Genomic DNA, 57406 nt, shown 5'->3' on the forward strand with positions numbered 1-57406 from the left:
AGGTGGCCGGCGAGATCTCGGTGAACGACGACGGCAACGGCTACGACTTCGAGGCCAAGGCCGGCGGAAAGGTCGTGCAGGGCCTCGCGGCCGCCGACGCGGGCGACCCGGGCGGGCTGCGGACCGCCGTGCAGGGCGCGGGCGAGCTCTTCAACAACGCCACGGAGAAGCCGCACGCGGAGTCGGGGACGTCGACGCCCTCCACGCCGTCCGAGCCCACGGCCGCACCGTCCACGCCGACGTCCGACACCCCGTCCACACCGACATCCGCGCCGGCGTCCGCACCGGAACCGGCCGCCGTCTCCGCGGGAGCGTCGGAGGCCGATCAGGTCCGCGCCACGTTCGGCTGACGCACCAACGAACCACGTACGCATCCACAAGGGGGAGTCCCACACCATGAGCAACGGACCCGGAAACCGCGACCGCCTCGACGCGCTCGGTGAGCGCGACTATCCCATCGAGGACAAGAACCTCACCGAAGAGCAGAACGAGCACCTCACCGCGTCCCTCCGCAAGGTCCGCGACATGCCCAACGCTCCGAAGCCGCTTCAGGACCTGGCCCGCCAACTCCTCTCCGGCCGCATGGAGTTGAAGGACGTACTCGACAGCCCGGCCGGGCACCGTGCGCTCGGTGAAGGGCTCGCGCCGCTGCGGGAGCAGTGGAAGAACATGTCGCCGCAGGAGCGGCAGAAGGTGCGCGAGTACGACCCGGACGAGGACCCGAGGGGCGGCGGCGCGACCCGCGACAGCCGGATCCGGTAGAGCTGACAGAGCTGGTGCTGATGGAGCTGGTGGAGAGCAGAGGGGGAACGTGACGGACTCCGCGGCCTGGGAGCGGCACCGAGCCCGCCGCAATCACGTGAACCGGCGGCTGCGGGGCTGGCTCGTCGGGGGAGCCATCGCCGCCGTGGGCTGCAAGCTGGCGTTCTCCGGCATCGGCTATTTCGACGGCCACCTCACGGTCACGGCCCGCCCGGGCTACGTCGCCGTGGAGTCCTGCCGGAGTACGGGCGACGGCTTCACCTGCACGGGAACCTTCAAGGACGACAAGACCGGCGAGAAGACCGAGGGCGCCGTCCTGCACCGCGGCACCACCGCGGTGCGGGGAGCCTGGCTTCCCGCCTTCCGGACGGACGACGACACGTACACGGGCTCGTCCACCGGTGAACTCACCGCCGGAAAGCTCGCCCGCGCCCTCGCCTGGCTCGGCGGCGCGGCCCTGCTCTTCGCCGTGGGCGGCTTCTTCCTGCTGACCGGATACATGCCCCGCGGACGGTGGAACGAGCCGAGGTACCGTTTCGGCCGCATCACCTTCGGCGAGGCCTGGCAACTCCTGAGCGAGCGCCGCCCCGCCCTCCCGGTGCTCGGCGTGCTCCTCGCCCTCTGCCCGGTGCTGATCGGCGCGGGATTCGTGGTGGCGGCTTCCTAGCCCCGACACCACCTGCCTGTTCGGGCCCGCAGCCACTTCCGGTCGGCTGCGGGCCCACGCGCGTACCCCAACGCCTTACAGCACGTACCCCAGAAGCAGTGACACCAGCGCGCCCACGGCGCCGATCGCCCCGACCGCGATGACGACCGGCCGCGTCGCCCCGCGTGCGGACGCGCGCCAGGCATCGTTGTACGACACCTGGCAGCGCCTGCCCGGGAAGTAGCCGGTGGCCGCGCAGAAGATGCCGAGCGCGGCAGCGATGAGCAGGGCGAACGAGCCGGCGAAGTCGAACCCGGCGTGCTTGGCGTCGGATACGACGTAGTCGAAGTCCCGCGACGTCGACACGGCCTCACCGGCCTGCGTCACCGAGACCGACTCGTCGGCGTCGTAGCGCAGCTTGGTGTCCAGGACCGCGTTGATGTCCTTCGTCCTGCCGTCGTCCGACGTGAACACCCCGAAGCAGTCATAACTGCGCCGGGTCCGATAGTGCCCGTGCGAGCGGTAGTGCTCGTACTTCGCGGTGCACTTCTCGACCTTCAGCTCCCCGTGGACGCCGCGCACCCCGGCGGCGTACAGGCCCTCCCACGCGAAGTAGCCGCTGAAGAGCAGCGCGACGACGATGATGCCCGCGCCGATCAGCCGGCCCAGAACGGGGACCTTGGGGCCGGCGGGAGCCTGCGGCGGAGGCGGCTGCTGCGGGAACTGCTGCTGCGGCCCGGGCGGCGGCCCTTGGGGCGGTGAACCCCAGGGCTGCGGCGGCTGTTGGTAAGGGGGCGGCGGTGGATACGAGCCCGGGGGCGGCGGCGTGTTCTGCGGGTAAGGGGGCTGTCCCTGCGGCGCTTGCTGGTACGGGTTCGGGTACGGCGACGGCTGCTGCGGTGGCTGCGGCTGCTGGTAGGGGTTCGGCTGATAGTTGGTCATAGCGGGCCTCGGGCTGTTCGGGGACGCGGGCGGCGGGCCGCAGCACGTTAGCTCAGGGACATGGCGTGTGTGTGAGCACGTGGTGAGGATTGCGCGGGCTGTGAATCACTGGTACGGGACAGCACTAGAGTGACTGGGTCTCCAACGCGACACAGTATTCAGGGGGAATACATGGCAGGCGCAGGTTTCGAGGTCGATCCGGCCGTGCTCAAGGACCAGGGGGGCGTCTTCACCGACCTGGGCGCCGACTTCAAGTCCGCGACCGAGCAGCTCAAAACGTCACTCGAAGCGGCCGAGTCCGACTGGGGCGAGGACGTCATCGGCACCTTCGCCGACATCTACGAACCGGTGCGGGACGGCATGCTCGACTCGATGGAGCACCTCGCCTCCGAGCTCGACAAGATCGGCAACAACCTCGCGGTCATGGGCGCGCAGTACGAGCTGACCGAGGACGACCAGGCCCAGAGCATCGTGGCCTACGGGGCTCAGCGGCCCGGCATCACGTACTGACGCGCGTACGCACGCACCTGTTGCACCCATTCACGGGGTGTTCGCACCTGTTCACGGGCGACGGCCTGCCGCTGTCATCTTTCGCGGTCACCGTCGCCGTTCATTCACGCAGGCGTACGCGCACACGGAGGCGTACGCACACCGGGGGAGTAATTCACCATGGCCTTGATGCTGCCGTCCGAGGTCGAGTGGGTCCTGGACCTGCTCGGCTACAGCTGGCCGGACGCCAACGAGGACAAGATCCACGAAGCGGCCCAGGCGTGGCGGGAGTTCGCGCAGGCGGTCCGCCAGGCGCAGGGCACCGGGACCGGCGCGGCGCAGACCGTGTTCGGCGCCAACTCCGGTGAGGCGGTGGAGAGTTTCGGCGAGGCGTGGCAGAAGTTCTCGGGCGCCGGCGGCGGGTATCTGGAGGACGCCGCGCAGGCCGCCGAGATCCTCGCGTTCGCTCTCGACGCGGTCGCCCTGGTGGTCGTCGGCAGCAAGATCGCGGTGATCGCGCAGCTCATCGCCCTCGCCATCGAGATCGCCGCGGCGCAGGCCGCCGCGCCGTTCACGCTCGGTCTGTCGGAGATCGGCGCGGCGGGTGCCACGCAGGCGACCCGGCTCATCGTGCGGCGGCTGCTCGACGAGCTGAAGCAGCTGGTGATCAAGACGATCAAGGACGCCGTCGAACAGGCCTCGGTGAAGGCGATCAAGGAGACGATCGTCGAGGTCCTGAAGGAGGCCGCGGTCGAGGCGGGCAAGTCGGCGGGCCAGAGCATCGTCGAGCAGGGCGTCAAGACGCACTTCGGCGCCCAGCAGAGCATCGACTTCGGCGCGGCGGCGGGAGCGGGCTACGACTCCTTCAAGGAGACGGCCGTCAGCGGCATCAAAGACGGTCTTCAGGAGAAGGCCGACGGCATCACGGGCCTCGCCGATCCGCAGACGTACATCGACGCGGGAACGGACCGGGCGACGGAAGTGGCGGGCAACCACGCCCAGTCCGGCCTGGACCGGCTGCGCGGGGGAACGGGCGGAACGGGCGGAACGGGCGGAACGGGCGCGGACGCCTCCGGAGAAGCTTCGGAAACGCCGTCGTCGAGTACGTCGAGTACGTCGAGTACGCCGAGTACGTCGGCAAGTGCATCGACAAGTGCATCGGCGGGCTCGTCAACGGGCTCGACGGCGGAGGACGAACGCGCCCGGTCGACCTTCGGCTGATCGCTGATGTGCTCGTGACAATGTGAGGGTCGTGTCACAGTGCAGCCGATCACCGGGAACAGTCTTGGTGCCCGTGTCAACTGTGACTAAAGTACAGTTGCGGCACTCCCGAGAAGTGCCACCCGCGCCGGGTTCCGCGAGGAATCCGTGGGCCGCGGGGACCAATGTCGAATCTCATGGGGGCAAGTGGCCATGGCTGGTCAGTTTAATGTCACGCACGAGGAGATGGTCGCGTTCAGCGGCCGTATCTCCCAGGTGAACGAGTCCGTCCAGGGTGAGATCCAGCGTCTGCAGACGGTGGTCGATTCGATCACCTCCGGCTGGAAGGGCCAGGCAGCCACCGCGTACAACAACCTGCAGAACCAGGTGAACGAGGACGCGACCGCGCTGAACCGGGTCCTCAACGAGATCAAGGAAGCGATCGACGCGACGGCCGCCAACTACCAGTCGTCCGAAGAGGAGCAGGCCGCGTCCATCGGCCACATCTCCTCGGGTGCCGAGGCCTCGCCGTTCGGCTAGGCCGAACCGCACCGCTCGTCCTTCAGTGAGCTCGTAGAGCTTTCTCACCGTCCGTCCACAATCCCCCGGGGGAGAGATCATGTCCGGTCAGGTTCTGGTCAATTTCCAGACCATTTCCCAGGCGTCCCAGGACGTCAAGTCCACCGCGAGCAACGTGCGTCAGCAGCTCGACGACCTCGAGGCCGGCGTCAAGCGCATCGCCGCGAGCTGGGAGGGTTCCGCTCAGGAGGGCTACCAGGCCAAGCAGAACGAGTGGGACCAGCGCGCCGCGTCCCTGCACCAGACGCTGGAGTCCATCGCCCGCGCGCTGGACACGGCCGCGCAGAACTACCAGCAGACCGAGCAGCGGAACACCAACGTCTGGTCGTGACGCGTCCCGCGTGAGGACGCGGATGCCGCTCAGGCAGCCACGTATCCACGCGACAGGGGCGGCAGGTGCACATGCACCTGCCGCCCCTGCGGCATTCCGTAGCGAGGCTCAGAGTTCAGGGCTCAGGGCTCAGGGCGTCAGCGGCCCTCCAGCCAGGCGAGGCCCAGAGCCAACGGCACCGTGGCGAGAGCCAGGGCGCTCGCCAGCGCCGTCATGCCGGGCCGGACCTCCCGATGGCCGGCAAAGCCCAAATACGCGGCGACCGGCGGCAGGAGGAACCCGATCAGCAAACCGAAGCGCCAGCCCTCCTCCGCGATGAAGAAGGCACACAGCGCCCAGCAGACCGGCACCGCCGCCAGGCACATCATCCGTCCCTTGGACAGGAAACGGTCGAGGGTCTCACCGTCACCGAGGAAACTCATGTCCTACACCGCCTGGTTGTCGTAGGAGCCGCTGCCCACCTCGGGGAAACCGTCCGCCGCGGAGAAGCCGTTGACCGCCGTCGAGAGAGTGAGCGCGATCGCGCTCAGGGCCGTAGCGAAGGTGTCGAACGCCTTGGACGCCTCCGCCCACATCCCCATGATCCGTATGGCCTGCGCCGCGGCCAGCGCGAACATCGCGACCGAGGCCGCCTGACCGCCGACGGGAATGGCGTTCACGGCCGCCGCCGCTGCCATGTTGACCATCCAGATGACCAGCAGATCGCAGAACATCACGAGGAACGACTTCAGGAACTCCGCGAACTGGAAAGCCAATTGAGCCGCCTGTGAATAGCAGCTCTGGAGCGACTCGAAGGTCGCCTTGATCTCGTCGAGCTTCTTCGCGAATTCGTCGAAGTAGACGGTGGCGGTGTCCGCCGCATTGCCGTCCCAGGAGAGAGCGACATTGCGGTTGCCCTTGCGGACATTCGCGGCCAGTGCGTCGCAGCAGGAGGCGAGACTGCCCCAGGCGTCGGAGCAGTCGTTGTAACCGTTCCAGTCGCCGAAGACCCAGTTGGTCACGATGCCGAAGGGGTCGAAGCCGAACAGCAGCTTGGACGCCTCCACGGCCATCGCGGAGGGGCTGCCGAAGTCGAGGGCGGTCCCGAGTGTCTTCTGGACCGGGCTCATCCTGTACTCGTCGACGTGCCCGGACCCGTACTCGACGAGCGGGTTGCCGCTGTCGCCACCCGGCTTCTTCAGCGCGCCGGCCGCGTCATCCGCGTCGGAGAAGTCCTGCGGGTCGCCGCCCGAGCCGAGGGACGGCGCCTTGGAACCCTGGGCACCGGCGTCGAAACTCGCCGCCGCCTGCTGGTCCGTCTCCCTGTAGTACACGGCGGAGCGCGCCAGTTCGCCCGCCGAGGAGTCCAGAACGCTCTTTATCTTCTCCAGGGCCTTCTTGGCCTCGCTCACATAGCGGTCGTGGTCGCCCGCGACGAGGTCCCAGGCGTGACCGCCCAGGGTCTCGTCGATCGTCGCGTACTTCCCCACGTACGACACCGCTTCCGCGCCGCCCTCCGCGGCACGCCCCACCAGCTTGCCGAAGCCGTCGATGACGCCCGCGTCCACCCGAAAGCCCATGGGTCCCCCTGCCTTGTGTGTCCGAAGTACCTGAGATGAGGCGCGGTCAGTACAGGGACCAGCCGCTGCCGTCGTGGCGCGACTTGCCGGTCGACGGGCGCTCCGCCTGCTGCGTGGGCCGCATCGCCGACGAGCTGTCCGTCTGCCGCTGCTCATCGGCGAGACGGCGCTCACCGTCTGCCGCGAGCTCCTCGCGTTCGGCGTCGGACAGGGCGGCCCACTTCTCGGCGACCGGCGCGGACTGCTCGACGGCCTGGTCGGCGTAGGCGGACACGTCGGCCGCCTCCCGAAGCCCCATCCGGCCGGAGAGAACCTCCTGCGCCATCTCCTTGAGCGTGCTTCCGCCCAGCCCCGAGGCCAGGTGTTCGAGAGACTGACGCAGGATCCTGGCCTGGGCGGGGTCCTGCCCGGTCATCTCCAGAAACTCGGAGTCGTCCACCGGCTTGTCCATGGGATGCGGCACTGGGCACCTCGGTAGCTCGGTCGACGGGCAGGAAAGAACCGCAACTTAGCAATACCTACGTAAATTCCTCAACAGTCTGCTCTTGAGCCGCAGTCGTGGGCTCCACCCGGGCGCGCCCGGCTCAGACGGCGTCCCCCAACGAAGCCAGCGCCGCACCCAGGCACATGGCCGCGAGCGCCCACCGCGTGCGTCCCGCCCGGGCCAACGGCACGCCGCAGCCGGCGACGACACCGCCGGTGAGGTAGAGCGCGGTCCATGCCCCGGCCTCGCCGTCCTGGCCCAGCCGGACGGCGGTGAGGACCAGGGCGACGAGCGCGACGGCTGCGGCGATCGTGACGTGTGCCCGGCGCGCCCGCCCGGCGTCGCGCCGCCGGTCCGCCGCGACCCGCTGCCGTCCCTGGCTCCGAAACCGTGCTGTCAACTCTTCGTCGGATTCCGTCCCACGCGTCATGCCGTGGAACGTAGCGCCGCGGACTCCGCCTGGTGGAGGTGACGACAGGTTCCCTACAATCCCCGCCCATGTCGACTTCGCCCGGGCAGGCACCGGCGCCCACCGCCACAGTGGTACGGACAGGTCAGCGCAACGCGGTCAGGATGGTGCCGCTCGGCATCGTGCTGACGGCGGTCGGGCTGCTCGCCCTGTTCGCCGGGGTGGTGATCATCGCCGGCCTCGGCGACGGCGAGCCCCGGCTGAAGGGGATCGGCGGCATCGTGGTCGGCCTGCTCGTCCTCTTCATCGGCGTCACGAGCCTCATGTCGTCCTGGGCGTCGCGCCGTTCGACGGTGAGCATCGACCGCACGGGCCTGTGGGTCAGCGACGGCAAGGCGCGCAACGTCATCCCCTGGCACACCCTCGCCGGCGTCGGACTGCACTGGAGCACGTTCGGCCGCGGCGCGAAGGTCTACTCGATCGAGCTGTGCCCGTCAGGCCCCATCGACCGCGACGATCCCGTCCTGTGGCCCTTGGTCCGCGACGAGGAGCCCCTGCGGCCGAACCTGCCGCGCCTGCGCTACCGCCTCCCCGTCCCGCCGAGCTCGCGGGACGCGGTCGTCACGGCGATCCGGGCGCAGGTGCCCCACCTGTGGCTCGGCGAGGCGGAACGCGAGCCGGGGCACATCGGCGCACCGGACCGGAAGGGGCATCGGGCGCGGGTGCGGGGCACGGTCTGACACGGCCCACCGGGCCAAGCCCGGCCCGGTCCTCTCCGGGCCGGGCCGGGTGCGGCGTCGTGTGCCTTCGAGTCGGGTCAGGGACTCTCGACCGCGACCACCGGAGCGCCGGTGCTGTCCTTGGCGACAAGTTGACCGGCGAGCGGCGCAAGGACCACGACGAGAGCGACCCAGACCCGCCAACCGCCGTTCACCGGAACGAGCAACGCTCCCACGGCGGCCGCGGCGACCAGCAGCCCGACCAGGAGCCCCACCGACACCGTGCGCGGCCAGAAGGCGCCGAGTTCGAGCAGCCCGGTCCGGCGGCCGGTATCGATCGGAACCGGTCCGCGCGGGGCTGCGGCGATGCGGGCCGCGACCGCGCCGGGTACGCGGCCGGGCAGCTGCCAGCCGTCGTCGGCGACGAACTCCGCGGCGGACTTGGCCTTGCCGCCGCCCCGGGGATCCCACAACAGCCAGCCCGTGGTGCCGGTGACCAGGGGAGCCGCCGCCGACAGCTTTGCCGAGATCACAAGTGGGACCTCGGCACCCGCCCCCGTACCGTCTTCCTCCGTCGCGAGCATCAGGCACGCGTAACGGCCGGCGCTCTTCCCGCTCTTCCCGCTCTTGCCACCGTTCTGCGCGGCGACGGCAGCCGCGGCCTCCTCGACGTGCTCCGCCTGCCCCGTCACGGTCGCCCGCAGCGCGACCCAGTCACCGCCCACACGCCGCTCACGGCGGGGCCGCGACGCCACACCGGTCCCCACGGCCACGGCCAGCAGGACGGCGACGGCCCAGGCGACCGCGACGAAGGGGATGTTCCGGTACGGCAGCGCACGCCCGTCGAGCCGCGCCTCGACGGCCTCGACGGAGATGTCACCGACCGCGCCGAGTCGGGGCCGCTCCGGTGCATAGGCGACGACGTACTCCTCTCCCACCTCTCGGATCCCCTTGCCGTTGTCCGCCCGGAACGTCGCGGGAACGGCTCCGCCACCGTCCGCCGCCGGCAGCTCGACGGTGTACCGGGCCGTCGTCGAACTCCGCGAACTGCTCCCGGCGGCATCCACGTCATCCACCGCGACGATCGGCAGTTCCTCCACCACGTATCCGGCGTCCACGAGAGCGCCAGCCGTCGCGGAACTCTCGGGCTGAGCAAAACCGAGACAGACCGCGAGCACTCCGGCGGTCACCACGGCGACCGAGAGCGCTGTCACGCGGATCCAGCACCAACGCGCCCCCAGCACGACAGCGGGGACCGCCGGAACGCCTTTCCGCTTTGTACCGTGCGCGCGTACCGACACCAGCGCCGCCGCGTACGCCTCCACGCGTGACATCCGCCCGCCGGAACGCGTCTGCCCTCCAACCATCAGGACGCAGGCGAGAAGAGCAACGAGGCCCGCCCCCACCGACACCGTCCGGACCGTCCCTGTCCCGAGGAACAGCCAGCCGCCCGTCATGACGACGAGGGCAGCAACCCCCGCTACGCAGACCCATCGCCCGAGCAGAACCGATCCGGGCCTCTCGAGCGCCGCCCCGTCCGCCTGCATGCCGACCGCCACGCCCTCAACTCCATCCGCTGGATACGGCTTTACCTTTCCTTCACGCTAGTGGTGGACGGACACCGCTGGAGCGTGGCTACGCACACAACACAGGACTGCGGCTGCGCCCCCTCACCCCTTCGGGGCCCCAGGCAGCACAGAGCGCCACTCGAACCACGTACTCCCCAGAAAGCACGTACGTACGTTCGTTTGCTGCCCTACAGTCTGTGATCGCAGTGCAGCTGTAGAAGGTCGTACGGAGCGGGGGGCTTCGCGTGATGTCCAAGGTGCTTGATCTGCGCAGCAGTTCGATAGATCCGGAGAGTTCGGGAAGCCCGAGTAGAACCGGCGGAGTCCGTCGTGGCCTCTGACTTCGCACGGCTGCTGAAGCAGGACTTCTCGGACACGGAGGCGTCCGCAGAGGCGTGGCGCAAGCTGTCCACCACGTCCGATTCGTTGACGAGCCGTCACAGAACGAGCGTGACAGGCCCGTTGCACCATTCCTGGAAAGGTGACGACGCCGACAGCGCGCTCTACTTCCTGGAGGACGTCGAGTCGCGGCTCGGCGTGGTCGAGACCGAAGCGATGGCCGTCGCGCGGGTAGTCGACACCACGCGGGTCTGGATGGAGAGCGCCCAGACCGCGCTGCGCAACGCCGTACGCCGCGCCGAGCAGGACCACTTCGAGGTAGACGGCGACGGCTGGGTCACCGACCCGACCACCGCCGGCCTCCCGCACCAGGACCCCGACGCCCAGCAGGTCATCGCCGACCGCAACGGCCTGCTCGGCGAGTACCGTGCCCGCATCGACGAAGCCCTGGCCGACGCACGCAAGGCCAGCGACGACGGGGCGAAGGCACTCGGCCGGCTGAACGGCGACATCCTCACCGACCCGCTCAGTCACGACGCGGCGGCAGAGTCCGCCGACGACGCCCGGCGCGCGATGAAGGACATCGGTGTCCAGGACCCGCAGATCCCCAAGGACGACCCCAAGGCGGCCGCCGAGTGGTGGAAGGCGCTCAGCCCCGAGGAACGCCAGGAGTACACCACCCTCTATCCGAAACAGATCGGTTCGACGGACGGCTTGCCGACTGACGTACGCGACGACGCGAACCGCACCGCGCTCGCCCAGGAACTCAACGCCCTCCAGGAGGGCAACTACGACGAGAACTTCCCCGGTGAGAGCGACGAGACCGTCAACCAGCGCCTGAAGAACGCCGAGTTGCTGAACGACCGGCTCGACGCGGGCGACAGCGCCCCCAAGGGCAAGGAGCTGTACCTCATCGGGTACGACTCCAAGGACGACGGGCGGGCCGTCATCGCGATGGGCAACCCGGACACGGCCGATCACACCGGGATTCTGGTGCCGGGGACGAACACCGACATGGAAGGGGTTCCGGGGCAGCTCAGTCGCATCGACAGGCTGCAGAGCGCCGCGGAGAGGGAGGCCGACGGCAAGAGCGTGGCCATGGTCACCTGGCTCGGCTACGACGCGCCCGAGGCCTCCATGACCGACTTCGACAGCGTAGGCGGGACGGGACGGGCCGAGGAGGCCGCGCCCGATCTGCGCCAGTTCGTCGCGGGCACGCACGCCTCTCACGACGGGTCACCGAGCCACACCACTGTCCTGGGACACAGCTACGGCTCCACCGTGGTCGGTGCGGCGGCGGCCGGAGGCAGTGGTCTCGGCGCCGACGACGTGGTGGTCGTGGGGAGCCCCGGGATGACCGTGGACGAAGCCTCGGATCTCCAGATGGACCCGGAGCACGTCTGGGCCGGCGGAGCCAAGGACGATCCCATCATCAACAACTTCGCCGGAGCCTCGCTCGGTGACGACCCCTTGTACTACACGTTCGGCGGGAACAACTTCGAAGTCGACACCAGCGGACACAGCGGCTACTGGGATCAAGGCAGTCACTCGCTCCGCAATCAGGGGGCAATCATCGCGGGCAAACCACCCACTGAAGCACCGAAGGAAGTCAATGACGACCCGGAGCCGGGATCATTCATCGGTTAAGACCCGTCTTGTCCGCAGGGCGTTCGTCCTGTACGCCGTACTGCTGATGACCGGAGGATGCATGTCCCAGGACGACGACCGGAACGCACCGCTGCCGCGCATGGAGCGGGAGGCGGCTCTGAAGTGGGCCAGAGGTTATACCGCACACCTGGCAGACGTGGCCGGCGTCGAGACCATCGCATCGACCGCCAAGACGCACTTCGAGGACTGCATCGGGGCGAACGGCGAGGTGGCCGAGGACGGCCGGTACAGCCTCTTCTACTACATCAACTCACCCGCTCCATCGACGGATCACACCCGCATAGTGCGAACCTTGCGGACCGAACTCACCAAGCGTGGATACGAGATCACCTCGTACCGGGAGTTCAAGAGCGCCTACGAGTCGTCCGCACTGAGTGCCCGGAGCAAGAAGGACGACTATGTGGTGGAGGCGGACACCGTAGGCGACGGAAAGGACAAGCCCCAGCGCTTCTCCTTCGCCGTGCGTACCCCGTGCATGCTCCCGCCCGGCGCCAAGCAGCAGCAGTTCTGAGACGTGGAGGCGCCGAGGGGGGAGCCGATGAGAAACCGGAGCGAGATCCGGGATCAGGCTCCGCCGATGCTGGGGGCGCGGCTGGTACGCGCGGCCGTAGCTCTGTGCGCGGTGGCGCTGACGACCGGAGGATGCGCCTCGGAGGACGACGACCCCAATGCCCCGCTGCCGCGTAGGCGAAGGACGACGCGGTGAAACGGGCCAAGAGCCACATCGCGCACCTGGCCGAGGTCGCCGGGGTGGACGTGTCGCTACAACCTGCTCTGCTACGTCTACTCACCGGCCCCTGTCACGGACCGCACCCGCATCGTGCGCACGCTGGGCAAGGAACTGAAGAACCGGTACTCGCCGGGAGCCGAGACGGTCGGATCCGGCAAGAAGAAGCCGCAACGCTGCTCCTTCTCGGTGAGCGCCCCTTGCATGCTGCCGCCGGGCGCAGAGCGACAAAAATTCTGACTTCCGACTCGAGGACCGGGCAGAGGAGCCGCGAATGTCCAACGAAACGCACGTAGACCCCGCCGAACTCCGCGCCTCCGCCAAGGCCGCCGACGCGATAGCCGACGACCTGAAGGGCCCGGCGGACCAAGCGGTCAAGGAGGCTGACACGGCGGGAGGGTCCCTCTCCGGCTGGTCGTTCGGCTCCGCCCTGCAGGAAGTCTCCTCCAGCTGGAAACCCGCTCTGCACGGCCTTGAGGCCCGCGCCCGGGCCGGTGCCACCAACCTCCGCTCGTCGGCCGACGGCCACGAATGGAACGACGAACGCACCGGCAAGGACTTCGAGAACCTGGGCGCTGACGGGGCAGTTACGCAGGCCACACCCGGCGAGATACCGGCCGTACTGCGCAGGCCGAGCGACCAGAGCGACAACTCCGCAACGCACGCATTCGGATCCCCGCCCGAGGGCGGGGCCGCCCTCGATCCGCGCACGCCGTACGGCACCAACATGCCGACATACGACGACGGTTCGGTGAGCACGCGGCCCAAGACGGGGGAGAACCCCTTCGGCTGAGCCCCTGAACACCGTTCGTGAAGCGCCCGGTTGCGGTGGGGCATGGCTCACAGCTCTGCGCCGCAGCGATCACAACTTCTTGGCTCGCTTCAACAGTGCTGCCTGCCTGGCCTGTTCGGTGCGCTCTGGCCCGGCTGCCTCGCGGTCCGGCCCGGTCTTCTGCCACTCCTTGGGCTGGGCGAAGATGAGCATTCCGGAATGCGGGAGCATCACGACGCCGCCGAAGGCATCGTCCCCGGCGAACCAGGCCCAGTCTTCGCCGCCCGCGGGCCAGCGGTTGTGGAGGAGCGGATCCATGCCGGCCATGATGGGTGACGCGCCGGAGCCGACATCGCCCAGGCGGAGGGAACGCTTTCCGCTGCCGCTGAGGTTGAGCGGGACAAAGGGCCGGACGACAGGCTGGAACGCGCGCACGGCGCGAGCGCACTTCCAGGTCCAGTACATCCCGGTACTCGTCCATGCCAAGCCCATGACGGCCGCGACGATGGACAGCGGCATGAGCGGGAAGAGGTACGTGGTCCCCAGTACGGCGGCGGCCGCGAGACCGGCTGCGGCAACGGCCGCCTGGGCGGCGAACCAGCACAGAATCGCCGTGTAGTGGGCCTTGACCGCAGCATGCGGATCGGGCCTGTGCACATCCGAGGCGCCACGTCCCGAAGCCTTCGGATATGTGGCGAGAGAAAGCGCGATGTAGCCGCCGGCCATGACGAAGACGCCCAGGAGCCCCAGAAAGAAGACGCTGTCATTCTTGAGGAGGAGCGCAAGGGCGTATCCGAAGACGATGGCGACCAGGGCTTTGCCGATCCCGCTCCTGCGACTGGTGGTGGCTGAGGTGAGGGACTGTCCTGTCACTGTGGGTTCTCTCTTGTGGGCCTGGTTCGGCTCGGTTCAGCCGAAGACGTTCCGGACATCGTCGGGTTCCGGTTCCAGGCCGGGCGGGGGAGCAGCGGTGTCCGCTAGAGGGTCGGTGAAGGTCACTGTGCGCGCCACTCCCACGAGCACGTTGCGATAGTCATCCGCCTGTTCGATCTCAGGCGTCACCAACTGTACGAAGAAGACAGCGGATGAGTGGAGGTCGGGGATGACGACGGTGCCTTGCCATACGTGCATCTCAAGGAAACCCTGAGTCGCAGGATCCTGCCTGGGCGAGGCGGTGCGCCGCTCTCGCTCGGTAACGAAGCCCAGCCCACAGGGGAGTTCAATGGGACGTACCCCCTCGTTGGGCGTGGCGCCGGCGATCGGAGAGATCAACCGGGTGAGTGCGGCCTTCGCGCCGGGACTCGGGGCGGACATCCGCGATACGACAAGCGTCGACATCGCAGGGACCTCGCCGCCCTCTCCAGGGTGCAGCCCGAGGGCGCACCCCATGATCTGATGGCCCCGCATGGACAGGACAGAGGCGGCGTACAGCCGCAGCGCCGAGTCCGCGCGAGCGCGTTCCTCTCCCGGAGGCAGGGAACGGATCTGTTCAGCCTTCTCGGCGAGTGCGCTCAGGGAGGGCGCCAGGTCGATCTGGTAGAAGCCGTGCGGAACCCCCCACCACAGGGCTGGTGCAGAGACGTCGTCTTGCCGCATGTGTGGTTCCCTCACAGGCGAATCCCCTGAAGCAACTCGCCAGTGTCCTGGACAATCTCCGTGACGGTACCGGGTGCGCCCGGCAGCGCAGCGCCGATCTTGGAGTACTCGTTCGCCTCGTGCCCGACTCCGTCATCAGGGAGCAGGCCGAAACTCTCGGCGGAGGAGACAGCGTTGACCGCGGCGTTGGCTCCGTTGAGTGCGTAGTCCTTCATCCCGGCGGACGTGGCCGCATCGAGTGCCTTGGACTCGAAGGCTGGAGCGACGCCCTTGACGAACTGATCCGCCTTCGCACCTACGGACAGTGCCCCACCACCCTCGCGGGCAATCGCCGCGGAAAGACCGACTTCACTGCCCGCCCGCGCGAGCGCTCCGACTCCGGGCACCATCCCAAGAGAGTCACCAGCGACGCCTGCCCACGCCTTGACCCCCTCGCCCCACCCGTACTTCCCGCTCAGCGAAGCCCTGAAGTCCTCGCTGGAGAGATTGTTGGCCATGGACAGAGCGCTGGCTCCCACGGCGATGGCGAGAAACACCGGCGCGGCCGGTGTGGGCAGCAGAGCCAGGAGCCCGGCGATCGCTCCGATCGTGCCCGCATGCTCCATGATCCCCTCGCCGACCGACTTCAGCACATCACCGATCGCGGAGACCGTCTTGCTCAGCCAGCCCGGCTCCTTCGGAGCGAGTTTGTCGTCGGCCTCATCCAGCCGCCGTGCGACGGCCTCGGCCTTCGCCTCGTGCTCGGCCTCCAGCTCCTTCGCCTTGGCGATCACGTCCTGATACGCCTGATTGGCCCGGTCGAGGTCGGTGGAAGCGTCGTTGAGGGCGGACTCGGCAGTGCGCAGCCTCGCGGTAGCCGCGTCGGCCTCCTCCTGACTGGGGTAGGTCTGGCCGCCGAGACCAAGGTCCGGGTTCTGCTTGGCCCGCTCGTAGCCCTTCTGCGCGGAATCGGCGGCGGACTTCCTCTCGCCGGCCTCCTCGTTGTACTTCTTCGCCAGATCCTGGTGGGAGGTGAGGTCGGCGTTCCAGGAGGCGAGGGCGGCAGCCGCCTTCCCCAGGGAACGTGCCGCGTTCTTGACGTACGTGGGAATGTCGCCGTCGAGCGCATCGCGGAAGGCGTCTGCGGCGTCGCCTTCCCAGTAACTGCTCTCGCCCAGGAGTTGCTCGATCTGCTGGTGGGTCGAGTCCAGCGTCGTCGAAGCAGCCTTGACCTTCCGTTGCAGTTCGGTGACTTCAGAGGGCATGCCCGGGGTGGGGTTCCAGCCGAGATGGGTATAGGGGTTGGCCGCCACGGATCACTTTCCTCCCGAGGTGGACGCTTGAAACTTGTTCAGGGCGTCCGCCAGATTCTTCTCCAGCTCCTCATAGCTGAGCTTGTTGTCCTTGACCCCTTCGGCGATGCCGCCGATCTGTTCACTGAGCTGCTCTGTCCCGTACCGCCACCGGTCCTGGAAGGTGTCGCAGGCTGCGTCGAGACGGGCCGTTCCGACCTGGTCCCCCCGAACGTGGGAAAGCGCCACGCGCGCCGCGTCCAGTTCGTCGACGCTGGACTCCAGCGATGCGACGAACTTTCCGAGCGCGTCGGTATCGGTCTTGTAGTGGCCGCCCATGAAGCAAGCTCCCCGTCGAGATCAGCACCTGAGGCCGAAGGGTATCGACAGTCGGGTTGAGGTCTCTTATCGCCCACGGAACTGAGCGGCGGCAGGACCATCGGGCCTCCCTGCGCTGAAGCGGTGCATATGCCGGGGCAAGGCTGGGTGACCGGCAGGTATGAGGATGGCGGGGCATGGCGGGACCAAATGGCGAGGCCGTGCGTGACGACCGGAGACAGGTCGGCGGATGCTTCGATGGCGCGCGCGGATAGGGCGAGTTGGCTATCTGGACGAGGAGGGGCGCTGCGCGGGTTGTCGCATTGAGGTGGTCGGCGTCGAGGTGCGTGGGCAGGCCGCAGCGGCTACCTCACCTGAACCGGTGTATCTGCCATCTCTGTCGTGGAGTTGTGACAGGGAGCACCGGGCGGGGTGTGGGCGTTGTTCGATAAGCTAAGGACAGACTTGTGACAGGGGACCGGACTTACTACCCCACAAGGTGATGAACGGGACCAGCGGGACCAGCGGGATGAACGGGGAGGGCCAAGGGCATGGCCGGTGACGGGTACAAGGTCGATCTGAGCGCGCTTGACAACGTCATCAAGAAGGTGAACGGGATCATCGCGGACCTCGGGAAGACGAGCGAGGACACCAGGAGCAAGACGTACCTTCCGAAGACTGCGTTGGGCGCCGGCTTCGGCGAGGCTACGAAGCTGACCGCCGCGCACGATGACATGAAGGGCTCGCTCGAGGACGTCGTCCGGCACTTGGAGTCGGTGATGGACGACTTCGGTGCGAAGACGAAGCGAGCGCACGGGGCGTATCAGGACGCGGAAGCGGACACGGCCGGCGCGCTCCATGGGGCGAGCACGGGCTCGTCCTCGTCCACTGTGCCGACGTCCAATCCTGGATCGATGGCATGACGTACTGGGCGAGTAGCGGACGCGAAGGGGAGACGGGGCAGCGATGAGTGGTGACTACACGTACGAGGCGGATGCGTCCCGGGCTCCGCTCTCCCATACCGGGGACTTCAAGGGTGATCAAACCGTTGACTCCGTCAACGACGCTGTGCATGCGGTGACGAGCATGTTCGGCGGGGGGGAAAACCACTCCAGCGACTTCAAGAACCACAGCATGAACGAGATGCAGGACATGCTGCGGAACGCCAACCCGGGCGATGTGCGCAGTGCGGCGCGTGGCTGGGAGAGCGTTCATAAGCAACTCGTCGACGCGGCGGCTGCTTACGAGCACGCCGTATCCGAAGTTCTCCAGCACTGGGAGGGCGGATCGGCCGACCAGTTCCAAGCCCGGTCGAAGGTCGTCGCGAAGAAGATCCACGACACGTCCACTTTCGCGACCTATGTCTCGCAGTCGATGGACAATGCCGCCACCAAGCTTGAGGAGATCAAGCCGGTGGTCATGGCGATGGAGAAGCCGAGCGACGTCAGCAGCGCCAAGGACAAGGTGGGCGACTTCCTCTCGGGCGGACGCGACGAGGATGGGCTCGCCAAAGACATCGCCAACACCAATGTGTCTGCGCAGGAGATCGTCGACGGTCGCGGAGGCGATATGTCGGCGGGGCGCGAGGCGCAGATGAAGATGGCTGTGCAGATGGAGGCGCTGGGGGCTGTTTACAACACCCAGACCAAGACGATGGGGTCTTGGAAGAAGGCTGGGAGCGTTACCGATGGGGAGGATTACCCCGGCGAGCCTGGTGGCGTAGCTCCTGTCCCGATTGTCGCTGGTTCTGTAACCAACCCTTCCGCTAGCAGGGCCTCTGGCAATCTCAGCCGTTCTTCTACGGGCTCGGGCTCATCGATCAAGGGCGCTAAGTCGCCGAACGTGAGCACCAGCGGTGTCAGTGGAGGCATCGGCTCGCAGAAGCCCACGGCTGGTTCGCAGATCGGTTCTGGCAACCTCAGCTTTGGCGGCGGTACGGGCGCTGGCTCTGGTGTTGGTGCGGGCGCCGGTATCGGCGCAGGCGGTGGCATCAGCGGAGGTATCGCGGGAGCCGGTGCGGGCGGGAGTGGTGTCGGCGGTGCGGGCATCGGCGGCGGGATCGGTGCTGGTGCTGGCCTCGGCGCGGGTGCTGGTGGCCGTGGTGCAGGCGCAGGTGCTGCGGGACGTGGCGGGATGGGCGCTGGCGGCGCTGGTTCCGGGGCGGCCGGTAAGGCAGCAGCAGGTGCCAAGGGTAGCTCGCTCGCCCGGACGAAGGGCGGTGCGATCGGCAAGTCCGTAGTGAAGCCCGGTTCCGGACAGCAGGGTGGCTCGGCCCTCCGTCAGAAGCCGAAGACTGCGACGGGTGGCACCGGAAAGGACGCTGGGCGTAACGGCCTTGGCGGGCGTGGTGCTCAGACGAACGGCAAGGACAAGAAGCGCCGCGACAGCTCGCGTCCGGACTATCTGGTCGAAGACGAGCAAACTTGGGCAAGCGACCGTACGGTGAACCCCAAGGTCGTGGAGTAGCCAGGCCTCCTGGTTAAGTGTGCGGTGACGACGAGACAGGGCCCGCAGCCTTCGGGCTGTGGGCCCTGCCCTGTGAGGGATGAGGTGTAAAGGCATGAGCTTCACGCGAGTGCTGCGGGCGGTCGGTGCCGCCGGGGCGGCGGGAGCGCTGCTTTTTGCGGCCGCACCGACCGCGTCGGCAGATCAGGTCAGAAACGACCAGTGGGCGTTGTCGGCGTTCTCGGCCGACAAGGTCTGGAACGAGGCAACTGGCAAGGGTGTCATCGTTGCGGTCATCGACTCTGGCTTCAAGACCGACCACCCAGACCTCACTGGCCAGTTTCTAAAGGGCAAGGATTTCATCGATGGTGGTTCGTCGATCGAGCCTTACATGGCAGGAGACAAGCCCGAGCATGGAACTGCGATGGCATCGATCATCGCTGGGCATGGCCATGGGGCGGGCAATGCCGCTGGAGTGAAGGGACTAGCGCCGGACGTCAAACTCATGCCCATCCGTGATGAGGGTGGGAACGACGACGGCTTCGCCTCGTCCATCCGGTTTGCGGTTGATCAGGGTGCATCAATCATCAACATCTCGCAGATCCATCGGGATTCGAGTTTGCCCGATGGGATTCCAGCGGAACGCGAGGCAGTTGCTTACGCGCTCGACCATGGCGTTGCAGTCGTGGCAGGCACTGGTAATGACGGTGATGGGCCGCCCAATGCGAATGAAACCTATCCGGCGGCGTATCCCGGAGTGATTTCCGCAGGTGCGATTGACGGTAAGGGCGAGATCTGGAAGAACTCCAACTATGGGCCAACTCTCATCACGGCCCCAGGTGTCGACATCGTGACAGCCGGGCTCGACGCCGATGGCTACGACGGTGGTAGTGGCACCTCTGACGCCACCGCCTACACGTCCGCCGCTTTGGCGCTCCTAAAGCAGAAGTACCCCGACCTGACTCCTGGCCAACTGGCCAACCGCCTTGTAAAGACCGCCGGCCTTCCCGCCTCCGCGAAGGGCACGTCGCTCCCCGACGAGCACTACGGCTACGGCTTCATCAAGCCGTACTCCGCCCTCACCCAGAACATCCCGGCTGGTCCCAAGGACGGCCCGCTGAAGATCGACGAGTTGAACTCCTCCATCGCCAAGGCCAAGGGCAACAGCGAGTCGGCTCCGTCCAGCTCTTCTCCGTCCGGAGTCGCCGACGATCCCTCTGCCTCCTCGGATTCCGGCGGCATGAGCACGGGCCTCATCATCGGCATCGCCGCCGGCGTCCTCGTCATCCTCGTGATCGTCGTCGTAGTGATCGCGCGCAGCAAGAAGAACAACGGCAGTGGCCCGCCCCCGCCTCCGAGCGGCGGTTGGGGTGGTGGCGGCAACCAGCCGTACCCGCCGCAGCAGCAGTACCCGGGTTCGTATCCGCAGCAGGCGCCCCCCGCGCAGGGTGGCTCGTACCCGCAGGCTCCTTCGCAACCGCCCTACGGTCAGCAGTAGTTGATGTCTTTCCAGTCGTCCGTCTGAGCACCGGGTCGGCGACAAACGAACGAAGCGGGGCCCGCAGCCTTCCGACTGCGGGCCCCGCTCCATGTACTTCAGTAAGCAACCATGGACGGCGGCGGAGCGCCGACCCCCTGTTGCTGTTGTCGCTCCCACTCGCGGCGCTTGCGTCGGCCACTGCGGAACAGCAGGAAGCCGCCCACGCACACAAGCAGCCCGACCGCGAAGAAGGCGACGGAAACGAGGGTGAGTTCGGAGTCCATGCCGTACGGGGCGCGTGCGGATGTTCCGTCGTCGCCGGGGCCGAAGTGCTTCCCCGCGCCCGTCGAACCCACCGCCATGGTCTTGGCCGGGCTCATCTTGGCGGCCGCGGCGAGAGCGGCCTGCGCGTTGACCATGCCATAGCCCGTTTGCGGGTTGTACCCCCGCTGGCGCGTGGACGCCGTGCTCTCCAGTGCCTGCGTGATCTGGTACGGGGCGAGCTTCGGGTGCTTCGCACGGATCAGGGCGACCACGCCGGCCGTCAGAGCGGTGGCGGGGGACGTGCCGTCGATCAGCTCGGTGTCCTGCGTGCCGATCTTGGCCGCGGTGACATCCGCACCGGGGGCCGATACATCGACGTAGTTGTGGACAGTCGAGAACGACACCCGCTGCCCCTTGGAATCGGCCGCGGCGACGGTGACGACACCGGGGTCGCCGGAGGGGAAGGCGACCGTGTTCTCGTCCATGTTCTGGGTGTCACCGTCGTTGCCCGCGCCGTTGACAACAGGGATTCCCTTGGCCAGCGCGTATTGGACCGCCGCGTCCAGCTCGCTGTCGAACGACGCCGAAATGCCCTCCATGCCCAGGGAGATGGAGATGACGTCGGCGCCGTGCTCGGCGGCGTAGCGGATTCCGGTGGTGAGGGTGTCCTCGCTTCCGGCGTTGTCGTCGCTCAGCACCCTGATGCCCAGCACCTTCGCCTGCGGGGCCACGCTCAGAACGTTGGATGCCATCGCGGTGCCGTGCTCCCCGTAGGAAGCCGATGTCTTGTCCCCGCTGACGATGTTCGGACCTTCGGTGGCGCGGCCGTGGAGCGCCGGGTGATCCGTTTGGATCCCCGTGTCCAGCACGGCCACCGTGATGCCGGCTCCCTGGCTGACCTTCTGGGCCTGAGGTACTGACATGGCGCCCATTTCCCACCCGGGCGACGCGGCCTGGGCGGGTTCCTGGAGCATTCCGAACGCGATCACGGTGCTCAACGGGACCATCGCGGCTCGCAGGCACGCGTGCAGGCGGGGGCGGCTGGACCGGCCGGTTCGGCTGAATCGGGTGGATCGGCTGGATCGGTTACGCATCCTTGGGTTCACCCCACCTGATGACCTCGCCGATGTGTGCGGCGCTGATGGTGGCCACGGCATCGGCCAACCGTCCGTACTGCTGCGTTTCGTGCTTCTGTGTGAATGCCCACGGCTCGGGCAGGTGGCCCCAGTCGCGCTGTGTGTCGACTGATCCCATCGACAGGGCCATGACGTAAGGGGTTGGCGTCGTCCCTGCCACTACGCCTGAGACGGAGCCGACCAGTGCGGAGCGCTTCGACCACTCCGATGCCGGTGTCTTGGCCACTGGGTAGGGCGTGACGTCGGGACTGGCCGGCTCATCGGAGTTAGGGTCGGGGTACTGGTCGCTGAGCTGCTGCGAGGCGGCGGTATTGCGCAGCACGATGAGCGAGACCGTGGCCACCGACTCGCCGCCGTTGTCGACGTACGTAGCGCGCAGCACCGTCTTGCAGCCACCGTCGGTGGCTTGTTGGAGCAGCTTGCCACTCAGTGCCTCGTCGCACTTCGCAGGCTGGGCGATACCCTGGCGCACCCAGCCCGGGTTCTCGTACCGGGAATGCACGTCCGACACCTTGTCGGGGAAGAGCACGTCGCTCTTCAGGTTGTGCCAGGCCACGTCGGCGTAGGGATCGTTGAACTTCGTGATCCGGGCGTCCTTCACGTTGGCCGCGAACAGGCCGGCGCCGATGAGGACCGGCAGGACTCCGACGACGAGGGTGATGATCCCCCAGACGCGGCGCGCTTTGCCCGGAGGCTTCATGCCGTGACCGGACATCTGACCCGCCCTCTGGCCGGGCATCTGGCCCGGCGTCTGAGGGGCGTAGTACGGCGCTCCAGGGCTGGGCGGTGCGCCCGGCGCCGTGGTGTGGCCGACTGGCGGCGCGCCCCACGCGGGCGGCGGCGGAGTGGGCGGAACAGGGGGCACCGGAGGAGCCCCTGACTGATACGGATTGGCGTATCTCGGGTCCTGTGACGGGGTGTTCATCTGCGTCTCTGATTCGTCGGCGTCGTTGATGGCTTCTTGCTCGCTCGGTGAGGAGACTCGGTCGGACACTCAGGCCTTGGGCGCACCATGCCTCGCATCATTGGAACGAACATACTCAGTCGGATGGAGGCTGTTGCAGTCGGCATACATGTGCAGCCGGACGTCGATTCGGGCCGCCACAAAAGCAACACCTCACCTCCTCTCGATCGCCTCAAGTGACTCTGCTGCAGTTGGCGGCGCGAGGGAGCAAGGGCATTGGATAGGCTGCCGGGCCAGGGATCTCCGGATGGCGATCCGCACGAAATCCGTATCGAGCGAGGCCAGTTGAGTAGGGGGAGCCCGGGGCCGTCCCGTTTGTCGGCGTGGTGGCCGCCCTGCGGACAGCGATGGCGCAGAGCCCGGACCTTCTGGCCTCCACGCTCGTTGGGACCATCGACGAAGAGACCGCGGTCAGTGCGGAGACCGGTGGCGTGCCGAGGGAGTTTCTGGACTTCTGCCGTGTGCTGGACGGCGTGAGCTGCAATCCGTCCCTGGAGCTTTTCGGCCTGGAGGACGCCATGGGGCTCCAGTTCTATTGCGGACCGGTGGTCGACTCGCTGCCGGGACTGTCTCCGGAGAAGCTGTTCTGTATCGGGACGATCGACCAGGCGGCCATCTTCCTCGATCGGGCGGGTGGCGGTGTCCTCGGCGTTCCCGAGGCAGGGGCCGACTGGATCGATGCGGAGCGATTCGAGCAGTTGGGCTCCAGTGTGGAGGCGTTCTTCCTGGAGCGGCTGGCTGTCCCGGCGGAATATGTGCGGCTCGCAGCGATCGACGACGAGTTTATGGAGTACGACGACTGGTTGAAGCTGCTACGGAGGGCCGGACTCGGGGGCTGATCGATGGGTGTCGTCCCTCTCAACCGCCCCACGTTCGCGTGGAGTTCCCGGCGCATCGGCGTCCCAGCGCACCGGAGCATCGCGCCATCCGCCCCGTGTCCTCAGGGGTGCGCGGCACCGTTACACGTTCGCCGCCGCGACCGCGCGCGGCACCAACGCGCTGCCGGTGCACGTGTGCAGGGCGAATCAGCACCATCATGCTCGACGACGGAACGGCGTACGTAGATGCAAACGGCAGGTCGAAGCTGGCCAAGATTTTCGAGACGTACGTGTACGACCCCCAGAGCCGCCTGAGATCCTTCCGCCGGCGCAGCGGGGAAGAGGCGATCACCGACGGATTCGGCCTGCTCACCGAATCAGATGAGATCAATGCCGCCTCCATCGGCTCCTCTCATGGCATGGCCGACTCGGTGGACCTCGTCAACCCCGACGCGCTCGAAGCCGCGGCCAAGGCATGGCGGAGGATGCACGACGGCGTGCAGAGGATGTTCAGCGGCCTCGATCGGGAGGTTTCCCGCGCCGTCGGTGAGACGTGGCGGGGCGAGGCGGCCGACGCCTTCCACGCCCACTGGAGGGAGCTCCACAAAGTCGTCGAGCACGTTCTCCCCGACTTCGAGAACGCGGCCGAGGGGCTCGACGAAGCCGCTGACAACATCCGCAAGGTCAAGGCGGAGATCCACGAGATCTACCTGGAGATCGGCATCGCGATCGCCGCGGCAAAGAAGCTGGGCGAAAGCCTGAGAGATCAGGTGAAAGAAGGCTGGCTGGCCGGAGTGATCGTTGCCGAGACCGGGAGGGACACCCGGGCCGGCAAGCCGCATGCCGGCAGCCGCGCGGGTAACGACATCAGGAGTGTCCTCGGATGAGTTCAGAGCCTGCCGCTCCACTCGGCAACGTAAATCGCCTTACTGCGGCCTTGAGTTGGATGGCGTCGGCTGCCACTCTGCTCGGCTTTCTCGGCTGGCTCTTCCTCGATGAGACGAGTCATCGACGTACCCTCGTCGCTTCCTGCCTCGGTCTCGTCCTGGTCTGCCTCGGCTGTGTCGTCCTCGTCGGAACCATCGGGCGCGAACGAAGGAGGGGCACCGGGTGTGCCGCCAACTACGACGTCGTACGGCCGCGGTCCGCCGTACCGGTGGCGACGCCGAGTGCCCTGCCCGCCCGACTGCCCGTGGGGCGATCGGTCAGGGTACGAGGACTCGTCGGCGCCGCCGCGTTCCTCGCCGCGCTCACCGGAATCCTCGCGATCTCGGCCGGTGACGACACCGACGCGACCGCGGCTGCCGCGATCAGGGCGGCGGGGGCCGAGCGCGTCGCGGTCCGTGTCGTCGGGGTCACGGACGTGGAGCGGTTCGCGGGACGGGGCGACACCGACTTCGAAGCGCGGGTGACTGTCCAACTGCCCGCACCCGAAGGCGGGTCGCGGCCGGTCAGCCTCGATGCCCGTACGCACGATCTGCCGCGTGAGGGAGGGCGGCTCGCGGTGATCTACGCACCGGGGCATCTCGATCTGGGCGCCGTCCACGGAGACGTCGACACCCTGGACAGGCTGCTGGCGGGAACCGCGCTCACACCGGCGGAGCGCTGGGCCTTCCTGGGAAGCTGGGGCGGCGTTGCCCTGCTCGTCGTAGGAGTCAACGTCGGAGGCGGGGCGCTGGGCGGCGTGTCCCGGCTCGACGGCGGGCACCGGGCGGCTCGTGGCACTGTCAGGGGAATCACGGCAGCAGAGCACGGTGACGGCGGCACCGTGCTCAGGGTGCGTACCGCGCACGCGGACGTGCACTTCTGGGCCGCGCAGGAGATCCCAGCGATCGCCCAGTCCGTGGCCGACCAACAGGTGTGGGTCTGCTGGCGAGCCGAGGAGGGCAGGAAGCGGCTGCCCGCCGTCCTGATCGGGGACGAGGGGTGGTGTCTGCCCGGCGAGGTGTACGGGGCTCAGCTCGGCGGCGCCGAGCGGGACACGTACGTCGTGGGCGAGCCGGGTGCTCCTGTCGAGCCAGAGCGTCGCGTCGGTCTCTGGCTGCCGGTCGTCTCCTGGCCGCTGCGTCTGCCGTGCGGCGGCGTGCTGCTCGTCCTGCCGTCGTTGGCAGCCACGGCCGGGATGCTGACCGACGTCTCCGGGCGCGGGCGTTGGGGGCTGGCGACTGCGGCTGTGGTGGGACTGCTCGGGGCCTGTGTCGCCTATCTGCGGAGTGAGAGCGGTCGAGAAGGGAGGGCGGGCCGGGAGTGGGGCTCGCGCCAGGGACGGGGCTGGAGCTGAGGCCGGAGGGTGCACTGAGATGTAGGACCGCGCATCGTCGGCCACGCCTTCTTCCCTCCATCCCCCCTCCCCATCCATGCCTGCGTAGTCCCGGTCCTCGGGCGGCGCCGGAGGGCCTGCCGTCGCCGCCGTGCGCTGATCTCCTTACATTGCACCGGCGTTGGCGTGACGGACCGACCGGCGGACCAGCGATCAGGTGACGAGTGGACGACGGGGGCACCAGTGCCGAAGGCCGATACCGACTGGATGCGGCGGCGGGCCGATGACATCGACGCGGTGGCGCGGCAGGTGAAGAAGCAGCTCGGTGTCGCGGACGAGGCGGAGACCGCGCTCAGGAGCGGCGCCGCGGGCTGGTCATTCCTGGGCGGTCTCGGGCAGTTGGAGGATCGGTGGGAGGACCTCAACAAGGTGCTGCGCGACGAACTCGAAGAGGCCGCCGAGAACATCCGGTTCAACGCGAGCGAGTACGACGGGAACGAGAACGTGCTCACCGAGCTGTGGCACGACCTGGGAGCACGAGGATGAGGTTCGGCGCGATTCTCGAACTCGAACTGCACACGCTGCAGGCGGCCGCCGACGACTGGGCGGGTGTCGGCCGAGGGCTGGACGCGGCGGCGGGGGACTTCGCCGCCGATGTCGCGGCCCCGGTCGGCGGCAAGGAGCACTGGGCGGGCGAGGACGCCGACCGGGCCGCCGCCACCTGTGACGGCATCCGGTTCGACATCGAGGCGGTCGCGACGGAGGCGAAGGCCCTCGGGCGGTACCTGTCCGACGTGGTCTCCGGTAGCGGCGACGACCTCGGCAACGGCAGCCTCACCGATATCCAGCGCGATGCCCGCGACCTCCTGGCCGAGATCGCCGACGAGGGCATGACTCTCGATGAGGAGAACGGCACCGTGCGCTGGGCCGCGGTCACCGGACCGGCCCCGTCGCCCGAAGTCCGCGGGCGGCTGGAGGAGACAGAGCGGAAGGCGGACGCGTTCGGTAAGCGTGTGCAGGCCCTGTGTGCGAGGGCCGACTCTCTCGACGCGGCGCTGGCCGCGGTACTGCCGGTCATCTTCGGCACCAAGGACACGTTCCGCACCGAGAACCGTCAAGTGACCGACGGGCGGGCCGGGTTGGAGGACCGGTGGACCGAGGCGCAGATGGCCGTGGTGTCGAAGCTGCTGCGCCACAAGTTCGGCTACGACGACGCCGCCGACCTCCTCGACCACTTCCTTGCGGGCGGCGCGGAACCGTACGGCATCGACGCCGACGAGCTGCTCGCCGACTGCCCGCCGTTCCAGAAGGACGTTCAGACGTCGCTCGCGCAGGTCGCGTCCGGCGACCGGCCGGGGAGGGGTCCTTCAGCACCGAGTGGACCGCGAGCGAGTCCGGTTACGAGTCCGAGGCCCAGCGCAACTGGTACTACGGGCTCTACCACTTCCAGTACCGGCTCGTCGGCACGAAGGAGGGCGGCGAGATCTCGTACCACGTGGAAGTCCGCAAGCGCTACGACTGGGGCACTCCGAGCGAGCACCGCGGCGACCTGGAGAAGAGTCTCGCCGGGTACGAGGTGGTGGACATCGAGCAGGCGGACGTGGCGGAGCTCAACCGGGTCGGTCTGGCACGGGACTTCGACGTGCACGGGGCCACGGCGGAGCGGTCCGGTTCCTACTAGAGCCCGAGTTGTGTGGGGTTCCGGGTGATGCGCCTTCGGCGGTTGACCCGTTGTTCGAGTGGCTGGGTAAACTCGTGGCAAATCCGCGTCAGTTGAGTTCTACGAGGTCGTCGCGGGGACACGGGGCTACGGGGATACGGGGGATGCCGTCGTGGCGATGATGCTGCCTGACGAGTTGGCCTGGCTGTTGGAGATGCTGGGTTTCGACTGGCCGACCGCCAATGAGGATCATCTGACGCAGTGTGCTGCGACGTGGCGGGAGTTCGGGGCGCAGGTCGGTGATATTCAGGCGTCGGCGGTGCAGTCGGCGGGGAATGTCACGGCGGACAATTACGGCGATTCGATCGACGCGTTCGTGGAGAAGTGGCAGGACTTCTCGGGTGGTTCGGGGTATCTGGACGATGCCCGGCAGGCCGCGGAGATGATCGCGTTCGTTTTCGACACGGCGGCTGTGCTGGTGATCGCGATGAAGATCGCGGTGATCATTCAGTTGACGGTGCTGGCGATCCAGATCGCGATCGCGGCGGCGACGGCTGTGGTGACGTTCGGGTTGTCGGGGGCGGCGTCGGCGGCGTTGTCGCAGGTGACGCGGGTTGCGGTGCGCAAGATTCTGAAGGAGACGGCGCAGGCGATCCTGGAGGCGGTTCTTGAGGCGGTGAAGGAGCCGTTCATCTCCGCGTTGGAGGAGATGAGCAAGGACCTCATCGCGCAGACGGTGAATCAGAACTTCGGAGCGCAGGACGGCTACAACCTGGGTCGGACCGCTAATGCGGGTGCGACGGCGGTGAAGGACGGGTTCGACAATTTCGGTGCGACGTTGGGGGAGTCGCTGCGGGACGGGGCCGGTGGCCGGGCGGGGCATCACGCGCGGGGCGGGCTGGATCATGCTGCGGGCAATGGTGGGCATGGTGGGTCCGATTCCGGGTCGAGTTCGAGTGGTGACGGCAGCTCGGGGTCCGGGTCCGGATCTGGATCTGGTTCGGATTCGGGGTCGGGTGCGGGCTCTGGGTCTGGATCGGGCGCTGACGGTGGTTCGGGGTCGGGCTCCGGTTCCGGGGCGGGGTCCGGAAGTGGCTCGGGCAGCAGTGGTGGCTCCGGCGGGTCCGGGAGTTCGTCGGCCGGCTCGGGTGCGGGGTCTGGCTCTGGCTCTGGCTCGCACTCCAGTTCCGGTTCGGGCTCCGGGGCCGGTGACGGCGGTGGTGGGTCCGGTCACACCGGTTCCTCGTCCGCGGCGTCGTCCCCGTCCGCAGGGTCCTCCGGTGCCGGGAGCGACGGCGGTCAGGTGCGGACCACTGCGGCTGCCTCCGGCGACACGGGCGGTGCCTCCTCGGGTACGACGTCCGTAGGTGCGAGCGCGAGTGCGGATCCCGGCGGTGGAACCTCGTCGGCGGACAGCAACAGGCCGTTGACGCCGTTCGACGCGGGATATCACGAGCAGCAGCCGGCCGCGCACACCTCCGCGCAGACCGAAACCGGCGGAGCGGACGGGGCATCGGGTGCGCAGCACCATTCCGGGCCAGAGACGCGCGCCGCGGCCGAGACATCGACTGCCTCACCTACCCCGACCCCGACCCCGTCGCCGGCGCCGTCGGGCGAGAGCGCGCAGAGCATCAACACGTCCTCGGAGAGTGCCCCGGCGGCCCAGGACACGAACGGGCCGCAGTCCCCGGGCTCCGCGCACACACCCTCCCAGGGCAGCCCGCACGATCCGTCGGCCGGGCAGGATCCGCGTACACAGGTCCAGCAGCCCGCCGCGGCCCAGGCGGGCACACCCACGTCCACCGACCCGTCGACGTCCCCGTCCAACACGTCCCCGACCAGCACCTCGCCGTCGAACACGACGCCCGGCACCACACCCGGGTCCACACCCGGGTCCACGCCCGGCACCACTCCGAGTTCGACGCCGAGCGGTGGTCCGAGTACGGGTACCACTCCGCATACGGGTACGGGTTCCAGCCCGGGTTCCCCGTCGCGCTCATCGGCACCGACGTTCCAGGCGCAGAGCGTGACGACGACAGAGGCACCGGCGTCCTCGACTTCCTCTCGCCCTGGGCCCACGCTTGCCTCCACCACGACCAGTGACCCCGGCCCGGCGACCAACATCCCCAACCAGGCACCCCAGACGGGCCCGGCTCCGGCCACGAACGCCCAGCCCACCGCCCCCGCCCAGCAACCGGCGCGCCCGGCGACGTCGACGCCCCAGCCCCGTACCGACACCCCTCAACGCGCCAACCCCACCCAGACCCCTGCCCAGCCCACCCGGCAGACGCCGACCCAGACCCCGACGCGCCCGTCCACCCAGACCCCCACGCCCAACAACCCGAACCCGAACCCGAACCCGGCCCCGACGCCCGCGCAGCAGACCCCCGCCGGAGTCCCGAACCGGACCACCCCGGCGAACCCCACCAACACGGTCCCGCCCGGCGTCTACGCCGACCCCACCCCGCACCCCAACGGCAAGCCGAACACTCAGCAGCCCAGTCCCACCCCCGACCACGGGGCACCGGCCACTCCGCCACCGGACTCGGCGCCTCCGACGCCCCCGCCGCTGTCGCAGGGCCAGAGCCTTCAGCAGATTCGCGACAGCCTGAACCACGCCCCGTTCGGCCTGCTGCCCCCCGACCCCGCGCACCAGCAGGCGCTGGCGGACGCGGTCCCGCGCAACCCGGACGGCACGCCGCAGCGTCATCCGGACCCGCACGGGAACTGGGCCCAGCTCCAGAACGACGGTGGTCTGCAACAGCCCGGCCGCTCCAACAACTGCCTGGACAACGCGCGCGCGGGCCTGTCGACGTGGTTCGGTGACCCACAGGTGTCGGCTCCGCGTACTCCGGACACGAACGCGGACGGCACCCTGGACCGGATGTCGCCCGAGCGCGACTCCTACAACAACCTGGACGCCTGGGCGGGCCGCCCGCAGATCTGGGCCGGCGCCGACCACCCCAACCCGTACGCCCGCATAGCCGATCACCTCCAGCAGGCCGGTCCGGGCTCGGCGGCTGTGGTCGGTGTGCAGTGGCCCGGCGGTGGCGGACACGCGTTCAACGTCTACAACCACAACGGCAACATCGTCTGGGTCGATCACCAGACCGGCGAGGTCTCCGACAGCCCCATCCACACCGGCGCGGCCGGAGTCCGTTACGTTCCCTTCGACTCCAACGGCCAGACCATGGACGCCCCATGGGAGAAGAAGGCCGACACGGACAACCAGCAGTCCCAGCAGAATGCGCAGACCGACCAGAACACGCAGGCCGACCAGAACTCGCAGAACTCGCAGGCCGATCAGAACACGCAGTCTGACCAGTCACCGCAGTCGGACGAGTCTGCGCAGAATCCGCAGTCGAACCAGTCGAACCAGTCGAACCAGTCGAACCAGTCGAACCAGTCGAACCAGTCGAACCAGTCGAACCAGCCCACGCAATCGCCGCAGTTGACTCAGCCTGATCAGTCGCCGCAGTCGAACCAGCCGATGCAGGCCGATCCGCCGAACCAGTCACCACAGTCGGACCCGTCGACACAGCCGGGCCAGTCGCATCAGCCCGACCAGTCGACCCAGTCGACCCAGTCGACCCAGCCCGACCCCTCGACACAGCCTGGCCAGCCGACGCAGTCCAACCCGTCACCACAGCCCGACCAGCCGACGCAGCCCACCCCCACAACCCCCGACCCCACCCCCCAAAACACCACCCCCACCACCCCCACCACCCTGGGCTACGGAGCAACCCCCGAGCCGGATGCCGGCAATGGGCCGACGCCGCACCCCGACGACTCGCAGCCCAGGGTCCGCCGGGACCACGCGGGGGACAGGCTGCTCGGGCTCAGCCCCCAGGAGGCGCAGCAGATCAACGATCAGCGGCGCCAGCGGTACGACGCCCAGCGCGCGAAACTCCAAGAGCGCGTCCAGAAGGCGGAACTGACCGAGCAGCGGGCCAAGGAGCGGGCCGAGAAGGCCGAGAAAAAGGGCAACACCGCGCAGGCCACCAAGGCGAGAGCGACGGAGCTGAAGCACCGCAACATCGCGGAGGCGTTGCGCGGCCGCATCCAGGGGCTGGACCCCAACACGTTGCGCAACGACGAGGTCGCCGGTCTGCCGCCGGACGCGGCGCAGGACCGGCTCCGGGACTCGCACGCCGTGTACCAGATCGAACACGGCACGGTGGACCAGCAGTTGCGGGACTGGGCCAACCCCCAGCACCCGGCCGCCCAGCACGGGATCAGCCCCCTCGCTCAGGTCCTGCGCACGGCCACCGGGCAGAACCAGCACGCCGACGCGGCCCCCCACAAGCCGAAGACCTTCACCAAGGCGGGCCTGGAGCGAGCCCTTCCGGGGTTCGCCGACCTCAACCGTGGTGAACAGATGCATGTGATCACCACCCTGGCGAGGCTCAGTCAGGGCGTTCACCACGAGTACGGGGTGCGCAACCAGCCCGGACAGAGCGGAAACACGGCGGTCGGCGGACACAAGGCACGAAACGAGCGCGTGCCGAAGAACGTCACAGACAATGTCGCCGCGCAGGGACTCACGGGAGTGGGCCACACACCCGACTTCGGCGGCGTCAACTACGCGGTCATCGAGGTGGAGCGCAACGGCGTGGTGGAGTACGTCGTCGACTCGTCGGTCCCCAAGGGCCCCGACATCAGCGACAAGCCGAAACACTCCGAGGACCACCTCCTCGACTGGATGGACGAGAAGAACGCGGAACAGACCGCCGCCGGACAACCCGGCTATCGGATCAGCGGCCTCTACACGGAACGCGAGCCCTGTGGCGAGGACCGCGGTGGCCGGTCGAGTTCCAACTGTTCCGACCAGCTGAGCAACCGACTCGACGACGACGTGCCCGTGTACTACAGCACCGCTTATCGCGCTCATCCGGAACGCGCGGCCGCGCGGGAGGCGTACCGGCAGGCCAACCGCGACCAGTACAAGCTGTCGCAGGGCCTCCAGCCGGGCGATGCCATGACAGACGCGCAGCGCCGGGAGTTCGACCGCATGGTGATGGCGGCGGTACCCGACGCACGCCAGGAGACCGAGCTTGAGGCGGACTTCGACCGTCACATCAAGAGCAAGACCTCCCAGCTGTGGAATGACCTCGCCGGTCAGTTGAGGTAGGGGCCCGTTGAGGTGATGAGATGATCCGGTACCGAGCGGACGCAAGGCGGAGGACCCACAGGCATGTACGAGAGTGTCACCGCGGAGACGGCGGCGGAGCGGATCGTCGCATGGCACGGTGAGGGCGAGGCCCACCTGGTCGAGCTGATGGGATCGGCCGGTTCGGGACAGGCCTCGATCCTCGCGCGGGTAAGGGAAGCGGTGCCGGACGCGGTATCGATCGACGCCACCGGCCTCGCCCCGCGCGCACTCGCCGACCGGGTCCGCGACGCCCTGCGGGGCAGGCCGGACACCGGCGCGCCCGGCCTGGTCCTCGTCGCGTCCGGCCAGCGCATCGCCTCCACGGCGCCCCCCGGATCCATCGGACCCATGGGAACCCCCGGATACCCGGACGCCGCGCTGAATCTCCTGAACTGGGAGATCGTCCGGGAACTCGGCGCCCTTGTGGTCGTCGAGGTCGACTGGCACGACACATGGTTCGCCGGCCGGCGGCGTCTGGAGGTCCGGCCGCCCGATCGCAGCCCCTCGTCGCCGGAGGCCTCGCCGGAGTGGGCCCTCCAGGCACTGGCCCTCGCCCCCCGCGGTCTGGTTCCGCTGGCGGTGTGGCGACACCTGTCGCAGTCGCTGAACGGCGGCGACCTGGACCTGCCCCTGGACGCCTCGGACATCTCCGCGGTCGGCGACTCGTACCGCATCGACGACTGGGACCGCGCCCGGGAACTGGCCGTCGCCGTCGACCCGGGCACGGCCCGCCGGGTGCACGACGAGGTGGCGCACTGGCTGCGCGGCCACGCGGGCGAGGCGAGCGATCTCGGCGGCTATGCGGAGCGGGCCCTTGCCGTGCACGCCGCCAAGGGCGGTCGCTACGGCGACTACTTCCAGGAGCTCAAACAGGACCCCGCCCTCCTGTCCCTCCTGTCACCGCACAGCCTGATCGAGTCCGAACGGCTGGTCGCCGCCCACCTGCCCTGCGTACGGCGAGATCCCGCGTACCGGGACCGGTACGCGCGCTGGTCGGCGGCGTCGCTGCCCGCCTGGGCCGAGGCGCTGGAGTGGGCGGGCCTGGAGACGTACGAGCGCGACGAATGGATGTCCTGGCTCGTGCTGGCGGCGCGGGCCCAGGGCGACGAGGAGACGGCGGCCGCGGTGGCCGCGGCCGTGCCGGAGCGGACGTGGACGGTGCGCTGGGCGCGCTGGCGTCCGCCGGGCGTCATCGACCCGAGGAGCGTGTTCCCGGGGCCGGTCACCGGGCTCGACCTCGCCCCCGACGGATGGGACCCGAAGGGCAGGCCGGCGGTCGTCGCCCGCGACGACACTCCCTCCGCGCCGCGATTCTGGGTGTTCGACGCCGCTACGGGCGAGGTGCTCGCCGGACCGTGGACGGACGGCGTCCCCGCGTTCGGCCAGAGCGAGCCGGCATGGCAGAACGGCGGCGGGCGGCTGCGGGCCTGGGCCGCGTTCGACCCGTTCCCGCCGGGGCCGCGGCTGGTGCAGGACCAGTTGCGGGTCGGTGACCTCGTGGTGGTGGCGTCGGCAGGCGGGATCTTCGCCGTCGAGGCCACCGAGCCTGGACGGTTTGCCGACGGATTCCCAGGACCGCGGACGGCCGACGCCGAGGACGACTGGGACGACGACGAAGACGACGATCTCGAAGACCTCGAGGATCTCCACCTCGACGACCTCGACGAGGACGACGACAATTTCCTCGGCCGAGCCATGCCGTCCCCGCGCAAGGCTCAGTCGATGGAGGTCGTGCCCTGCCACGTCGCGCCCGGGCAGGCGGGCTTCGCCGCGTCACCCGAGGCCGTTTTCGGTGCGGCGTCTCTCGTCCGCCTGCCCGCGTCACTGCTGCCGGCGGATCTGAGCGATCCTGCGACCCGCCACACTTTGACCGCGCCCGGGCTGCCGTCCCTGTCGGCGGCCGAAATCACCCTGGCCATCGATCCGGACTCGCCCCTGCCCCGGATCGGGGACCTGCCGCTGTACGGACTCGGCGACTGGAACGGCGGCCCGATCGCCGTGCACGGCTCCACCGGCAGGGTCTACCGGTTGCCCCGGGACGGCGACTGGACCGAGGCCGATCTGCCCGACGCCACGCCGCCCGACCCGGACCGGTACGGCGACTGGACCGCGGGGGAGTGGAACGTCGATCACGACGCCCCCCATCTGATGGCCGAGAGCCTTGACACCTTCGTCCGTCTCGTCACCACCTGGACGGTCCTCAGGGGACATTTCCCGATGGCGTACACACAGAGTGAGCTCCTCGCCCTGCGCGGCGAACTCGAGGACCACCTGAGGGGCGTCAGCCTCCATGCCGCGTACAGCTGGTGGACCGAGGGTCTGCAAGAGGTCCTGTGACGCAAGAAGCCCTGTCCTGACCGGCCGCAACTGCCAAGAACGAGGTTCCCCCGCACGGCTGACCAGATCCCCACCCTCTCCGAGCGGCACGCGCGCCTGCGCGACGATCTGTGCGCCATCGCCTCGGACCACCCGGGGACGAATCCTGTCGACACGCTCGGCGACCCGGCCGGCGACGCGCGGGCGGCACTCGGTCGCCTCGACACCACTGAGGGCCGTCGCGAGAGGACGGGTTTCCCGAGTTGCCCGGCACGGAGGCCGCGGCCGAACTCGGCGTGTATCTGTTGAGCGAGGCGGGCCGGGCCGCGTACGCCGAGGAATACGAGCCGGACGAGGCACCGGCCGTGTACGACTGCGAGATGTTCCTCAGTGACGTGCTCGCCGACGCCTCGTACCAGCTGCCCTGAACGCGACCGCGTTCGGCGCGGGGGCGCGGGTCCGTTAGGGTCGCGGGCATGACACGTGCGGGTGGAGACGGCACCGGCCTCCAGTGGGAGGGCGACTTCTCGCGGCAGTGGGAGGCCGAGCTGCCGCCCGAGGAGCGCGCGCTCGCCGAGGAGCGGGCGCGGGTCGCCGAGGTGCTGCGGCGCGAGCGGCTGCGCGCCGTCGTGTGCGCTGCCGTCTTCCTCGCGGCGGCGCTCGCGGCACTCGTCGGACAGGCCGTCGGGGGCGTCGGCGCGATGGCTCTGACCACCAACGCTCTCGGTGTGCTGGGCGGATGCGGCGCGCTGTGGCTCGCCGTGCGTGGTGGGGCCGGGGCAGGCCGGACCGGGCTGTGGCTGATGGTCGGTTCGGCTCTGGTCGTCGCGGTGGGCCAGGCGGTCTGACCCCCCGACGGATATCCGTGGCTAGGCCATCTTGGTCATGTGGGACACGGTGCCACCGTTGCCCGCGGCGAAGTCGATGTCGTTCCGCTGCTGACGGATGAGTTCCTCGTTGAAGGACTCGTTCTCGTCGTGGTTCTTCGCCATGCCACTGAGCGCGCCGCCGATGTTCGTCAGCTCCTGCGCCAGGTGGTTCATCGACTCGAACATGCCGGTCTGCAGGCCCTCGTAGGCGATGCCGAACTTCTCACCGATCTCGTCGTCGCCCCACGGCGGCATGTCCGCCTTGTCGGCGAAGCTCGTCAGACCCTGCACGAAACCGTCGACCTGGCCCGGCTGCGCGGCGGCCGGGCCGCCGCTGGTGGGCGCGCAGGCGTTGACGGACGCCAGACCGTTCTGCAGCGCCGCGGCCGCGGCGGCGAAACGGCTGCCCAGGTCCTGGAAGTTGGTGCCTTCCCGAGCCAGGGACTGCGTATCGGTACGTATTCCTTCGCGCGGCATGGTGTTCCTCTCGGGTGGGAGGGCTGGTCGGGAGGGGATCAGAACCGGATCAGAACAAGCCGTGCCACAACTGCTCCACGATCACCGACCACCAGTTGACCGGATCGTCGAAGCACGTGGCGTCGAGGGCGAAGAGACGGTCCTGGAGATCGGCGACCGCCGTGCCCGCCTCGTACGGGTCCATACCCGGCATGAGGTCGCGGGTCGTGGAGAGCGCGGCGAGAGAGTGGGCGAAGGCGGCGACCGAGGCGTTCACATAACGGCCGCTTCCCGTGGACGGGTTGGCGGCCCACACGGAGCCCGCCTCCTGCTGCACCGTGATCACGTACCGCCCGTCCGTGCCGATCCGGGTGTGCATGGAGAGGACGTCGATGGCGGCGGGGCTGAGCTCGGCGTCCAGTTCGAGCAGGTGCGTGGCGGCGTCGGTGAACAGCCCGCCGGCCGGCGGGCTGTCCGGCCGGTCGGCGGTGAAGAAGAAACGGATGTCGGCCGGAAGCCCGGTGCCGACGAGCGTGTCGACGGCCGCGTCGGGGAGCAGGGCTGCGGCGACGAGCGCACTGTCGTAGCGCAGGACCGGAAGCCCGTCGGGAAGGCGCTCCGGGAGGGGAGCGGGAGGCGTCGACGCCGCGTCGGGCAGCGGCGGACGGTGCGGGCGCGGCGGCGGCGCCTGGCCTGCGAGCAGCGCCGTCGACTCCACCTGCGCGATGAGCGCCGCGACCCCCGCGGCCCGCTCGGCCGGGTCCGCGCCGTACACGGTGCCGTACGAGAGGGCGGCGGTCGGGAAGCCGGAGGTCAGCGCGTTGAAGGTATAGCCACCGGGGAGGGAGGAGGGGCTGAGGTCCGTGTGGACCGCCAGCACATTCCCCGCGGGGACGCCCAGGCGGTTCAGGTCCGTCCACCCCTGGTACTCGACGTGGGGCAGGCCGGGACCCGAGACCCGGGTCAGATACGTCTCCTCCCCGGTGCGGGGATCGACGTACGTGAACACGGCTGTGTTCCCCGGGCCGGTCGCGGGACGTCCGTCCGCTGCCGTGGCCTGCGTCGGAGCCTGGCCGTCGGGCCGGGTCTCGTCATGGTCGGAGGTGGTCACGCCTGGGTCTCCATCGGCTGAGGGTGCGGCACGGGCGGGGGAGGTGTCGAGGCTAGCCGACCGTCCGGGACGGCGAACTCCGGGCGGCTCCGCAGAGCCTGCGCGTACTCAGGCAGACCGTCCTCGTCGAAGGCGTCCGCGAGAAGAGCCGCGCGCAGCGGGGGGCCGGCCTGCGACCGCGTGAGAAGCGGTGCCGTGCGCAGATACGTGCGGGCCGAAGCCGGCAGCTGCCCTGCCGTCAGCTGGTCCGCGGCGACCTCCTCGACGGCCGCGCGCAGCGCGACCGGGTCGGCGTAGGCCATCAGCGACGGGTCGGTGAGCAGCCGCGGCAATTGGCCCGCCCCCAGGGCATGGCCCACGATGGCGTCCCGCACATAGGGCTCGGCCCGCGACCAGTCCTGGTCGGGCACCCGGCCGAGCAGCTCCGTGGCGAGGCTCAGGTGCGCGGCCGCCGGGTCGGGCAGCTCGGCGCGGATCGCCTCGGCGAGGGCAGGATGGGCCAGAGCGATCAGAGTCCCGGATTCCGCGCTGGTATCGGCCTCCGAGGTGCTCTCTGTCCCGACGGGCCGTATGAAAGGCCCGGCGAGCAGCATCCCGTCGGAGATCTCGACCGTCATGTCGCGTCCGGCGAGCGCGGAAGCGAGCGGGACCCACAGGTGGAGGGGCAGCCCGTCGCCCTCGGCGAGCGCCAGGGGGGCCAGCACCGCCCGGAGCACGGCCGGGTCGACGCCGAGCCGTCGCGCGTGCAGATCGAGGACGCCGATGAGGGTGGAGGGTACGTGGTGCTGCGGAGAAGGTGTCGGCTCGGGCGCCAACAGCCATCCCTGTGCGGCCAGTTGAACGATCAGGCGGCTTCCGCCCGCGCCGCCGGCGGTGGCCCGTGCCGCAAGGGCGCCGGCAAGGGCGTCCCGTACCTCGACATGGGTCGTGAACGGCAGCTCGGGCGCCCCGAACGCCGGGTCGAGAGCCGCCTGGGTCTGGAGCAGGAGTCCGTCCGGATCGGCGTACTCGGGTGTGTCCAGATCGATGACCCGGACCGTTCCGGCCGGTAGCGCCGAGCCGATCAGCGCGGCGGTCTCCCGGGAGACGTCGGCCAGCAGCCGTACGGAACCGAGCGCACCGAGCGGCACCAGGAGCTCCCGCGCCATACGCTGCGGCCCGTGCCCTGCCCGGACCGGACCGGCCTGGTCGACATCGGCGACGACGACGGCGCGCTCGGTGTCGCCCGCGCCCAGCTCCTCGTACACCTGGGTGTCCCGCACCGCGTCGATGTCGTAGTGATCGGCGAGCAGCCACAGCACCTGCGCGGGCGTGCGACCCGCGGCGCTGGGCACGGCGGGCGCGGGAAGCGGGGGAGGGACGGTCGCCGGGTCGAGACGCGTGAGATCGATGCGGTCCCGGTAATCGGGGGCGCAGAGCATCAGGAAGCCGGTCAGCAGCCGCGAACGGCCGGACCCCGGCGAGCCGGTGACCAGCGTCACACGGGGCGCACCCGGAGCGCCGGCCCGCCATGCGGCCAGATCACGCAGCGCGGCGGCGCGGCCACCGATGAACGGATGCGGCTCGACATTCCGCTCGCCACTCGGCCGATCCCCATCGCCCTCGGGACCTCGCCCGCCGCCGGACGGCGGCATCGGGCTGCTTGGCTGACTCATGACGCCTGATCTCCCCCGGTTCATCGCCTGCGTGACCGCACCGCACCTGCGTGCTGACCACTGCCGGTCAAGTCTAGTGCCGACTGCCGGCAGTGGGGTTGGAGCGTTCGATGCTTGAGGCGATGTTCGATTGCTGAGTAAAGCCGGCGCGAACTCACGCCAGTTGACGCGCGCCGGGGACGCTGGGATACGGGGATGCCGTCGTGGCGATGGTGCTGCCTGACGAGTTGGCCTGACTGCTCTGCGAGTTCACCCTGCCGCGCTGGCCACCCGTATCGAGGTCGGACTCGGCAGCACCAACAGCTGTCCGTCAGCTCGCTGTGCACGATGCGTATTATGCGCATCCGTTCGATCAGCGCAGGGAGCCTCGTGCGTATTGACTGTTCAGGCCTCACCGCCGACGAAGTCCTGTCAGCGGTCGCGGAACGAGTGGCTGATACCCCGCAGGCGGTCGAGTTGGTGAACGTCTCGGACGCCGGCCCGCTGATCACCTCGGCCGAGCCCGAACGCATCGCCGCGTCCGTCCCGCACGCGGTGGAGCGGGAGTACGGGCTGCGGGTGAGGCTCGTCGAGGCACCGGAAACGACCGGCGCGCCTGTCCCGGCCCTGCCGGTTGTTCCGGGACTTGCACCCCGCACGGTGGCGCAACTGGCGGCCTGCGCCGGGGCCCTGGAGCTCAACAGCGCCCCCGTCTCCGTCTGGCAGCACGTCGCGCGGGCGGTGCTCAGGAGCGAGGTCTCTGTGGCGACGCTGCGAGCGCTGGGGGAATCCTGGTCGGGCGTCGTGGTGGTCGAGGACAGCGAAGACTCTGCGGAGGAAGCTGTACTGCGCTTCGCGGACAGGGCACTGCACCGCGCGGTGCGCGCCGCCTTCCCGCTGTCCGCGGCGGATCGACAGGCCGTCGCGCACGCCCTGTCGGAATTCCACGTACGCCATGCCGGAACGACGTACACCACCCGTGCACTGCCCACCCACGCCGCTTTGGCCGGGAACCTGGAAGCGGTGCTGAACGCCCCCGCGCTCCTGGCGACCGTCCACTGGTACGGGCTGTGGTCCGCGCTCGCCACCGCGTACCCGCACGGAGTTCCGGCCGGCGGCACAGCGGCCGATGTGCACTACCTGCATGCCCAGGGAGTGCGGCCGGGTTCCCAGGGCGAGTGGGTGGCGTCGCTCCACCACGCGGTCCTGTCGCGCGGCGACACCGAACGTGCCGATGCCTTGGCAGAGGCGGCGGGTTCGCTGCCGTGGCGCACTGTCTGGTCCCATTGGCGGCTGCCCGGCGGAACTCTCGTTCCGTACCCCGCCACGGTGGGAGTGGAGCTGCTCAGGGCCGACGAGGAGGGCGGCCGTCGACTGGCTGCCGAGTGGCGGGAGATCGCCCCCGCGCCGGGCGTCGCCGACGGTACGCACTGCGTCTACGAGCGCCGCCGCTGGGACGCACGGACCGGACTGCCGGTCGACGGTCCCGTACGTGTCACCAGCGACTGGCCGAAGCCGAGCGCGGGCCACCCGTTCCCTGAGGTCACCTACGCCCTGAACCATCGCGGCAGGTGGCGGAAGCCGTCCGGCGGAGCCGCCGCCGATGTCCCCAGGATGCCGGAGGCGGTACGCGAAGCGGTCCGGGTGGGCCGCGACGACACGGGCGCCGACCTCTGGGCCTTCGCCGGGTACGGAGGTCACTTCGGCGTGCTCGTCGACCCGAAGGCCGTGGCGGAACTCCCACGGGAGGCCTGGCGGGATCTGTTCCTGCCCGGGCCGCTGACGACGACCGCCGCCTGGCCGTTCCCCGCGGACATCCCCCGTACGGACGACGAGGTCACCCGGGACCGCCTGGAACGCGCCGACGCCTTCCGTCCCGGAGCCTGCCGCGTGCTGGAACCGGCCGCTCTGCCGGACCGGGTGACGCACGCGCCGGCCCGCCGCTTCCTGAGCGAGACCGGCTGGCCCTGTACGCGCGTCATCGGCGGCCTGTACACCCGAGACCTCAGGCAACACCCCCTGACGTCCGTCCCCGACCGCCCCGGGCTCTTCGAAGGACTCGGACAGCTCGCCTCCTGGACGCTCTACCTGAACGGTGAGAGCGGCGCGGTCCACATCGACGAGGAGGGCGAGGACGGCGCATTCCTCCCCATAGCGTCGAGCATGCCCCGGCTCCTCGCGCTGGCCCTCCTCGGCCACCTCGTCCTCAGCACACCGCTGACCAGCACGGAAGCGGAGATGGAGGCCCTGTCCGAGGCCGTACCCTCCTGGTTCGCGGCCGCCGACCCCGACGGGCCGCGGTCGCCCGTGTGGGAGGGCGTGTTCGACGATCTCGGGTACGCGGCCGAGGACTACGCGACGCTCCTCGACGAACTCGACGCTTCTTGACCGGTGAGTGCTTCGTCCGGCCGCCTGGAGCAAGCGTGCGACGAGGTGCTCAGTGCCGTCGAGAACGCAATGTGACGATGCTCTGGTGCAGGCGTAGAGGCAGGCATGGAGATGGGGGGCGTCGTGTACGAGGCAGTCACGGAGGACGCGGCAGTCGACCGCATCGTTGGCCGGCATCGCGAAGGGGCGTGGCACGTCGTCGAGTTGATGGGATCGGTCGCGTCCGCGCGTACGGAGGTCCTGCGCAGAGTGCGCGACCGGCTGCCCGGGGCGGTGTGGGTGGACGCCGCGGGACTGGACGGCGACGCGCTGGTCGGTCGCATCCGTGAGGAGCTGGGCAGGGCGGGGGCCGGGGAACACTCCCGGCCGGTCATCGTCGCTCAGGGGCAGCGCATCGTCGGCGAGCGGGTCCGGGGGTATCCGCAGGAGGTCATCGACCGGCTGGAGCGGGAGATCGCCGAGGGGCTCGGTGTGCTGGTCGTCGTCGAGGTGGACTGGCACGAGGAGCGAATCGCTTCCCGGTCCCGGCTGGAGCTGGAAGTCGCCGCGCGTGGTCCGGATCCTGCCCGCTCCGCCGCTCGGTCGCGGGAGTGGGCGTTGCAGGCGCTTGCTCTTGAGGAGGGGGGCGGGGCGCCACTGGAGGTATGGCGGCAGTTGTCCCGGGCCCTCAACCACGACGAACTCGAACTGCCGGTGGAGGACGAGGAGATCGAGGCCGACCGCCGGGCGAGTGGAACGTCGACCACGAGCACCCGCACCTCATGGCGGAGAACCTGACGACGTTCATCCGCCTGGTCACCGCGTGGGCGGCGGTCCGCCTGCATCTGCCGATGGCGTACACGCGGACCGAACTGATCGCTCTGCGGGACGAGATCGACAACGTCGTCGGAGGCATCAGCCCCCACGCCGGATCCAGTTGGTGGACCGAGAACCTTCAGGAGGTCATCTGAGCGACCGCGTCCCTCGGCGACTCCGTATGCACCCTCAGGGAGATGTTGTCGAGCGGCCGCGGTGGCCGACCGGCGCCCAGGACGTGTCCGACGACGCCGTCACGCGCGTACAGGGCAGCCGGGGGCGGATCGCCCCGGCTTTCGCGTGCGCGTCGATCTCGACGGACGCGGCACGCGGCGGCTCACGCGCGCAGCGCGCTACGCCTGCCCGACCTGCCGCCGATAAAGAGAGATCGCCGAGTCCGGCGGAAAGTTCGGCACATACATCGTCGACCCGTCCGCCTTGGAGATGACCAGGTGGCTGCCGCCGTAGGAGGGCGGCTCGGTCGGCGGGAACGTCGCGTAGATCAGGAAGCCCAGGTCGAACTCCTGGACGTTGAGCGTGGCCGGGGTGCCGTCCGCGCACAGGGGCTGGAACGTCGTCCGCGCGATCGCCAGCGCTTCGTCGGTGGTGCGGGGTGCGGTGGTCAACTTCCTTCTCCTTCAGGCTGGTTGTGCGTACGGCGCCGGAGGCGAGAGCCTACGGCGCCGTACGGGGAGACGAACTGGACGGGCGTCAGTTGTGCATCGGCAGCCAGGCCGTCTGCACCAGCTGCGCGCCGCCCTTGCGGGTGATGAACATGCCACGGCCCTGCGGCAGCCGCTGCGGCTTGAGCGGGCCGAAGATCTGGCCCTCCGCCGGGTCGCCGGACAGCACGAGACCGGTCGCGCCGAGCTCCTTCATGCGCTGCATGACCGGCTCGAAGGACTGCCGCGCCGCACCCGACGACGACCGCGCCACGATGATGCGCAGGCCGAGGTCCCGGGCGAACGGCAGGTACTCCAGGAGCGACTGGAGCGGGTTGCCCGAGCTGGTGGCCACCAGGTCGTAGTCGTCGACGATGATGAACGCGTCGGGCAGGTCGTACCAGGAGCGGTTGCGCAGCTGCTCCGGCGTGACGTCCGGACCCGGCATACGACGGCCCATGGAGCCCGCCAGGCTGGTGACGACCTCCTGGAGCTGCGGGCCCGAGGCGCAGTACTTGTACAGGTGCGAGTCGGGCATCTCGCCCAGGTGCGCGCGCCGGTAGTCACCGACGACGAGCAGCGCCTTGTCGGTCGCGTACCGCTCCGAGATCTGCTTGGCGATCATGCGCAGGAACGCCGACTTGCCGGACTCGGACTCGCCGTAGACCACCATCAGCGGGTCGTTCTCGAAGTCGATGAACGCCGGCGACAGCGTCGTCTCGTCGACACCGATCGCGACACCCCGCTCGGGGAAGTCGCTGCCCTTCGGGATCTCGCTGATGTGCAGCTTCGTCGGCAGCATCCGCACCGGCGGAGCCGCCGGCCCCTGCCAGTGCTCGGCGATCGCCGTCACCATGTGCTCGATGCCCTGGCCGAGCGTCGTCGCGTCGGACGAGGCGTCGATACGGGGGAGACCGGCGAGCGAGCTGAGCTTGTCCGGGGTCAGACCGCGGCCGGGCATGCCCAGCGGCACGGCCTCCATCTTCTTGCGGTCGAACTCCGACTCCATCGGGTCACCGAGCTTCAGCTCCACCCGGTTCAGGAGCTGGTCGCGCAGCGCGGGCCGGACCTCGCTGTACCGGGCGGCGCCGATGAACAGGTGGATGCCGAAGCCGAGACCGCGGGCGGCCAGGTCCAGGATGACCGGGTCCAGCTGCTCGTAGTCGGTCTTGAAGGCGGCCCAGCCGTCGATGATCAGGAAGACGTCGCCCCACCGCTGGTCCGGGTACTGCCCCGCGGCGCGCCGCGCCCGGTACGTGCCGATGGAGTCGATGTTGTTCGCGCGGAAGAACTCCTCGCGCTCGTTGAGGATTCCGCGGACCTCGGCGACCGTACGGCGGATCTTCTCCGCGTCGAGCCGGGAGGCGGCGCCGCCGACGTGGGGCAGGCCCTCCATCGAGAGCATGCCGCCACCGCCGAAGTCCAGGCAGTAGAACTGCACTTCGGCCGCGGTGTGGGTGAGCGCGAACGCCGTCATGACGGTACGGATCAGCGTCGACTTGCCGGACTGCGGACCACCGACCACGAGGGCGTGACCGGCCGAGCCGGAGAAGTCCAGGTACTGGATGTCGCGCCGCTGCTCGAACGGCTTGTCCACCAGCGCCATCGGCACGATCAGCTTGCTCTGCGCCGAGTACTCGGCGGCGTGCAGACCGCGCTCCGCCGTCGTCGACAGCGGCGGCAACAGGGCGTCCACCGAGGGCGACTCCTCCAGCGGCGGCAGCCACACCTGGTGCGGCGGCGGCCCCTGTCCGACGAGCCGGGCCACGATGACGTCGAGGACGGTGTCCGCGAGCGCGTCGTCCACCTGGTCCGGCACCTCTTCGGGCTCCGGCTCGTGGATGATCTGCTGCGCGACCGGAGCCGCGGTGAAGAGCACCGGCTGCCGGTGGGTGCGCGACCCGCCGGGCCCCGAGCCGCCGGCCCGGTAGACGCCACCGACGTACGCGGCCTTGAACTGGATCATCGTCTCGGTGTCGTACTTGAGGATGCCCGAGCCCGGAACGTTCGGCAGGTGGTACGCGTCCGGGACGCCGATCGCCGTACGGGACTCGGCGGCGGAGAAGGTGCGCAGACCGATGCGGTACGACAGGAAGGTGTCCAGGCCGCGCAGCTTGCCCTCTTCGAGGCGCTGCGACGCGAGCAGCATGTGCACACCCATGGACCGGCCGATGCGGCCGATCTGGATGAACATCTCGATGAAGTCGGGCCGCGCGGTGAGGAGTTCCGAGAACTCGTCGAGCACCATGACGAGCGAGGGCAGCGGGTCGAGCGGGGCGCCGGCCGCGCGTGCCTTCTCGTAGTCGGTGATGTTGGCGTAGTTGCCCGCCGAGCGGAGCAGTTCCTGGCGGCGCTGGAGCTCACCGGTGATCGAGTCGCGCATGCGGTCGATGAGGGTGAGGTCGTCGGCCAGGTTGGTGATCACGGCGGCGACGTGCGGCAGTTCGGACATGCCGGCGAAGGTCGCGCCGCCCTTGAAGTCGGCGAGGATGAAGTTCAGCGTCTCCGAGGAGTGCGTCACCGTCAGCGCGAGCACCAGGGTGCGCAGCACCTCGGACTTGCCGGAACCGGTCGCGCCGACACACAGGCCGTGCGGGCCCATGCCCTCCTGCGAGGCCTCCTTGATGTCGAGCATCACCGGCTGGCCGTCGCGGTCCACGCCCAGCGGAACGCGCAGCCGCTCGTGCAGGGTGCGCGGGCGCCAGGTGCGCGAGACGTCGACCGAACCGGCGTCGCCGATGCCCATGAGCTCGGTGAAGTCCAGGTTGGCGAGGAGCGGTTCGTCGCCGTCCGCCGAACCGGCGCGCAGCGGCGCGAGCTGCCGCGCGAGCGCCTCGGCCTCGGTGGCCGACAGGGTGTCGCAGACACCGGAGTACTGGGTGCCGCCCTGCGACTCCAGCAGCAGACTGCCCGGGTGGACCTGCACGGACAGCGAGCCGCGCAGCTCGTCCACGTCGCCCGGGACGACCTCGATGATGGTCACGCCCTGAAGGCCCTCGGCGCCCGCGATCAGCGACTCGTCGGGGATGTCGCCGCCGTCCATGACGACGACGAGGTGCGGGGCGTCGGCGACCGGCGGCCCGTTCGGGTTGAAGCGGCCGCGGCCTTCGAGGTCGTCGGCGAGCATGTCCTCGACCTCGCCGAGGTCGTCCACGATCATGCGGCGCGAGCCCGCGCCGTCCACGGTGGAGTCCTGGACGTGCGGCAGCCACTTCGCCCACTCCCACTCGGCCATGGCGCCCGGCGAGGCCACCACCGCGAGCCGCAGGTCCTCGGGGGAGTGCAGGGTGCACAGCTGGGCGATCAGGGCCCGGGCCGCACCGTAGGTGGTGTCCGGATCACCGGAGATGCTGACGTGGTAGAAGGACCGCAGCGACACGGCCAGCGGCAGCGCGTCCAGGGTGCCGTGCGTGTCGAGGAACGACTTCATCGCGTGCGCGGTGAGCGGCTCCAGCTCGTCGAGCGGCGCGGTCTCCGGCGCCATCAGCGGCGTGGACAGCTGCTGCGGGCCGAGCCCGAGCCGTACCTGCGTGAAGTCCCCGTCGCTCGCCCGCCGTTCCCACACCCGCCGCCCCTCGGCGACCAGGGCCCACAGCTGCTCCGGGTTCGGGTGCAGGAAGAACTGTCCGTCGCGCTGCTTGCGCGCCGTGGTCCGCACCTCGCGCCGGACCTGCGCCAGGTACTTCAGGTAGTCCTGCCGCTCCTGGGCCATCTCGGCGCCGCCGCCCTGACGCGCCTTGATCAGCTGGGCCAGCGCCATGGCGAGGGTGGAGACGATCATGACGCCACCCATGATCTTCATGATCGACTGCCCCGACGTGAAGAAGAACGCCGAGGACGTGCCCATGCCCAGCATGGGCAACAGGCTCATCATCAGGTTCTGGTCTTCGGGCCGGGCCAGCTCGGGCGGCGGTTCGAGCTGCACCTCGTTCGTCGGTACGTCGGGTGGCAATACCCGAGGCGGGCGCTTGACGATGACCACGCTCACCGAGGCACCAGTCCTTATTCATCGGCATTCGTCGGCAATTTCGGTTCCGATGCGCACAGATGTCGCGCGCATCGGTATATGTCGGACCGCCCCCGTTACCGGCGGTACCCCCAGACCGGAGAGCGAGAGCTCCGGCGTGCCGAATGATCCTACTGACTCCGGTCAACTGACGGGGCCCATGGGGTGAGATGAGACCTGAGCGGTACGCTGTCGCCTCGCGCGTGACGTCTTCCGAACGCCGCACGGGCGCCATATGAACGTCGTCTGCACCAAATAACCGCGACGCCACACTATTTCTCCACTTCTCTACAGCGACGCCACACCACATTTCTTTACAAGGGGGAACCGCGAGGTGAGCACCACCGCTCTTGCCGGGGGCGGGACCGGCTTCTGCCGCGTCACCGTCGCCGCACCGGACGCACGTATCGATGTCGCCCTGCCCGAGGACACGGCCCTGGCCGACATCTATCCCGAGATCCTCCAGCTCTCGGGACAGACCCAGGCCGAGGGCGACCCCACCGGCTACCACCTGGTCCGCCGGGACGGCACCGTCCTGGACGCCGGCCGCTCGCTGGCCGACCAGCGGGTGCTCGACGGCGACGTGCTGCTGCTGCGCCCGTTCGCGGAGTCGCTGCCCTCCGCCGTGTTCGACGACGTCTCCGACGCCGTCGCCTCCGCGGTCCGCCGCGACCGGCGCCGCTGGAGCGACGAGCTGATGAGCGTCGTCGGCCTCGCCGCCGGTGTGCTGCTCCTGACGATGATGGCGTTCGCCCTGTGGTTCTCGAACCCGACGGACCGCGACATGCACGGCCTGCCCGGGATCATCTCCGGCGTCGTCGGCGTCCTCCTCGTCGCCCTGTCCGTGGTCCGCGCCCGGGTCTACGACGACCGCGCCGCGTCCACCGCGCTCGGCCTCGCCGCCCTCCCGCACCTGCTCCTCGCCGGGTCCGGCCTCTTCGCCGCCGACGGCGCCGAGGGCCCCGGCCGGCTCCAGCTCCTGTCCGGCTGCGTCGTGGTGCTCGCCGCCTCCGCACTCCTCGTGGTGCTGCTCCCGCACGGCGACGCCGTGTTCGTCGCCGCCGCCCTGTGCTCGGCCGTCGGCGCCCTCGCCACCTTCGGCGCCCTGGTCACCGAGGCCCAGCCGCGCGAGGTGGCCGCCGTCACCGCGGTCGTCGCGATCATCGCCGTGGCCTGGCTGCCCGGCCTGTCGGCCCGCTCCGCCCGGCTCCCCATCGGCTACCGCTCGCCCGACCAGATCGCCCAGGGCCGCGACTACGGCCGTGACGAGGAGGAGCACGTCGACTTCGGCCGTATCGGCGCCCAGGTCCGCCGCGGCCACGAACTGCTGCTCGGCCTCGTCATCGGCTGCGCCACCGTCGCCGTCGCCACGGCCGGCGTCGTGCTCGGCTTCTCCGACCAGGTCTGGGCCCAGCTGCTCGCCCTCGCCTGCGGCATCGCCGTGATGCTCCGCGCCCGCCTGTTCGACTACACCGCCCAGGTCGCCGCCCTGGTCGTGGGCGGCCTGCTCATCCTCGGCCTGCTGATCCTCGGCATGTCCCTGCACGTCCCGCAGTCCCTGCTGATCAGCCTGGTGCGGGGCGACAGCGGCCCGCTCAACATCCACACCCTCTGGTTCACCGCCGCGATCGGCGGCGGGGCGGCGCTGCTCGTGGCGGTCGGCCTGACCGTGCCGCGCAAGGGCGTCTCCCCGTTCTGGGGCCGGCTGCTCGACCTCTTCGACGGCTTCGTGCTGCTGACGCTCGTACCGCTGTGCCTGGCGGTGCTCGGGCTGTACACGCAGGTGCGCAGCATGGTCAGCTGACCCGCGCACCGACCCGTACTCCGGCGGCCGTGGTCAGGGCAGCAGTCGCGTGACTGCTATCCTGACTCACGGCCGTTCGTGTACGCGCCCCCGGCAGCAGCTGGGGACAGCGCCCAGCGCGCCCCGCCTCCCGAGTTACGGAAGCTCCCCTGAGATTCAGACCAGGGGCACTCGGCGGCGCTCAAGAATCTACGAGGAGTAAGCGTGGCTCTCGACAACGCTACGAAGAAGCAGATCATCGACGAGTTCGGTCAGAAGGAGGGCGACACCGGCTCTCCCGAGGTCCAGGTCGCCATGCTCTCCCGCCGCATCTCGGACCTGACCGAGCACCTCAAGACCCACAAGCACGACCACCACTCCCGTCGTGGTCTGCTGATCCTGGTCGGCCAGCGTCGCCGCCTGCTGCAGTACCTGGCCAAGAAGGACATCCAGCGCTTCCGTGCCCTGGTCGAGCGCCTCGGCATCCGCCGCGGTGCGGCCGGCGCCCGCTAAGACGCTGTGAGAGGGAGCGGTTCCCGTCTGAGGGGGCCGCTCCCTTTGCTGTACGTGCGTACTGTCGCCCTCGCTTTGTAGTCTGGTGACGTACCACCCTGAAGAAGAACGAGGAGAGGCGCGGTCGAGCCGCCGCCGGTCCTCGGTAGTGGCCCCCGGAGACGCAAGAGGATCCCCGGGTGCTTCGATCGAAGACCGGCCCGCACCCACGGCGCGCTTCTCCACCCCGTCCCCCTGCCACACGGGCAGGGAGGGACAAAAGACGTAACAGACGAAAGTAACGGAGAAAACGCTAGTGGAGAACGAGACCCACTACGCCGAGGCCGTCATCGACAACGGCTCCTTCGGCACCCGCACCATCCGCTTCGAGACGGGCCGCCTGGCCCGCCAGGCCGCCGGCTCCGCCGTCGCCTACCTCGACGACGACACCATGGTGCTCTCGGCCACCTCGGCCTCGAAGAACCCCAAGGACAACCTCGACTTCTTCCCCCTCACGGTGGACGTCGAGGAGCGGCAGTACGCCGCCGGCAAGATCCCCGGCAGCTTCTTCCGCCGCGAGGGCCGCCCCTCCGAGGACGCCATCCTCACGTGCCGCCTGATCGACCGCCCGCTGCGCCCGTCCTTCAAGAAGGGCCTGCGCAACGAGATCCAGGTCGTCGCCACGATCATGGCGCTCAACCCCGACCACCTGTACGACGTCGTGGCGATCAACGCCGCGTCCGCGTCGACGCAGCTGGCCGGTCTGCCCTTCTCCGGCCCGGTCGGCGGCGTCCGCGTCGCGCTGATCAACGGCCAGTGGGTCGCGTTCCCGACGCACACCGAGCTCGAGGACGCCGTCTTCGACATGGTCGTCGCCGGTCGCGTCCTGGAGGACGGCGACGTCGCGATCATGATGGTCGAGGCCGAGGCCACCGACAAGACCATCAAGCTGGTCGAGGGCGGCGCCGAGGCGCCGACCGAGGAGGTCGTCGCCGCCGGTCTGGACGCCGCGAAGCCCTTCATCAAGGTGCTGTGCAAGGCCCAGTCGGACCTCGCGGCGAAGGCCGCCAAGCCGACCGCCGAGTTCCCGATCTTCCTGGACTACCAGGACGACGTGCTCGAGGCCCTGACCGCCGCGGTCAAGACCGAGCTGTCCGCCGCCCTCACCATCCCGGGCAAGCAGGACCGCGAGGCCGAGCTGGACCGCGTCAAGGGTCTGGCCGCCGAGAAGCTCCTCCCGGAGTTCGAGGGCCGCGAGAAGGAGATCTCCGCCGCGTACCGCTCGCTGACCAAGTCCCTGGTCCGTGAGCGCGTCATCAAGGAGAAGAAGCGCATCGACGGCCGCGGTGTCACCGACATCCGCACCCTGGCCGCCGAGGTCGAGGCCATCCCGCGCGTGCACGGCTCCGCCCTGTTCGAGCGCGGCGAGACCCAGATCCTGGGCGTCACCACGCTGAACATGCTGCGCATGGAGCAGCAGCTGGACACCCTCTCCCCGGTGACCCGCAAGCGCTACATGCACAACTACAACTTCCCGCCGTACTCCGTCGGTGAGACGGGCCGCGTCGGCTCCCCGAAGCGCCGCGAGATCGGCCACGGCGCGCTCGCCGAGCGCGCGATCGTGCCGGTCCTGCCGACGCGCGAGGAGTTCCCCTACGCGATCCGCCAGGTCTCCGAGGCGCTGGGCTCCAACGGCTCGACGTCGATGGGCTCGGTCTGCGCCTCGACCATGTCGCTGCTGAACGCCGGTGTGCCGCTGAAGGCCCCCGTCGCCGGTATCGCCATGGGCCTGATCTCGCAGGAGATCAAGGGCGAGACGCACTACGTCGCCCTCACCGACATCCTCGGTGCCGAGGACGCCTTCGGTGACATGGACTTCAAGGTCGCCGGTACCAAGGACTTCGTCACGGCCCTCCAGCTGGACACGAAGCTCGACGGCATCCCGGCCTCCGTCCTGGCCGCCGCCCTCAAGCAGGCCCGCGACGCCCGCCTCCACATCCTCGACGTGATGATGGAAGCGATCGACGTCCCGGACGAGATGTCCCCGAACGCCCCGCGGATCATCACCGTCAAGATCCCCGTGGACAAGATCGGTGAGGTCATCGGCCCGAAGGGCAAGATGATCAACCAGATCCAGGAGGACACCGGCGCCGACATCACGATCGAGGACGACGGCACCATCTACATCGGTGCCGCCCAGGGCTCGCAGGCCGAGGCCGCCCGCGCCACGATCAACGGCATCGCCAACCCGACCATGCCGGAGGTCGGCGAGCGCTACCTGGGCACCGTCGTGAAGACGACGACCTTCGGCGCGTTCGTCTCGCTCATGCCGGGCAAGGACGGTCTGCTGCACATCTCGCAGATCCGCAAGCTCGCCGGCGGCAAGCGCGTGGAGAACGTCGAGGACGTCGTCGGCGTGGGCCAGAAGGTCCAGGTCGAGATCGCCGAGATCGACTCCCGCGGCAAGCTCTCCCTCGTCCCCGTGATCGAGGGCGAGGACGACGACAAGAAGGACGACGCCGACAAGTGACGTCCCGTAGCACCACGACGACGGCCCGCACCTCCTCGGAGGGGCGGGCCGTCGCCCGTACCCAAACCCTGATCAAGGGCGAGAACGGCATCGGCACCGTCCGCAGGACCACCCTCCCGGGCGGCCTGCGCATCGTCACCGAGACCCTGCCCTCCGTCCGCTCGGCGACCTTCGGCATCTGGGCCCACGTCGGCTCGCGCGACGAGACCCCGACGCTGAACGGCGCGACGCACTACCTGGAGCACCTGCTCTTCAAGGGCACCTCCCGCAGAAGCGCGCTCGACATCTCGGCGGCCGTCGACGCGGTCGGCGGCGAGATGAACGCGTTCACGGCGAAGGAGTACACGTGCTACTACGCGCGCGTGCTCGACACCGACCTGCCGCTCGCCATCGACGTCGTCTGCGACATGCTGACCGGCTCCCTCATCGAGGAGGAGGACGTCGACGCGGAGCGCGGCGTGATCCTCGAAGAGATCGCCATGACCGAGGACGACGCGGGTGACGTCGTGCACGACCTGTTCGCGCACACCATGCTCGGCGACACGCCCCTCGGCCGCCCGGTCCTCGGCACGCCCGACACGATCAACGCGCTGAGCCGCGGCCAGATCGCCCGCTTCTACCGCAAGCACTACGACCCGACCCACCTGGTCGTGGCCGCGGCCGGCAACGTCGACCACAACAAGGTCGTACGCCAGGTCCGCGCCGCTTTCGAGAAGGCGGGCGCCCTCACCGGCACGGCCGCGCCGATCGGCCCGCGCGCCGGCCGCAAGACCCTGCGCACGGCCGGCCGGATGGAGCTCCTCGGCCGCAAGACCGAGCAGGCCCACGTCATCCTCGGCATGCCGGGCCTGGCCCGCACCGACGACCGCCGCTGGGCCATGGGCGTCCTCAACACCGCGCTCGGCGGCGGCATGTCCTCGCGCCTCTTCCAGGAGGTCCGCGAGAAGCGGGGCCTGGCCTACAGCGTGTACTCGTACACCTCGTCGTTCGCCGACTGCGGCCTGTTCGGCGTGTACGCGGGCTGCCGCCCGAGCCAGGTGCACGACGTGCTGAAGATCTGCCGCGACGAGCTGGACCAGGTTGCGCAGCACGGCCTCACCGACGACGAGCTCACCCGCGCCGTCGGCCAGCTGAAGGGCTCCACGGTCCTCGGCCTGGAGGACACCGGCGCGCTGATGAACCGGATCGGCAAGAGCGAGCTGTGCTGGGGCGAGCACATGTCGGTCGACGACATGCTGGCCCGCATCTCCGAGGTGACCCCCGACGAGGTGCGCGAGGTGGCCCGCGAGATCCTGGGACAGCGCCCGTCGCTGTCGGTGATAGGCCCGCTCAAGGACAAGCAGGCGGCCCGCCTCCACGAAGCCGTCGCGTAAGCCCTTACCTCTCGTACTCCCGTATCGAAGGAACTGGAAGATCATGAGCAAGCTGCGCGTGGCGGTCCTCGGAGCCAAGGGCCGCATCGGCTCCGAGGCGGTGCGTGCCGTCGAGGCCGCCGAGGACATGGAGCTGGTCGCGGCCCTCGGCCGCGGCGACAAGCTGGACACGCTCGTCGAGTCCGGCGCCCAGGTCGTGGTCGAGCTGACCACGCCCGACTCGGTGATGGAGAACCTGGAGTTCGCCGTCGGCCACGGCATGCACGCCGTCGTCGGCACGACGGGCTGGACCGAGGACCGTCTCGCGCAGCTGGACTCGTGGCTCGCCGCCTCCCCGGAGACCGGCGTCCTGATCGCCCCGAACTTCTCCATCGGCGCGGTCCTGACGATGAAGTTCGCCGAGGTGGCGGCCCCGTACTTCGAGTCGGTCGAGGTCATCGAGCTGCACCACCCGAAGAAGGTCGACGCTCCCTCGGGCACCGCGTCCCGCACGGCCCAGCTGATCGCCGCCGCTCGCGCGAAGGCGGGCAGCGCGCCCGCGCCCGACGCGACGCAGACGGCGCTCGACGGCGCCCGTGGCGCGGACGTCGACGGCGTCCCGGTCCACTCGGTCCGTCTGCGCGGCCTCCTGGCCCACCAGGAGGTCCTCCTGGGCGCCGAGGGCGAGACCCTCACGATCCGCCACGACTCGCTGCACCACAGCAGCTTCATGCCGGGCATCCTCCTGGGCGCCCGCAAGGTCGTCTCCACCCCGGGCCTCACCTTCGGCCTGGAACACTTCCTCGACCTGAACGGCTGACCTGCGGCAATGCGCGCGAAAATCACGTACGCCATCACGGCGGCGGTCCTGGTCGTCTACTTCGTGCTGGCCGGCGACCGCGGCATCATGCTGATCCAGCAGGGCACGCTCCTCACGATCACCTTCGGTGTCGCGGTGCTGATCCTGCCGGTGATCGGCATCTGGTTCCTGTGGGCGAACACCCAGTTCGTCCGCAAGGCCAACCGGCTCGCCGAACTCCTGGAGGCGGAGGGCGGCCTGCCCGTCGACGAACTCCGCCGGGACGGCTACGGCCGCATCGACCGCGACTCGGCCGACGAGGTCTTCGCCCGGCGCAAGGCCGAGACGGAGGATGCGCCGGGGGACTGGCGCTGCTGGTTCCGCCTCGCGGTCGCCTACCGCGACGCCCGCGACACCCCTCGCGCCCGCAAAGCCATGCAGCGCGCGATCGCCCTCCACGAGGGCCGCACGCTCAGCGCCTGAGACATGAGGAAGGGGCCCCGCCGAGATCTCGGCGGGGCCCCTTCCTCATACGTCCATCAGCTCTGCGGCCGGTACTCCTCGGCCCACACCTCGATGCTGTCGGCGGCCCGGTCGAACGCGGTGGAGCGTCCGAGGAAGTCGGCGCCGTGACTGGTGAGCAGCGTCGTCTGCTCCCCCTGACGGTCCCGGCGTACGAGGACCAGGGCCTGCCCCTGGACCGTGCGGGGCAGACCGAGCCAGCGCACCGGCTGCTGCACCGTGCGGGCGGTCACGACCCGGTCCCAGGGCGCCGTGCGCGTCTGGAAGAACCCGACGTGACGCAGGCCGCGCGCGCTCACCCAGGTGCCCATCCGCAGCAGTCGCAGCGCGGCGGCGATGATCAGCACCGCCAGCACCCCGCACACGGACGCGGCGGTGACGTCACCGGCCACCGCGATGATCACGGCTGCGAAGAGCACGTACGACGCGAGCAGCAGAAGAAGCGCCGCCGCGCCGACCCGGTACGGACCCGGGCGGTACGGGCGACGCCACTGGTCCCGGTCGTCGAAGGGCAGCGCGACGTCCGCGGCCTCGTCGAAAGCACGGTCGGCCGTCAGGAAGGGCAGGGGCACGACGGGTCCTCACTCGATCCACGCTGGTCTGGGGCTGTGCCCGGTGAGGTTATCCAGGCCGGGCGGACCCTTCCACCTCAGGGGGTCCGGACGAGTCATCGGCGACCCGGCGCCCGGCTCACTTCCCCTCGGAGGCCTCGGACTGCTGGACGTGCTGCGTGGACTGGTCGGCGGACAGGGCCGGCATCCCGAACAACAGGGACCCGGTCAGACCGGCGACGACGGTCAGGCCGACCAGCCAACGACCGGCGAGCTGACCGACGGAGAGCCGCTCGCGCGCGGGCGGCGTGACGTTACTGCGGAACTTGTCGGCTTCGGCGATGAAGGCGAAGGGAACGGGCTCGCGCCGACGGAACATGGGTGCTGCTTCTCCTCAAGAGGTTCGAACTAAGTGTGTTCATCTACACAGACGCACGCCTGCCCCAAAAGGTGCCGTCAATCGCCAAATTCCCAGAAGTTTTTTCCGGTTCGGTGCGGAACGTGGCGAGACCGGGCGAATGCCGCGTTGTCAGCGGCGGCCCGTAGAGTGGGCGCCGCCCGACCGTAGTGATGGGAAGGACCCCCCGAGCCGTGACCGAAACCCCTGCTGAAGACCTCAAGCCGACGTTCCGTGGCGATGTCACCGTGGAGCTGGTGAAGCACACCGCCAGCGACTCGGACGTGCTGTTCGCGGCCCGCGTCTCCACCGTAGGCGAGCAGTCTTTGGACGAGCTGTCCAAGGACCCTGCCCGCTCCAAGGGGCTCATCAACTACCTGATGCGCGACCGGCACGGCAGCCCGTTCGAGCACAACTCGATGACGTTCCTCATCAGCGCGCCGATCTTCGTCTTCCGCGAGTTCATGCGGCACCGCGTGGGCTGGTCGTACAACGAGGAATCGGGCCGGTACAGGGAGCTCCAGCCGGTCTTCTACGTCCCCGACGCGGACCGCAAGCTGGTCCAGGAGGGCCGCCCGGGCAAGTACGAGTTCGTCGAGGGCACCCAGGCGCAGCAGGAGCTGACCGCCCGCTGCATGGAGGACTCCTACCGCCAGGCGTACGAGGCGTACCAGGAGATGCTGGCCGCGGGTGTGGCCCGTGAGGTGGCCCGCGCGGTGCTCCCGGTCGGCCTGTTCTCGTCCATGTACGCGACGTGCAACGCTCGCTCGCTGATGCACTTCCTCGGCCTGCGCACCCAGCACGAGCTGGCCAGGGTCCCGTCCTTCCCGCAGCGGGAGATCGAGATGGTCGGCGAGAAGATGGAGGCGGAGTGGGCGGAGCTCATGCCGCTCACCTACGCGGCGTTCAACGCCAACGGACGCGTGGCGCCGTAGCGCGCTGAGCACACATGTACGGATGAGCCGACCGAAGTGTCCGTATTGCGGCATTTCATAAAGTTCATCTAGCCTGATCAAACGGACCCGGCACTGCCTGAACCCCCGAGCAGGCAGTGCCGGGCTCCTCCTTTGTTGTGACTTGTCGCATCCCCCGAGGGGGGACCCGGTACTGAGCAGCGAGTAGCGTGTTACCCATGGCTCCGACCTCGACTCCGCAGACCCCCTTCGGGAGGGTCCTCACCGCCATGGTCACGCCCTTCGCGGCGGACGGCGCACTCGACCTCGACGGCGCGCAGCGGCTCGCCGCCCACCTGGTGGACGCAGGCAACGACGGCCTGATCGTCAACGGCACCACCGGCGAGTCCCCGACCACCAGCGATGCGGAGAAATCGAATCTCGTCCGAGCCGTCGTCGAAGCGGTCGGCGACCGCGCCCATGTCGTCGCCGGGGTCGGCACGAACGACACCCGCCACAGCATCGAGCTCGCCCGCCAGGCCCAGCAGGTTGGCGCCCACGGCCTCCTCACGGTCACGCCGTACTACAACAAGCCCCCGCAGGAGGGTCTGCTCCGCCACTTCACGGCGATCGCGGACGCGACCGAGCTCCCCGTGATGCTGTACGACATCCCGGGCCGCAGCGGCGTGCCGATCAACACGGAGACGATCGTCCGTCTGGCCGAGCACCCGCGCATCGTCGCGAACAAGGACGCCAAGGGCGACCTCGGCCGCGCCTCCTGGACCATCGCCCGCTCGGGCCTGCCCTGGTACTCCGGTGACGACATGCTCAACCTGCCGCTGCTGTCGGTCGGCGCGGTCGGCTTCGTCTCCGTCGTAGGCCATGTGGTGGCCCCCGAACTGCGGGCCATGCTCGACGCCTACGTATCGGGTGACGTGCACAAGGCGACGGAGATCCACCAGAAGCTGCTCCCGGTCTTCACCGGCATGTTCCGCACGCAGGGCGTCATCACGACGAAGGCCGCGCTGGCCCTCCAGGGACTGCCCGCCGGCCCCCTGCGGCTGCCCCTCGTGGAACTCACTCCTGATGAAACGGCGCAGCTCAAGATCGATCTTGCTGCCGGTGGGGTACAGCTTTAACCACAGACTTGGCAAAGCTCCACAACTGAATCAACAGAACAAGCAGGACAAACAGCTACATATCAGGCAACACCACAACAGCTACTGCACGAACGTCACGCGCGCCACGTGCCTCCAGGTACGTGGCGTGCGTGGTGAGGAGAGTCTTTTGAG

At 69.3% G+C, this 57406-nt stretch carries 58 protein-coding genes (2 of these 58 only partly in view); 36 read left to right on the top strand and 22 right to left on the bottom strand.

The annotated features are described in order from the left end of the window. The 3 genes in view from K377_RS41845 to K377_RS33355 are tightly spaced (at most 49 nt apart) and all read left to right on the top strand, a layout consistent with a single transcriptional unit that may run on beyond the window. Positions 1-350, top strand: partial view of a hypothetical protein gene (locus K377_RS41845; protein WP_111667344.1) — the end only. Its footprint begins 703 nt before the window's first position; only the last 350 of its 1053 coding nucleotides appear in the window; its start codon lies off the left edge, out of view; it ends in the stop codon at positions 348-350. A gap of 46 nt (positions 351-396) precedes the next feature. Then, entirely contained in the window at positions 397-762 is a 366-nt protein-coding gene (locus K377_RS33350) for a hypothetical protein (protein WP_111667345.1), read from the top strand. A 49-nt stretch (positions 763-811) separates the two neighbouring features. Continuing rightward, the gene (locus K377_RS33355; RefSeq protein WP_111667346.1) at positions 812-1429 is read left to right on the top strand and encodes a hypothetical protein; all 618 of its coding nucleotides are present in this window, start codon (positions 812-814) and stop codon (positions 1427-1429) included. A gap of 75 nt (positions 1430-1504) precedes the next feature. Here the strand turns inward: K377_RS33355 and K377_RS33360 are convergent, their stop codons facing one another. Continuing rightward, positions 1505-2350: a hypothetical protein gene (locus tag K377_RS33360; protein WP_111667347.1), complete on the bottom strand. Its 846-nt coding sequence runs from the start codon at positions 2348-2350 to the stop codon at positions 1505-1507. A gap of 171 nt (positions 2351-2521) precedes the next feature. On the opposite strand from K377_RS33360, the gene K377_RS33365 reads away from it, so the two are divergent. The 4 genes from K377_RS33365 to K377_RS33380 all read left to right on the top strand — a co-directional run bounded on the left by K377_RS33365 (position 2522) and on the right by K377_RS33380 (position 4949). Beyond that, complete coding sequence (locus tag K377_RS33365) at positions 2522-2860, top strand: WXG100 family type VII secretion target (protein WP_111667348.1); 339 nt, start codon at positions 2522-2524, stop codon at positions 2858-2860. 159 nt (positions 2861-3019) lie between these two features. Next, on the top strand, positions 3020-4060 hold the full coding sequence (locus tag K377_RS33370; RefSeq protein WP_111667349.1) for a PE-PGRS family protein: 1041 nt from the start codon (positions 3020-3022) through the stop codon (positions 4058-4060). A gap of 192 nt (positions 4061-4252) precedes the next feature. Further along, positions 4253-4579 (top strand): WXG100 family type VII secretion target, encoded by a 327-nt coding sequence (locus K377_RS33375; RefSeq protein WP_111667350.1) that lies wholly within the window; start codon positions 4253-4255, stop codon positions 4577-4579. Positions 4580-4658: 79 nt separating this feature from the next. After that, positions 4659-4949, top strand: a complete 291-nt coding sequence (locus K377_RS33380) for a WXG100 family type VII secretion target (protein ID WP_111667351.1) — start codon at positions 4659-4661, stop codon at positions 4947-4949. A gap of 137 nt (positions 4950-5086) precedes the next feature. On the opposite strand, the gene K377_RS33385 is transcribed toward K377_RS33380, so the two are convergent. The 4 genes from K377_RS33385 to K377_RS33400 all read right to left on the bottom strand — a co-directional run bounded on the left by K377_RS33385 (position 5087) and on the right by K377_RS33400 (position 7422). Beyond that, positions 5087-5371: a hypothetical protein gene (locus K377_RS33385; RefSeq protein WP_111667352.1), complete on the bottom strand. Its 285-nt coding sequence runs from the start codon at positions 5369-5371 to the stop codon at positions 5087-5089. 3 nt (positions 5372-5374) lie between these two features. Further along, the gene (locus tag K377_RS33390; protein WP_111667353.1) at positions 5375-6508 is read right to left on the bottom strand and encodes a hypothetical protein; all 1134 of its coding nucleotides are present in this window, start codon (positions 6506-6508) and stop codon (positions 5375-5377) included. 46 nt (positions 6509-6554) lie between these two features. Further along, positions 6555-6971 (bottom strand): hypothetical protein, encoded by a 417-nt coding sequence (locus K377_RS33395; RefSeq protein ID WP_258395211.1) that lies wholly within the window; start codon positions 6969-6971, stop codon positions 6555-6557. Positions 6972-7092: 121 nt separating this feature from the next. Further along, positions 7093-7422, bottom strand: coding sequence for a hypothetical protein (locus tag K377_RS33400; RefSeq protein WP_146614803.1), 330 nt, complete (start codon positions 7420-7422; stop codon positions 7093-7095). A gap of 68 nt (positions 7423-7490) precedes the next feature. Between K377_RS33400 and K377_RS33405 the strand changes: the two genes are divergently transcribed. After that, positions 7491-8141 (top strand): hypothetical protein, encoded by a 651-nt coding sequence (locus K377_RS33405; RefSeq protein WP_181512704.1) that lies wholly within the window; start codon positions 7491-7493, stop codon positions 8139-8141. Positions 8142-8218: 77 nt separating this feature from the next. Here the strand turns inward: K377_RS33405 and K377_RS33410 are convergent, their stop codons facing one another. Then, positions 8219-9334 (bottom strand): hypothetical protein, encoded by a 1116-nt coding sequence (locus K377_RS33410; protein ID WP_146614804.1) that lies wholly within the window; start codon positions 9332-9334, stop codon positions 8219-8221. 684 nt (positions 9335-10018) lie between these two features. Between K377_RS33410 and K377_RS33415 the strand changes: the two genes are divergently transcribed. From K377_RS33415 to K377_RS33425, 4 genes are all read left to right on the top strand, one after another. Beyond that, the gene (locus tag K377_RS33415; RefSeq protein ID WP_111667358.1) at positions 10019-11674 is read left to right on the top strand and encodes an alpha/beta hydrolase; all 1656 of its coding nucleotides are present in this window, start codon (positions 10019-10021) and stop codon (positions 11672-11674) included. Positions 11675-11735: 61 nt separating this feature from the next. Continuing rightward, a complete protein-coding gene (locus K377_RS33420; protein ID WP_111667359.1) occupies positions 11736-12206 on the top strand; it encodes a hypothetical protein in 471 nt (156 codons plus the stop codon). A 309-nt stretch (positions 12207-12515) separates the two neighbouring features. Further along, positions 12516-12662, top strand: a complete 147-nt coding sequence (locus tag K377_RS41850) for a hypothetical protein (RefSeq protein WP_161195116.1) — start codon at positions 12516-12518, stop codon at positions 12660-12662. Between the two features lie 34 nt (positions 12663-12696). Continuing rightward, on the top strand, positions 12697-13215 hold the full coding sequence (locus K377_RS33425; RefSeq protein ID WP_111667360.1) for a type VII secretion target: 519 nt from the start codon (positions 12697-12699) through the stop codon (positions 13213-13215). 69 nt (positions 13216-13284) lie between these two features. Here K377_RS33425 and K377_RS33430 read toward each other — a convergent pair whose 3' ends face one another. Genes K377_RS33430 through K377_RS33445 form a run of 4 tightly spaced genes read right to left on the bottom strand, consistent with a single transcriptional unit; the run spans position 13285 to position 16400 of the window. Next, positions 13285-14067 (bottom strand): hypothetical protein, encoded by a 783-nt coding sequence (locus tag K377_RS33430; RefSeq protein WP_111667361.1) that lies wholly within the window; start codon positions 14065-14067, stop codon positions 13285-13287. 36 nt (positions 14068-14103) lie between these two features. Beyond that, complete coding sequence (locus K377_RS33435; RefSeq protein WP_111667362.1) at positions 14104-14790, bottom strand: hypothetical protein; 687 nt, start codon at positions 14788-14790, stop codon at positions 14104-14106. Positions 14791-14801: 11 nt separating this feature from the next. After that, positions 14802-16082, bottom strand: coding sequence for a putative T7SS-secreted protein (locus K377_RS33440; protein ID WP_111667363.1), 1281 nt, complete (start codon positions 16080-16082; stop codon positions 14802-14804). A gap of 3 nt (positions 16083-16085) precedes the next feature. Continuing rightward, positions 16086-16400 (bottom strand): hypothetical protein, encoded by a 315-nt coding sequence (locus tag K377_RS33445; protein WP_111667364.1) that lies wholly within the window; start codon positions 16398-16400, stop codon positions 16086-16088. Positions 16401-16930: 530 nt separating this feature from the next. Between K377_RS33445 and K377_RS33450 the strand changes: the two genes are divergently transcribed. The 3 genes from K377_RS33450 to K377_RS33460 all read left to right on the top strand — a co-directional run bounded on the left by K377_RS33450 (position 16931) and on the right by K377_RS33460 (position 20322). Further along, complete coding sequence (locus tag K377_RS33450; RefSeq protein ID WP_181512705.1) at positions 16931-17302, top strand: hypothetical protein; 372 nt, start codon at positions 16931-16933, stop codon at positions 17300-17302. A gap of 43 nt (positions 17303-17345) precedes the next feature. Further along, entirely contained in the window at positions 17346-18845 is a 1500-nt protein-coding gene (locus K377_RS41855) for a WXG100 family type VII secretion target (RefSeq protein WP_161195117.1), read from the top strand. Between the two features lie 94 nt (positions 18846-18939). Next, positions 18940-20322, top strand: coding sequence for a S8 family serine peptidase (locus tag K377_RS33460; RefSeq protein ID WP_111667365.1), 1383 nt, complete (start codon positions 18940-18942; stop codon positions 20320-20322). A 98-nt stretch (positions 20323-20420) separates the two neighbouring features. On the opposite strand, the gene K377_RS33465 is transcribed toward K377_RS33460, so the two are convergent. Then, positions 20421-21491, bottom strand: a complete 1071-nt coding sequence (locus K377_RS33465; protein WP_161195118.1) for a S8 family serine peptidase — start codon at positions 21489-21491, stop codon at positions 20421-20423. 163 nt (positions 21492-21654) lie between these two features. Next, positions 21655-22404 (bottom strand): hypothetical protein, encoded by a 750-nt coding sequence (locus K377_RS33470; RefSeq protein WP_146614805.1) that lies wholly within the window; start codon positions 22402-22404, stop codon positions 21655-21657. A 587-nt stretch (positions 22405-22991) separates the two neighbouring features. On the opposite strand from K377_RS33470, the gene K377_RS33475 reads away from it, so the two are divergent. From K377_RS33475 to K377_RS33495, 5 genes are all read left to right on the top strand, one after another. After that, entirely contained in the window at positions 22992-23507 is a 516-nt protein-coding gene (locus tag K377_RS33475) for a hypothetical protein (RefSeq protein ID WP_258395212.1), read from the top strand. A 197-nt stretch (positions 23508-23704) separates the two neighbouring features. Further along, positions 23705-24373 (top strand): WXG100 family type VII secretion target, encoded by a 669-nt coding sequence (locus tag K377_RS33480; protein WP_111667368.1) that lies wholly within the window; start codon positions 23705-23707, stop codon positions 24371-24373. Between the two features lie 59 nt (positions 24374-24432). Continuing rightward, complete coding sequence (locus tag K377_RS33485) at positions 24433-25767, top strand: hypothetical protein (RefSeq protein WP_111667369.1); 1335 nt, start codon at positions 24433-24435, stop codon at positions 25765-25767. Between the two features lie 222 nt (positions 25768-25989). Beyond that, on the top strand, positions 25990-26292 hold the full coding sequence (locus K377_RS33490; RefSeq protein WP_111667370.1) for a hypothetical protein: 303 nt from the start codon (positions 25990-25992) through the stop codon (positions 26290-26292). After that, a complete protein-coding gene (locus tag K377_RS33495) occupies positions 26289-27455 on the top strand; it encodes a hypothetical protein (protein ID WP_111667371.1) in 1167 nt (388 codons plus the stop codon). Before K377_RS33490 ends, K377_RS33495 begins: the two co-directional genes overlap by 4 nt. Before the next feature lie 302 nt (positions 27456-27757). Here the strand turns inward: K377_RS33495 and K377_RS41860 are convergent, their stop codons facing one another. The 3 genes from K377_RS41860 to K377_RS33505 form a co-directional block, all read right to left on the bottom strand. After that, a complete protein-coding gene (locus K377_RS41860; protein ID WP_161195119.1) occupies positions 27758-27913 on the bottom strand; it encodes a hypothetical protein in 156 nt (51 codons plus the stop codon). After that, on the bottom strand, positions 27914-28132 hold the full coding sequence (locus tag K377_RS33500; RefSeq protein WP_146614806.1) for a hypothetical protein: 219 nt from the start codon (positions 28130-28132) through the stop codon (positions 27914-27916). It lies immediately after the preceding gene. A gap of 723 nt (positions 28133-28855) precedes the next feature. After that, positions 28856-29359, bottom strand: coding sequence for a hypothetical protein (locus K377_RS33505; RefSeq protein WP_111667373.1), 504 nt, complete (start codon positions 29357-29359; stop codon positions 28856-28858). Between the two features lie 73 nt (positions 29360-29432). Between K377_RS33505 and K377_RS42760 the strand changes: the two genes are divergently transcribed. The 4 genes from K377_RS42760 (at position 29433) to K377_RS33520 (ending at position 35722) form a co-directional block, all read left to right on the top strand. Continuing rightward, entirely contained in the window at positions 29433-32537 is a 3105-nt protein-coding gene (locus K377_RS42760; protein ID WP_111667374.1) for a toxin glutamine deamidase domain-containing protein, read from the top strand. Positions 32538-32600: 63 nt separating this feature from the next. Then, on the top strand, positions 32601-34895 hold the full coding sequence (locus tag K377_RS33515) for an SUKH-4 family immunity protein (RefSeq protein WP_111667375.1): 2295 nt from the start codon (positions 32601-32603) through the stop codon (positions 34893-34895). Positions 34896-35137: 242 nt separating this feature from the next. Then, complete coding sequence (locus tag K377_RS41865) at positions 35138-35302, top strand: hypothetical protein (protein WP_161195120.1); 165 nt, start codon at positions 35138-35140, stop codon at positions 35300-35302. Positions 35303-35350: 48 nt separating this feature from the next. Next, positions 35351-35722 (top strand): hypothetical protein, encoded by a 372-nt coding sequence (locus tag K377_RS33520; protein ID WP_111667376.1) that lies wholly within the window; start codon positions 35351-35353, stop codon positions 35720-35722. A 21-nt stretch (positions 35723-35743) separates the two neighbouring features. Here the strand turns inward: K377_RS33520 and K377_RS33525 are convergent, their stop codons facing one another. From K377_RS33525 to K377_RS33535, 3 genes are read right to left on the bottom strand one after another with little or no spacing between them, the layout of a single operon-like run. Next, positions 35744-36220 (bottom strand): hypothetical protein, encoded by a 477-nt coding sequence (locus K377_RS33525; RefSeq protein WP_111667377.1) that lies wholly within the window; start codon positions 36218-36220, stop codon positions 35744-35746. A gap of 49 nt (positions 36221-36269) precedes the next feature. Beyond that, complete coding sequence (locus tag K377_RS33530; protein ID WP_111667378.1) at positions 36270-37310, bottom strand: SUKH-4 family immunity protein; 1041 nt, start codon at positions 37308-37310, stop codon at positions 36270-36272. Continuing rightward, positions 37307-38791, bottom strand: coding sequence for an ATP-binding protein (locus tag K377_RS33535; protein ID WP_111667379.1), 1485 nt, complete (start codon positions 38789-38791; stop codon positions 37307-37309). The genes K377_RS33530 and K377_RS33535 overlap by 4 nt, the downstream gene beginning before the upstream one ends. Positions 38792-39394: 603 nt before the next feature. On the opposite strand from K377_RS33535, the gene K377_RS33540 reads away from it, so the two are divergent. The 3 genes from K377_RS33540 (at position 39395) to K377_RS33550 (ending at position 42282) form a co-directional block, all read left to right on the top strand. Then, positions 39395-41332 (top strand): SUKH-4 family immunity protein, encoded by a 1938-nt coding sequence (locus K377_RS33540; protein ID WP_161195121.1) that lies wholly within the window; start codon positions 39395-39397, stop codon positions 41330-41332. A 123-nt stretch (positions 41333-41455) separates the two neighbouring features. Then, positions 41456-42109 carry a hypothetical protein gene (locus K377_RS33545; RefSeq protein WP_146614807.1) on the top strand — a complete coding sequence of 218 codons (654 nt, stop codon included), beginning with the start codon at positions 41456-41458 and terminating at the stop codon, positions 42107-42109. Next, positions 42094-42282, top strand: a complete 189-nt coding sequence (locus K377_RS33550) for a hypothetical protein (RefSeq protein WP_111667382.1) — start codon at positions 42094-42096, stop codon at positions 42280-42282. Before K377_RS33545 ends, K377_RS33550 begins: the two co-directional genes overlap by 16 nt. Positions 42283-42480: 198 nt before the next feature. Here K377_RS33550 and K377_RS33555 read toward each other — a convergent pair whose 3' ends face one another. Together K377_RS33555 and eccCa are read right to left on the bottom strand one after the other, a co-directional pair. Then, the gene (locus K377_RS33555; RefSeq protein WP_111667383.1) at positions 42481-42753 is read right to left on the bottom strand and encodes a hypothetical protein; all 273 of its coding nucleotides are present in this window, start codon (positions 42751-42753) and stop codon (positions 42481-42483) included. 85 nt (positions 42754-42838) lie between these two features. Further along, positions 42839-46777 carry a type VII secretion protein EccCa gene (gene eccCa, locus K377_RS33560; RefSeq protein ID WP_111667384.1) on the bottom strand — a complete coding sequence of 1313 codons (3939 nt, stop codon included), beginning with the start codon at positions 46775-46777 and terminating at the stop codon, positions 42839-42841. Positions 46778-47129: 352 nt separating this feature from the next. Between eccCa and eccD the strand changes: the two genes are divergently transcribed. From eccD to K377_RS33590, 6 genes are all read left to right on the top strand, one after another. After that, positions 47130-48599 carry a type VII secretion integral membrane protein EccD gene (eccD, locus tag K377_RS33565; protein ID WP_111667385.1) on the top strand — a complete coding sequence of 490 codons (1470 nt, stop codon included), beginning with the start codon at positions 47130-47132 and terminating at the stop codon, positions 48597-48599. Positions 48600-48803: 204 nt separating this feature from the next. Next, complete coding sequence (gene rpsO, locus K377_RS33570; protein ID WP_111667386.1) at positions 48804-49091, top strand: 30S ribosomal protein S15; 288 nt, start codon at positions 48804-48806, stop codon at positions 49089-49091. A 295-nt stretch (positions 49092-49386) separates the two neighbouring features. Then, the gene (locus K377_RS33575) at positions 49387-51600 is read left to right on the top strand and encodes a polyribonucleotide nucleotidyltransferase (RefSeq protein ID WP_111667387.1); all 2214 of its coding nucleotides are present in this window, start codon (positions 49387-49389) and stop codon (positions 51598-51600) included. After that, the gene (locus K377_RS33580) at positions 51597-52973 is read left to right on the top strand and encodes a pitrilysin family protein (protein ID WP_111667388.1); all 1377 of its coding nucleotides are present in this window, start codon (positions 51597-51599) and stop codon (positions 52971-52973) included. Before K377_RS33575 ends, K377_RS33580 begins: the two co-directional genes overlap by 4 nt. 43 nt (positions 52974-53016) lie before the next feature. Continuing rightward, on the top strand, positions 53017-53772 hold the full coding sequence (gene dapB / locus K377_RS33585; RefSeq protein WP_111667389.1) for a 4-hydroxy-tetrahydrodipicolinate reductase: 756 nt from the start codon (positions 53017-53019) through the stop codon (positions 53770-53772). A gap of 9 nt (positions 53773-53781) precedes the next feature. Next, on the top strand, positions 53782-54234 hold the full coding sequence (locus K377_RS33590; protein ID WP_111667390.1) for a hypothetical protein: 453 nt from the start codon (positions 53782-53784) through the stop codon (positions 54232-54234). A gap of 56 nt (positions 54235-54290) precedes the next feature. On the opposite strand, the gene K377_RS33595 is transcribed toward K377_RS33590, so the two are convergent. Together K377_RS33595 and K377_RS33600 are read right to left on the bottom strand one after the other, a co-directional pair. Then, a complete protein-coding gene (locus K377_RS33595; protein WP_111667391.1) occupies positions 54291-54845 on the bottom strand; it encodes a hypothetical protein in 555 nt (184 codons plus the stop codon). 118 nt (positions 54846-54963) lie between these two features. After that, on the bottom strand, positions 54964-55203 hold the full coding sequence (locus tag K377_RS33600; RefSeq protein WP_111667392.1) for a hypothetical protein: 240 nt from the start codon (positions 55201-55203) through the stop codon (positions 54964-54966). A 212-nt stretch (positions 55204-55415) separates the two neighbouring features. Here K377_RS33600 and thyX point away from each other — a divergent pair, with 212 nt between their 5' ends. The 3 genes from thyX to K377_RS33615 all read left to right on the top strand — a co-directional run. Further along, entirely contained in the window at positions 55416-56156 is a 741-nt protein-coding gene (gene thyX / locus K377_RS33605) for an FAD-dependent thymidylate synthase (RefSeq protein WP_111667393.1), read from the top strand. Positions 56157-56353: 197 nt separating this feature from the next. Further along, positions 56354-57253 carry a 4-hydroxy-tetrahydrodipicolinate synthase gene (gene dapA / locus K377_RS33610; protein ID WP_111667394.1) on the top strand — a complete coding sequence of 300 codons (900 nt, stop codon included), beginning with the start codon at positions 56354-56356 and terminating at the stop codon, positions 57251-57253. Between the two features lie 148 nt (positions 57254-57401). Further along, positions 57402-57406: the 5' end (the start) of a ribonuclease J gene (locus K377_RS33615; protein ID WP_111667395.1), read on the top strand. The gene runs 1681 nt beyond the window's last position; only the first 5 of its 1686 coding nucleotides appear in the window; it begins with the start codon at positions 57402-57404; its stop codon lies beyond the right edge, outside the window.

This window comes from Streptomyces sp. PsTaAH-137 (genome assembly GCF_003259365.1).
Taxonomy (GTDB): domain Bacteria; phylum Actinomycetota; class Actinomycetes; order Streptomycetales; family Streptomycetaceae; genus Streptomyces.

Excerpts from the sequence above, each read along its gene's own strand:
- K377_RS33365 (WP_111667348.1), top strand. The coding sequence starts at position 2,522 with ATGGCAGGCGCAGGTTTCGAGGTCGATCCGGCCGTGCTCAAGGACCAG.
- K377_RS33370 (WP_111667349.1), top strand. The coding sequence starts at position 3,020 with ATGGCCTTGATGCTGCCGTCCGAGGTCGAGTGGGTCCTGGACCTGCTC.
- K377_RS33385 (WP_111667352.1), bottom strand. The coding sequence starts at position 5,371 with ATGAGTTTCCTCGGTGACGGTGAGACCCTCGACCGTTTCCTGTCCAAG.
- K377_RS33435 (WP_111667362.1), bottom strand. The coding sequence starts at position 14,790 with ATGCGGCAAGACGACGTCTCTGCACCAGCCCTGTGGTGGGGGGTTCCG.
- K377_RS33390 (WP_111667353.1), bottom strand. The coding sequence starts at position 6,508 with ATGGGCTTTCGGGTGGACGCGGGCGTCATCGACGGCTTCGGCAAGCTG.
- K377_RS33470 (WP_146614805.1), bottom strand. The coding sequence starts at position 22,404 with ATGAAGCCTCCGGGCAAAGCGCGCCGCGTCTGGGGGATCATCACCCTC.
- K377_RS33520 (WP_111667376.1), top strand. The coding sequence starts at position 35,351 with ATGACACGTGCGGGTGGAGACGGCACCGGCCTCCAGTGGGAGGGCGAC.
- K377_RS33380 (WP_111667351.1), top strand. The coding sequence starts at position 4,659 with ATGTCCGGTCAGGTTCTGGTCAATTTCCAGACCATTTCCCAGGCGTCC.
- dapA (WP_111667394.1), top strand. The coding sequence starts at position 56,354 with ATGGCTCCGACCTCGACTCCGCAGACCCCCTTCGGGAGGGTCCTCACC.
- K377_RS33480 (WP_111667368.1), top strand. The coding sequence starts at position 23,705 with ATGCTCGACGACGGAACGGCGTACGTAGATGCAAACGGCAGGTCGAAG.
- K377_RS33450 (WP_181512705.1), top strand. The coding sequence starts at position 16,931 with ATGGCCGGTGACGGGTACAAGGTCGATCTGAGCGCGCTTGACAACGTC.
- K377_RS41860 (WP_161195119.1), bottom strand. The coding sequence starts at position 27,913 with ATGATCACCGCGATCTTCATCGCGATCACCAGCACAGCCGCCGTGTCG.
- K377_RS33515 (WP_111667375.1), top strand. The coding sequence starts at position 32,601 with ATGTACGAGAGTGTCACCGCGGAGACGGCGGCGGAGCGGATCGTCGCA.
- K377_RS33425 (WP_111667360.1), top strand. The coding sequence starts at position 12,697 with ATGTCCAACGAAACGCACGTAGACCCCGCCGAACTCCGCGCCTCCGCC.
- K377_RS33550 (WP_111667382.1), top strand. The coding sequence starts at position 42,094 with ATGGCGGAGAACCTGACGACGTTCATCCGCCTGGTCACCGCGTGGGCG.
- K377_RS33525 (WP_111667377.1), bottom strand. The coding sequence starts at position 36,220 with ATGCCGCGCGAAGGAATACGTACCGATACGCAGTCCCTGGCTCGGGAA.
- K377_RS33375 (WP_111667350.1), top strand. The coding sequence starts at position 4,253 with ATGGCTGGTCAGTTTAATGTCACGCACGAGGAGATGGTCGCGTTCAGC.
- dapB (WP_111667389.1), top strand. The coding sequence starts at position 53,017 with ATGAGCAAGCTGCGCGTGGCGGTCCTCGGAGCCAAGGGCCGCATCGGC.
- K377_RS33445 (WP_111667364.1), bottom strand. The coding sequence starts at position 16,400 with ATGGGCGGCCACTACAAGACCGATACCGACGCGCTCGGAAAGTTCGTC.
- K377_RS33360 (WP_111667347.1), bottom strand. The coding sequence starts at position 2,350 with ATGACCAACTATCAGCCGAACCCCTACCAGCAGCCGCAGCCACCGCAG.
- K377_RS33420 (WP_111667359.1), top strand. The coding sequence starts at position 11,736 with ATGTCCCAGGACGACGACCGGAACGCACCGCTGCCGCGCATGGAGCGG.
- K377_RS33590 (WP_111667390.1), top strand. The coding sequence starts at position 53,782 with ATGCGCGCGAAAATCACGTACGCCATCACGGCGGCGGTCCTGGTCGTC.
- K377_RS33465 (WP_161195118.1), bottom strand. The coding sequence starts at position 21,491 with ATGTCAGTACCTCAGGCCCAGAAGGTCAGCCAGGGAGCCGGCATCACG.
- K377_RS33405 (WP_181512704.1), top strand. The coding sequence starts at position 7,491 with ATGTCGACTTCGCCCGGGCAGGCACCGGCGCCCACCGCCACAGTGGTA.
- K377_RS33400 (WP_146614803.1), bottom strand. The coding sequence starts at position 7,422 with ATGACGCGTGGGACGGAATCCGACGAAGAGTTGACAGCACGGTTTCGG.
- K377_RS33485 (WP_111667369.1), top strand. The coding sequence starts at position 24,433 with ATGGCGTCGGCTGCCACTCTGCTCGGCTTTCTCGGCTGGCTCTTCCTC.
- K377_RS33600 (WP_111667392.1), bottom strand. The coding sequence starts at position 55,203 with ATGTTCCGTCGGCGCGAGCCCGTTCCCTTCGCCTTCATCGCCGAAGCC.
- K377_RS33350 (WP_111667345.1), top strand. The coding sequence starts at position 397 with ATGAGCAACGGACCCGGAAACCGCGACCGCCTCGACGCGCTCGGTGAG.
- K377_RS41855 (WP_161195117.1), top strand. The coding sequence starts at position 17,346 with ATGAGTGGTGACTACACGTACGAGGCGGATGCGTCCCGGGCTCCGCTC.
- K377_RS33460 (WP_111667365.1), top strand. The coding sequence starts at position 18,940 with ATGAGCTTCACGCGAGTGCTGCGGGCGGTCGGTGCCGCCGGGGCGGCG.
- K377_RS33500 (WP_146614806.1), bottom strand. The coding sequence starts at position 28,132 with ATGAGGTCCTTGCTCATCTCCTCCAACGCGGAGATGAACGGCTCCTTC.
- K377_RS33495 (WP_111667371.1), top strand. The coding sequence starts at position 26,289 with ATGAGGTTCGGCGCGATTCTCGAACTCGAACTGCACACGCTGCAGGCG.